This is a genomic window from Kitasatospora sp. NPDC059795, assembly GCF_042732175.1.
Taxonomy (GTDB): Bacteria; Actinomycetota; Actinomycetes; order Streptomycetales; family Streptomycetaceae; genus Kitasatospora.
Window position 1 is genome coordinate 358285 of the sequence record NZ_JBHWID010000002.1, and the last position, 55646, is coordinate 413930.

Consider the following 55646-nt stretch of genomic DNA (forward strand, 5'->3'; position numbering starts at 1 on the left):
TAACCGAGCCGGCACCGCACGGCTCGGTCCGACACGGCCGGTGCCCGTACCCCGCCCTACCGGGCGGATCGGCACCGGCCGTTGTCACGCCGAGAACCCTGACCGGGCCGACGGTCCGTCAGAGCAGTTAATTGGAGGCACGATGGGGCGCTTTGTCGCAAGGCGACTGCTCCAGATGATCCCGGTGTTCCTGGGCACCGTGACCATCATTTTCTTCATGACCCGCATGCTGCCCGGAGACCCGGCCGCGGCGATGTGGGGCGACAAGGCCGCCGACCCGGCCCAGCTCGCCGCGTTCAAGCACCGGATGGGACTCGACGTCTCGATCGGGCAGCAGTACCTCGACTACATGGGGAACCTGCTCACCGGGAACTTCGGCGAGACCATGGCCGGCCGCAAGGTCATCGACGTGATCGGTGAGGCCCTGCCGGTCACCATCAGGCTCGCCCTGCTGGCCTTCGTCTTCGAAGTGGTTGTCGGCGTGACGATCGGCCTGTTCTCCGGCCTTCGCCGCGGCAAGGCCTTCGACAAGACCGCGCTGGTCTTCACCCTGCTGCTGATCTCCATCCCGGTGCCGGTGCTCGGCTTCATCTTCCAGAACGTCTTCGCGATCCAGCTCAAGTGGATCACCCCGACCGTTCAGGACTCGATGAACCTCGGCCAGCTGATGCTGCCCGCCATCGTGCTCGGCTCGATCTCCCTCGCCTACGTCGCCCGACTGACCCGCACCTCCATCGCGGAGAACATCAAGTCGGACTACATGCGCACCGCGATCGCCAAGGGCCTGCCCCGCCGCAAGGTCATCGGCACCCACCTGCTGCGCAACTCGATGATCCCGGTGGTGACCTTCCTGGGCACCGACCTCGGCGCCCTGATGGGCGGCGCGATCGTCACCGAGGGCATCTTCAACGTCAAGGGCGTCGGCAACGCGCTGTACCACGCCATCAACCTCAACGAGGGCGCGACCGTCTCCGGTTTCGTCGTCGTGCTGGTGCTGGTGTACCTGGCCGCCAGCCTGATCGTCGACCTGCTCTACGCGGTCCTGGACCCGAGGATCCGGTATGCCTGACCTGATCGAGAAGAACGTCCCGGCGCAGGGTGCCGCCGGCTCCGCCGAACCGAAGCCGGAGAAGCCCCGCAGCCTCGGCCTGGACGCCTGGCACGACCTGCGCAAGCGTCCGGTCTTCATCATCTCGGCGGCGCTGATCGTGCTGCTGGTCGCGTTCGCGATCGCCCCCAGCCTGTTCACCTCGGTGGACCCGCGGGCCGGCGACCTCCAGCACCACTACCTGACCAAGCCGAACTACCTGCACTTCTTCCAGGCCGACTGGTTCGGCTACGACGGCCAGGGCCGCTCGATCTACGCGCGGATGATCTACGGCGCCCGCGCCTCCGTGGTGGTCGGCATCTGCGTCACCGCGGGTGTCACCGTCCTCGGCGGCCTGGCCGGCATGGCCGCCGGCTACTACGGCGGCTGGGTCGACACGGTGATCTCCCGGGTCACCGACATGTTCTTCGGCATCCCGCTGCTGCTCGGCGCGCTGGTCGTGCTGAACGCCTTCACCACCCGCACCGTCTGGTCGGTGGTCTTCGCCCTGGTCGCCCTCGGCTGGACCCAGATGACCCGCGTGATGCGCGGCTCGGTGATCACCGTCAAGCAGTCCGACTTCGTGACCGCGGCCCGGGCGCTCGGCGCCGGCACCGGCCGGATCATGTTCAAGCACATCCTGCCGAACGCGATCGCCCCGGTGATCGTGGTCGCCACCATCGCGCTCGGCGGCTACATCGCCACCGAGGCCACGCTGAGCTTCCTCGGCATCGGCCTCCAGGACCCGACCATCTCCTGGGGCATCGACATCAACTCGGCCCAGAAGGTCATCCGCACCGCGCCGTTCGCCCTGTTCTTCCCGGCGGGCATGCTCAGCGTCACCGTGCTGGCGTTCATCATGCTCGGCGACGCGGTCCGCGACGCCCTCGACCCGAAGCTGCGCTGAGAGAGGCGGCCCGCACCATGACCACCGCACCCGAGAAGACCACCGCCGGCCAGGACCGCCTGGTCCCCGGCACCCCGCTGCTCGAAGTCCGCGACCTGCACGTCGAGTTCAAGACCCGTGACGGCGTCGCCAAGGCCGTCAACGGCGTCAACTACTCGGTCGCGGCCGGCGAGACCCTCGCCGTCCTCGGCGAGTCCGGCTCCGGCAAGTCCGTCACCGCCCAGACCATCATGGGCATCCTCGACATGCCGCCCGGCCGGGTCACCGCCGGCGAGATCCTGTTCCGCGGCCAGGACATGCTGAAGATGTCCAACGAGGAGCGCCGGAAGATCCGCGGCCGCAAGATCGCGATGATCTTCCAGGACGCGCTGTCCTCGCTCAACCCGGTGCTCTCCGTCGGCTACCAGCTCGGCGAGATGTTCCGCGTGCACGAGGGCGCCTCCCGCAAGGAGGCCAAGGCCAAGGCCATCGAACTGATGGACCGGGTCCGCATCCCCGCCGCCGCGCAGCGCGTCAACGACTACCCGCACCAGTTCTCCGGCGGCATGCGGCAGCGCATCATGATCGCGATGGCGCTGGCCCTGGAGCCGGACCTGATCATCGCGGACGAGCCGACCACGGCGCTGGACGTGACCGTCCAGGCGCAGGTGATGGACCTGCTGGCGGAGCTCCAGGCCGAGTACCACATGGGTCTGATCCTGATCACCCACGACCTCGGCGTCGTCGCCGACGTCGCGGACAAGATCGCCGTCATGTACGCCGGCCGGATCGTCGAGACCGCGCCCGTGCACGAGCTCTACGCCCGCCCCGCCCACCCCTACACCCAGGGCCTGCTCCGGTCGATCCCGCGACTGGACCAGAAGGGCGAGGAGCTCTACGCGATCAAGGGCCTGCCGCCCAACCTCTACAAGGTCCCGGCCGGCTGCGCGTTCAACCCGCGCTGCGACGTCGCCACCGACCTGTGCCGCACCGAGATCCCCACCCTGCACCAGGTCACCGACCGGGACGGGGCCGAGCTCGCCGGCCGCAAGAGCGCCTGCCACCTCTGGAAGGAGACCCTCCATGGCTGAGCCCATCCTGGAGGTCCGCGACCTGGTCAAGCACTACCCGCTCACCCAGGGCGTCCTCTTCAAGAAGCAGGTCGGCGCGGTCAAGGCCGTCGACGGCGTCTCCTTCACCCTCGCCAAGGGCGAGACCCTCGGCATCGTCGGCGAGTCCGGCTGCGGCAAGTCGACGCTGGCCAAGGTCCTGATGAACCTGGAGCGGGCGACCGCCGGGCAGGTCCTCTACAAGGGCGAGGACATCTCGCGACTGTCCGGCGCGGCGCTCAAGGCCGTGCGCCGGAACATCCAGATGGTGTTCCAGGACCCGTACACCTCGCTGAACCCGCGCATGACGGTCGGCGACATCATCGGCGAGCCGTTCGAGATCCACCCCGAGGTGGCCCCGAAGGGCGACCGGCGCAAGGCCGTTCAGGACCTGCTCGACGTGGTGGGCCTGAACCCCGAGTACATCAACCGGTACCCGCACCAGTTCTCCGGCGGCCAGCGGCAGCGCATCGGCATCGCGCGCGGCCTGGCGCTGAAGCCGGAGATCATCATCTGCGACGAGCCGGTCTCCGCGCTGGACGTGTCCGTGCAGGCGCAGGTGATCAACCTGCTGGAGCAGCTCCAGGGCGAGTTCGAGCTGTCGTACATGTTCATCGCGCACGACCTGTCGATCGTCCGGCACATCTCCGACCGGGTCGGCGTGATGTACCTGGGACGGATGGTCGAGATCGGCACGGACGCCGAGATCTACGAGCACGCCACCCACCCGTACACGCAGGCGCTGCTGTCGGCGGTGCCGGTGCCCGACCCGACCGGCCGCGAGGGCCGCGAGCGGATCATCCTCACCGGCGACATCCCCTCGCCGGCCAACCCGCCGTCCGGCTGCCGCTTCCGCACCCGCTGCTGGAAGGCGGAGGAGCGCTGCGCGACCGAGGTGCCGCTGCTGGCTGCGCCGACGCTGCTCACGGGTGACGCGCGGCACGATTCGGCGTGCCACTTCGCCGCAGAGCGAGAGCCTGCGGCGGCTGCGTAAGGGCGCGAAAACAGGGCCACCGGCAACGAGGCACCCAACCGCTGGGTCGCGATCAACGGCACGTCAATGCCGCGTCGAGATCTTGCGGTTGGGTGCCTTCCGCTTCGCGCAGGTGCCCGCGCCCCTGGTCGTGCTTCACGCACCCGTCCGGGGGCATTGCGGTCGCGTCGGCGCTTCGCGGCACTTCTCATGGGGTGAGATGCGTCTCATACACCCCTTGAGGAGGAGGCTCCATGCCTGCATGCACCCGTGTGCGCTGGGCCGTTGTCAGTGCGACGTCCGTGGCTCTGATGGCCACGGGTTGCGGAAGCGGTGGTGGCTCCGGCAGTGGTCCGTCGGACACGAGCAAGACGTTCACGTACCAGAGCAGCGAGCCGCAGAACCCGTTGCAGCCGGCCAACGCCAACGAGACCGGCGGCGGGCGCATCGTGCAGAACCTGTTCAAGGGGCTGGCGGACTACGACCCGTCGAACGGGAAGCTCCGGATGCAGGCCGCGGACAAGATCGACAGCAGTGACGCGCAGACCTACAACGTGACGCTGAAGTCGGGGTGGACGTTCCACGACGGGACGGCGGTGACGGCGAAGAGCTTCGTGGACGCGTGGAACTGGGCGGCGAACACCAAGAACAACCAGATCAACAGCTCGTGGTTCGCGGACATCCAGGGCTACTCGGACGTCCACCCGCCGAGCGGGAACCCGACCACGGACACCATGTCGGGGCTGACCGTCCAGGACGACACGCACTTCACGATCAAGCTGACCAACAAGGTCTCGTACTTCCCGTACAAGCTGGGGTACGTCGCCTTCTCGCCGCTTCCGGAGGGGTTCTACAAGGACCCGGCGGGCTACGGGCAGAAGCCGGTGGGCAACGGGCCGTACCAGTTCGTGAGTTGGGACCACAACTCGCAGGTGGTCACCAAGACCTTCGCCAACTACCAGGGTGTGGACAAGCCGAAGAACGGCGGCGTGGTGTTCAAGATGTACACCACCGCCGAGGCGGCCTACGCGGACCTGCAGTCGAACAACCTGGACGTGATGGACCAGGTGCCGCCGTCGGCGCTGGCGAACTACAAGAACGACCTGGGGGACCGGGCGATCGACGCGCCGCAGGGCGCGATCCAGAACGTCGGGTTCACGCTGTACCAGCCGGACTGGCAGGGGGCGGACAAGGCCAAGGTCCGGCAGGGGCTGTCGATGGCGATCGACCGGAACACCATCACCAAGACGGTGCTGCAGGGCTCGCGGGCGCCCGCGAGCGCGTGGGTCGCCGAGGGCGTGGAGGGCTACAAGGCCGGCACCTGCGGGGACTTCTGCACCTACAACGTGGACAAGGCGAAGCAGCTGATCCAGGAGGGCGGCGGCGTCCCCGGGAACTCCCTGAAGATCACCTACAACGCGGACGGCGGCCACAAGGAGTGGGTGGACGCGGTCTGCAACTCGATCCGGCAGGCGACCGGGGTGAACTGCGCGGGTGACCCGAAGACCGACTTCAAGACCGCCCGGGCGGCGATCACCGGGCACCAGATCAACGGCATGTTCCGCACCGGCTGGGTGCAGGACTACCCGCTGAACGCGAACTTCCTGGCGGACGTGTACCGCACCGGCGCGGCGTCCAACGACACCGGCTACTCCAGCCCGGAGTTCGACAAGCTCGCCTCGGAGGCCGACCAGGCCGCCTCGATCCAGGACACCGCGACCGGCTACCAGCAGGCCGAGGCCCAGCTGGCGAACGACATGCCGGCCATCCCGCTCTGGTACTACCGGACGAACTCCGGCTTCTCCACCAAGGTGCAGAACGTGACGTTCGATTCCTTCGGCAACCCGGCCTGGACCCAGGTCGAGGTCAAGAGCTGACCCGGTCCGACCAGGGCCCCGCCCTCCGCACCCGGGGGGCGGGGCCCCGCTACCCAGGTCAGTCACCTCTCGGAGGGAGGCCTCCATGGGCCATTACATCCTGCGGCGCGTGCTCCAGATGATCCCGGTGTTCTTCGGGGCCACACTGCTGATCTTCCTGATGGTGTACAGCCTGCCGGGCGACCCGATCGCCGCGATGTTCGGCGACAAGGCGGCCGACCCGGCGACCGTGGCCAACCTGAAGCACCAGTACTACCTCGATCAGCCGCTGTGGAAGCAGTACCTGCACTACATGAACAACATCCTCCACCTGGACTTCGGCACCAGCTTCACCGGCCGCCCGGTCTCCGAGATCATGAAGGACGCCTTCCCGGTCACCATCCGGCTCGCGCTGGTCGCGTTCTTCTTCGAGATCGTGATCGGCCTGCCGCTGGGCCTGATCGCCGGCCTGAAGCGCGGCAGCATCCCGGACACCCTGGTGCTGCTGATCACCCTGATCGTGATCTCGATCCCGGTGTTCGTGCTCGGCTACATCGCGCAGACGGTGTTCGCGATCAACCTGGGCTGGGTGACGGCGACGGTCCAGGACTCCCGCGACATCAGCCAGTTGATCCTGCCCGGCCTGGTGCTGGCGTCGCTGTCGCTGGCGTACGTGGCCCGGCTGACCAGGACCTCGATCGGCGAGAACCTGCGGGCCGACTACATGCGCACCGCGGTCGCCAAGGGCCTGCCGCGGCGGACCGTCATCGGGCGGCACCTGCTGCGCAACTCGCTGATCCCGGTGGTGACCTTCCTGGGCACCGACCTGGGCGCGCTGATGGGCGGCGCGATCGTCACCGAGGGCATCTTCAACATCGCCGGCGTCGGCAACGTGCTCTACCGGGCGATCAACCAGAAGGAAGGCCCGACGGTGGTCGGCATCGTCACCGTGCTGGTGATCGTGTACCTGGTCGCCAGCCTGGTCGTCGACCTGCTGTACGCCGTCCTGGACCCGAGGATCCGTTATGCCTGACCGGAACGAGTCCATCCCCGACGACCACGACCCGCTGCGGAACATCGCGCCCACCGACAGCGACCACCTGGACTACGTAGGCCAGCAGGGACTGGCCGTGGAGCAGGAGACGCTGATCGAACCGGACCCGGGCAAGCGGGAGCAGGCCCGCAGCCTGTGGGGCCACGCCTGGCGGGACCTGCGGCGGCGGCCGATCTTCCTCATCTCGGCGGTGCTGATCGTGCTGCTGATCCTGATCGCGATCTTCCCGAGCCTGTTCACCAGCACCGACCCGCGGGCGTCCGACCTGACCAACGACTACCTGCGGCGGCCGGACTGGAGCGACTTCTTCGGGGCCGGCTGGTTCGGCTACGACGGGCAGGGCCGGTCGATCTACGCCCGGGTGATCTACGGGGCGCGGGCCTCGATCACCGTCGGCATCTGCGTCACCCTGGCGGTGACCCTGCTGGGCGGGCTGGCCGGGATGTCCGCCGGGTACTTCGGCGGGTGGATGGACGCGGTGATCTCCCGGATCACCGACATCTTCTTCGGCATCCCGCTGCTGCTCGGCGCGCTGGTGCTGCTGAACGCGTTCGCCACCCGCAACGTGTGGTCGGTGGTGATCGCGCTGTCCTTCCTCGGCTGGACCCAGCTGGCCCGCGTGATGCGCGGCTCGGTGATCACCGTCAAGCAGTCGGACTACGTGGTGGCCGGGCGGGCGCTGGGCGCCGGCACCGGGCGGCTGATGTTCCGGCACATCCTGCCGAACGCGATCGCGCCGGTGATCGTGGTCGCCACCATCGCGCTCGGCGGCTACATCACGGCGGAGGCCACGCTGAGCTTCCTCGGTATCGGCCTCCAGGACCCGACCATCTCCTGGGGCGTGGACATCTCCTCCGCGCAGAAGGTGATCCGGCAGGCGCCCTTCGTCCTGTTCTTCCCGGCCGCGGCGCTCTCCATCACCGTGCTGGCCTTCATCATGATGGGCGACGCGGTGCGCGACGCCCTCGATCCGAAGCTGCGCTGAGCGAGGGGAACAGGCAGATGAGCACCGTCGCCGACCAGGCCCGACCGGCCCGCGAGGAGCCCTGGACCGGGCCGCTGCTGGACGTCCGAAACCTGCATGTGGAGTTCCGGACCAGGGACGGCGTGGTCCGGGCCGTCAACGGCGTCAACTACTCGGTCGCGGCCGGCGAGACGCTCGCCGTCCTCGGCGAGTCCGGTTCCGGCAAGTCCGTCACCGCGCAGGCCATCATGGGCATCCTCGACATGCCGCCGGCCGCCATCCCCGAGGGGGAGATCCTCTACCGCGGCCGGGACATGCTGAAGATGTCCAAGGACGAGCGGCGGAAGATCCGCGGCCAGAAGATCGCGATGATCTTCCAGGACGCGCTGTCCTCGCTGAACCCGGTGCTGCCGGTCGGCTTCCAGCTCGGCGAGATGTACCGGGCGCACCGCGGCAGCAACCGCAAGGAGGCCAAGGCCAAGGCCATCGAGCTGATGGACCGGGTCCGCATCCCCGCAGCCCGGGAGCGGGTGGGCGACTATCCGCACCAGTTCTCCGGCGGCATGCGGCAGCGCATCATGATCGCGATGGCGCTGGCCCTGGAGCCGGACCTGATCATCGCGGACGAGCCGACCACGGCGCTGGACGTCACCGTCCAGGCGCAGGTGATGGACCTGCTGGCGGAGCTCCAGGCCGAGTACCACATGGGTCTGATCCTGATCACCCACGACCTCGGCGTCGTCGCCGACGTCGCGGACAAGATCGCCGTCATGTACGCCGGCCGGATCGTCGAGACCGCGCCCGTGCACGAGCTCTACGCCCGCCCCGCCCACCCCTACACCCGCGGCCTGCTGGACTCCATTCCGCGCCTCGACCAGAAGGGCCAGGAGCTCTACGCGATCAAGGGCCTGCCGCCCAACCTGCTGCACATCCCGCCCGGCTGCGCGTTCAACCCGCGCTGCCCGCGGGCGCAGGAGATCTGCCGGCACGAGGTGCCGCCGCTGGCGCAGGTGACCGAGGACGACGGGACGCCGGTGGCCGGGCGGGGCAGTGCGTGCTTCTTCTGGAAGGAGACCCTCCATGACGGTTAACGGCGCCACGCCGCTCGGGGCGACCACCCCCGAGGAGGTTGCGTTCGCCCAGGAGGTGCGGCGCGGCGAACCCATCCTGGAGGTGCGCGACCTGCGCAAGCACTTCCCGCTGACCAGGGGCGTCCTGTTCAAGAAGCAGGTCGGCGCGGTCAAGGCCGTCGACGGTGTCTCCTTCGACCTGATGCAGGGTGAGACGCTCGGCATCGTCGGCGAGTCCGGCTGCGGCAAGTCGACGCTGGCCAAGGTGCTGATGAACCTGGAGCCGGCCTCGGCCGGGTCGGTGAAGTACAAGGGCGAGGAGATCTCGCGGCTGTCGGGCTCCGCGCTGAAGGCCGTGCGGCGCAACATCCAGATGGTGTTCCAGGACCCGTACACCTCGCTGAACCCGCGGATGACGGTCGGCGACATCATCGGCGAGCCGTTCGAGATCCACCCCGAGGTGGCCCCGAAGGGCGACCGGCGCAAGGCCGTTCAGGACCTGCTCGACGTGGTGGGCCTGAACCCCGAGTACATCAACCGGTACCCGCACCAGTTCTCCGGCGGCCAGCGGCAGCGCATCGGCATCGCGCGCGGCCTGGCGCTCAAGCCGGAGATCATCATCTGCGACGAGCCGGTCTCGGCGCTCGACGTGTCCGTGCAGGCGCAGGTGATCAACCTGCTGGAGCAGCTGCAGGGCGAGTTCGAGCTGTCGTACATGTTCATCGCACACGACCTGTCGATCGTCCGGCACATCTCCGACCGGGTCGGCGTGATGTACCTGGGACGGATGGTCGAGATCGGCACGGACGCCGAGATCTACGAGCACGCCACCCACCCGTACACGCAGGCGCTGCTGTCGGCGGTGCCGGTGCCCGACCCGACCGCGCGGGAGTCGCGGGACCGGATCGTGCTGATCGGTGACGTGCCCTCGCCGGCCAAGCCGCCGTCCGGGTGCCGGTTCCGCACCCGGTGCTGGAAGGCGCAGGAGAAGTGCGAGCGGGAGGATCCGGCGCTGACCGTCAGGGAGTGGCTGGAGGGACGGGCCCGGCACGACTCGGCCTGCCACTTCGCCGCCGAACGGGAGAACATCTGACGGAACGCGAAGAGGGCCCCCACCGGTCGGTGGGGGCCCTCTTTACAGCGATCAGACCTCGGCGCGCTGGTCCGGAACGACGGCGATGTTGCCGTCCTCCGGGAAGTGGCAGGCGGTCAGGTGGCCCGCGGAGTTGCCGGACAGCTGGATCAGCGGCGGCTCCTCCGTCGCGCACTTCTCCTGTGCCTTCCAGCAGCGGGTGCGGAAGCGGCAGCCCGACGGCGGGTTGAGCGGCGACGGAACGTCGCCGACCAGCCGGATCCGCTCGCGGTCGTCGTCCGGGTCGGCCTCCGGCACCGCGGACAGCAGCGCGTGGGTGTACGGGTGACGGGGCGACTCGTACAGCGACTTGCGGTCGGCGATCTCGACGATCTTGCCGAGGTACATCACCGCGACGCGCTGCGAGAAGTGCCGGACGACCGACAGGTCGTGGGCGATGAACAGGAAGGCGATGCCCAGCTCGCGCTGCAGCTCCTGGAGCAGGTTGACGACCTGCGCCTGGATGGAGACGTCCAGGGCCGAGACCGGCTCGTCCGCGACGATCAGCTTCGGGCTCAGCGACAGCGCGCGGGCGACGCCGATGCGCTGGCGCTGGCCGCCGGAGAACTCGTGCGGGAAGCGGTTGTAGTGCTCCGGGTTGAGACCGACGGTCTCCAGCAGCTCCTGGACCCGGCGCTGGATGCCGCCCTTCGGGTTGATCCCGTTGATCTCCATCGGCGCGCCGATGATCGAGCCGACGGTGTGCCGCGGGTTCAGCGAGGAGTACGGGTCCTGGAAGATCATCTGGATCTCGGACCGGATCGGCGCGAGCTCCTTGCGGCCGGCGTGCGTGATGTCCTGGCCGTTGTAGCGGATCTCGCCGCCGGTCGGCTCCAGCAGACGCGTCACCAGACGGCCGAGGGTCGACTTGCCGCAGCCGGACTCGCCGACCAGACCGACCGACTCGGAGGGGAAGACCTCCAGGTCCACGCCGTCCACCGCGTGCACGGCGCCGACCTGGCGCTTGAACAGGAAGCCGTCCATCACCGGGAAGTGCTTCTGCACGCCCTTGATGGTCAGCAGCGGGTCACCGGAACCGGCGGCCGCGCCGGACGGCTTGGGGAGGGTCAGTTCGTTGCTCATGGTGTCCCTCTCAGCCGAGCCGCGGCTTGATCTGGTCGATGAAGATGTCCTGCCGCTGGGCCGCGCTCAGGTGGCAGGCGGCAGCGTGCCCGGTGGCCGGGGAGAGCGGCGGACGCTCCGAGGTGCAGCCGCCGCCGATGACCTGCTCGCGGAAGTCGCAGCGCGGGTTGAACGGGCAGCCGGTCGGCAGGTTGATCAGGCTCGGCGGGGTGCCGCGGACCGGTCGCAGCGGCACGTCCACGTCGCCGCTCAGGCTCGGCATCGAGGACAGCAGGCCCCAGGTGTACGGGTGCTGAGGGGTCTTCAGCACCTCGCGGACGGTGCCGCGCTCGACGGCCCGGCCCGCGTACATCACCATGATCTTCTGCGCGGTGCGCGCCACGACGCCCAGGTCGTGGGTGATCAGGATGATCGCGGTGCCCATCTCCTGCTGGAGGTCCTTCAGCAGGTCGAGGATCTGGGCCTGGACGGTGACGTCCAGTGCGGTGGTCGGCTCGTCGGCGATGACCAGCTTGGGGTCGCAGACCAGCGACATGGCGATCATGGCGCGCTGGCGCATACCGCCGGAGAACTGGTGCGGGTAGTCGTCGACCCGGGTGGTGGGCTGCGGGATGCCGACCTTGGTCAGCATCTCGACGGCCCGGTCCCGGGCCTCCTTCTTGGAGGCGCCGGTGTGCTTCTGGAAGGTCTCGCCGATCTGCTTGCCGATGGTGTGGTACGGCGACAGCGCGGTCAGCGGGTCCTGGAAGATCATCGACATGGTCTTGCCGCGGAGCTTCTCCAGCTCGCGGTTGGGCGCGCCGACCAGTTCCTGCCCGTCCAGCTTGATGGAGCCGGTGATCTGGGTCCGGTCCGGGTTGTGCAGGCCCAGGACGGCCAGGTTGGTCACCGACTTGCCGGAGCCGGACTCACCGACGATGCCGAGGGTGCTGCCCGGCTCCACGTCGAAGGAGAGGTTGTCCACGGCCCGGACCACGCCGTCCTCGGTGCTGAAACGGACCGAGAGGTCGCGGACTGAGAGGAACGGCTTGTCGCCGCCGCTGCCGGCGGGCGAGGCCCCCTCGGGCTTGGCCTGGGTGGTCATGGACTGGGCTCCTCGGTGCGGTACGTGAGGTCGGGACTGCTGGGTCGGCCTGGGGTGCGGCCGGTCAGGCCAGGCGGATGCGCGGGTCGATCAGGGCGTAGACCGCGTCGACGATGATGTTGAAGAAGACGATCAGGGTGGCCGCGACCACGGTGACGCCGACCAGCAGCGACAGGTCGGAGTCGTAGAAGGACTGGATCGCCAGCTGGCCCAGGCCGTGCAGGCCGAAGGTGGTCTCGGTGATGATGGCGCCACCGAGCAGCACACCCAGGTCGATGCCGAAGACGGTGACGATGGTGCCCATCGCGCCGCGCCAGGCGTAGCGCATGAAGACCGAGGTGCCGGACATGCCCTTGGCACGCGCCGTCCGCACGTAGTCCTCGGACAGCTGCTCGACCATCGAGGACCGGGTCATACGGGTGTAGTTGGCGGTCCAGATCAGCGAGAGCACGATCCACGGCACCAGCAGGCCACTGGCCCAGCCGAGCGGGTCCTCGGTGAACGGGACGTACTTCGGCAGTTCCAGCAGGTTGGTGCTGTAGCAGAGCGCCCACAGGGCGAGCGGGCCGGCCACGTAGATCTGCAGCGAGGAGGCCAGCAGCGAGGCGGCGCTGGCGATCTTGTCGGCGGCCTTGCCCTGCTTGTGGGCGGCCAGCATGCCGGTGCCGATGCCGAAGATCAGGAAGATGACGGCGGAGCCGACGGTCAGCGACAGGGTGGTCGGGAAGCGGTCCGCGAGCAGGCCGCCGACCAGCTCCTTCTTGTCGAAGGAGTAGCCGAAGCACGGGGCGGAGCACTGCACGTTGTTGAAGGTGCCGCCGGTGAAGATGGTGCTCAGCCAGTTCCAGTACTGAGCCAGCGTCGACTGGTCGAAGCCCATCTCGTGCCTGATCATGGCGAGCGTCTCGGGCGTGCAGGTCTTGCCGCAGTAGAGCCGCGCCGGGTCCGCCGGGATCGCAAAGAACAGCGCGTAGGTGACCATGGAGACGATCACCAGAATGACGAGAGCGCCGAGTGATCGGCGGACGAGGAATCGGAGCATCGGACGGGCTCTCCTGATCGGGGAGGGGCACCGGCAGGTCGTGCCGGTGCCCCACCGTGAGCTACTGCTCGGTGATGACTACTACTTGACGTAGATGTTGAGCGGGGACTGCAGGCCGGCCAGGCTGTCGTACTTGACGCCGCCGAGGCCGGAGCCGTACAGGCTCAGCGAGCGCTGGTACACGTCCGGGATCGCGTACGCCTTGTCCTGGAGCTTCTTGTCGATGGCGGCGAAGGCCTTGCCCGCCGCGATCGGGTCGGCGATCTTGGCGGCCGCGTCGATCGCGTCGTTGATCTCCGGGTCGTTCACGTGGCCGTAGTTGGAGGCGCCGTCAGCCATGGCGCGACCGTCCCAGACCGGCTGCAGCGCGGTGTAACCGGTCGGCCAGTCGGCACCCCAGCCACCCCAGTACAGGTCGTACTCGTTGTTGAGCAGACCGATGACGTCGTAGTACGTCTTCGGGTCGATCGGCTTCGGGACGAAGTTGAAGCCGGCCTTGGTCATCGCGTCGCGGATGGCCTCGGTGACCTTCTGCTGCAGCGGGGTGTTGTTGAACGCGTACGTGATGGTGGTGTTCAGCGCGTTCGCGTCGGTCAGGATCTTCTTGGCGGCCTCCGGGTCGCCCTCCGGCTTCTTGTTGATGCCGTAGGCGTCGTACGACTCCCAGCCCATGACGCTCGGGCTCATGTAGGAGGTCGCGTAGTCACCGTAGGAGGAGCCACCCTGCAGCTGACGGGTCTGCTGGTGCGGGAAGGCGCGGACCATGGCCTCGCGGATCTTCTGGTCCTTGATCCGGGTGTTGTTGATGTAGTAGTAGTCCACGTACGGGGTCAGGCCCTCGAGGGTACGCGGCTTCAGCTTCTCGTCGTTCTTCACCTGGTCGATGTACGCCGGGTACACGGTGTTGTGGAACGAGAAGGCGGTCTTGTCGTCGCCGTTGTCCGCCATGAAGCGCTCGGTGGACTGCTGCGCCTGGACACCGAACGTCATGTGCCACTTGTCCGGGTAGGCGTTCCGGATCGGGTCGGTGGACGCGTCCCAGTTGGGGTTGCGCTCCAGGTCCAGCGAGCGGTCGGTGACGTGCTCGGTGATCTGGTACGGGCCCGAGGAGTACGGCTTCTTGTCGTACTCCTCCTTGGTGTCGTGGGCCTGCGGCACGACGCCGTAGCCGGCCATCGCCAGGGTGAAGTTGGCGTCCGGGTGGACGTCCGCGAAGGTGATGACCACGGTCTTGGCGTCCGGGGTCTGCACCGCGTCCAGGTGCTGGCCCTCGTACGGGCCCTGGTACGCGTCGCGGTACTTGTCGCCCGAGATCCAGCTCTGGATGTAGGTCGGGCCGGACTTGATGAACTTCGCGTAGGTGCGCTCGATCGAGTACTTGACGTCGGCCGAGGTCAGCGCGGAGCCGTCCTGCCACTTCACGCCGTCCTTCAGCGTGAACTTCCAGGTCTTGCCACCGTCGGTGGTGGAGCCGGTGTCGGTGGCGAGGTCACCGACCAGCTTCTGCGAACCGTCGGCCATGGTCTTGTAGCCCGTCAGCTGACGGGTGAAGAGCAGCGAGACCTCGGCGTTGGTGTTGATGTAGATCTGGCCCGGGTCCAGGTGCGAGAAGTCGTCGCGGTCGATCATGTTGACCGTGCCGCCCTTCTTCGCGTTGGGCTCGGCGATGGCCGGACCCTTCGAGTCGTCGGCGGAGCCGATCGTGATCGCGGTGGTCTTGACCGGCTCCTTGGAAGCGCCGGGGGTGCCGCTTCCGTTGGAGTGGCCGCTGGAGCACGCCGTGGTGACGGTCAGGGCCCCGGCCACCAGAACGGCGGCCGCGAGCCGCATCTTGCGAGAGCTCATCTTCATCCTGCCTGGGGTTAGGTGAGTGGAAATCTTCGTGGGTGTGCCCGGGGCCTGGCTTCCCATCCCCCCGGAGTATTGGGGCCTGCTAGCGGTTGGTCTTCGGGTCGAAGGCGTCCCGGACGGAGTCGCCCAGCAGGTTGAAGGCCAGAACGAACACCACCATGGCGAGACCGGGGAACAGCAGGAAGGTGACGTCGGTCCGGAGGTAGCTCGCGGCGTCGGCGATCATGCGGCCCCAGTCCGGGGTCGGCTCGGAGACGCCCACACCGAGGTAGGACAGACCCGCCTCGGCGGTGACGAAGGCCGGCAGCGCGAGGGTGGACTGCACCAGGATCGGCGTCCACAGGTTGGGCAGGATCTCCTTGAAGATGATCCGCATCGGCGAAGCGCCGGTGACCTTGGCGGCCTCGATGAACTCGCGCTCACGCAGCGAGAGGGAGACACCGCGCAGGATGCGGGCCAGACCCATCCAGCCGAGCAGCGACAGCACGATGGTGACGGCCACGAACGGCAGCCACTCCGGGATCTTCTCGTTGGGGGCGACCAGCAGGCTGGTGACCACCGGCATGGTGGCGATCAGGAAGATCTGCGACGGGAACGACATCAGGACGTCGATGACCCGGCCGATGAAGTAGTCGATCTTCCCGCCGAGGTAGCCGGCCGCGATGCCGAGCGCGACACCGATCACGGTGGTCAGCACCGAGGTGGCGACGGCGATGATCAGCGAGGTGCGGATGCCGTAGACCAGCTGCGTCAGGATGTCGCGGCCGAGGCCCGGCTCCAGGCCGAACCAGAAGTCGCCGCTCATGCCGCCGTTGGGGGCCACCGGAAGACCGGAGTCGGTCAGCAGCGTCGGGTCGTTCTGGCCGTAGTGGGTCTGCGGGTCCTTGCCGTAGATCATCGAGATGACCGGCGCGAGGACCGCCACGAGGACGAAGAACAGCACGACACCGGCGCTCACCACGCCCGTGCGGTCGCGGAGGAAGCGGCGCCACATCAGCTTCCCCGGAGAGAGGCCGCGGAAGCCGGAATCGGTGGGCGCGTCGGCGGGGGCGTTGTCCGCGAGGTCCGACGTGGACCCGGGGGTGTCCCCGCCCGTCGTGGCCCCAGTAGGCGTCGTCATGGTGCTAAAGCTCCCGACCGTGGTCCGTGCAGAAGCAAGGAGTAAGAACTTGGATGAATGGACTCTTGCAAGTCGTTTATCGAACGTCAAGAGTTCCTCAGTTGTCGGCGGCCCATTTCCAACTTCGTGCTGGAATGTCAACCACTTCGTAGTTCCTGAACTCTTGACAGCCTCCGATCGAGACGGTCAAAACCGGACAAACGTGATCAAGGCTCGTTCACGTGTCCGTAACGATGAACTGTCAGGTCCGCTATCAGGACGGCTACTTCGGCGAGGCGGTCGCACGACGCGCGTAGACCGCGTGTCCGTTTTGAGGCTCTTCAGGGGAAATGAGGTCGGCAATTGAGTGTCCGATTATCGGACACCTCCGTTTTCGGGCATGCCGGAGCGAATTCACGGGTAGGGGGCACCCAATTCGGGCGGCAGGCACGCCGCCGGCCGTCTGGCTATTTCCCGCCATTGGCGGGACTTCGCCGTGCGGCGTTGCTGAAGCGTTACTTCAGTAGGCCGATGTTCTCGTAGACGAGGTCGCCGAGCCCGGGCGCGCCGAGGTTGGCGATGTTCTTGCGGACGCCGTAAATGGCCGGCCGCTGGTACAGCGGAACCAGTCCCGCCACCTCCCACGCCTCGGCGTCGGCCCGGTTGAGCGCCGTCGTCTCGTCGTCGGCGGTGTCGGCCTTGGCGGCGTCCGCCATCGCCCGGTCGAGCACCTTGCTGCCGACCTGCGACCAGTTGGTGCCGGAGTCCTGCTGGAAGGTGCTGATCGAGTTGGAGACCGGGAAGGGGGTGCCCATCAACGCGAACGCGGTCAGGTCGAAGTCGTGCTTGTTCACGAAGCCGTCGAAGAAGTCGCCGGCCGGCACGGTCTGCACCGTGACCTTCACCCCGACCTGTCCCAGCATCCGGGTGACCAGCGCGCTCTCGTTGGCGGCCAGGTTGTTGTCGGCCGGCGCGACGAACCGCAGCGCCAGCTCCTTGCCGTCCTTGGTGCGGACGCCCGAGGGCCCCAGCTTCCAGCCCAGCGAGTCGAGGGACGCCTTCGCGGCGTCGGGGTCGAAGCGGCTCAGGCCGTTCGAGTTGTCCTGGTAGCCGTGCTGGGACGGCACCAGGAAGTGGTTGTTCATCGGGACGTACGGCCAGTCCAGGCCGGTCAGGTCGGTCCGGGTGATCTCGGCCCGGTCGATCGCCATGATCAGCGCCTGACGGACCTTCGGGTCGCCGAGCAGCGGGCTGCGGCCGTTCAGCACCAGGTGCCGCAGGTTCGGGCCGCCGGCCCGGCGGGCCTCGCCGTCCGCGGTGGAGTTGATGGTCCGGTAGCCCTCGACGTTGGGCCCGTTGTTGTAGTAGTCGACCTCGCCGGCGGCGAACGCCTGCGGCATCTTCCCGGTGTCCAGGGCCTTGAAGACGATCCGGTCCAGCAGCGGCCGGTCGCCCCACCAGTCCGGGTCGGCGACCACCGTGACGGTGCGGGCCGCCGGGTCCATCCGCTCCACCTTGAACGGGCCGGCGGTGACCGGGAAGCGGCCCTTGAAGGAGGTGTTGAACAGCTCCGGGGTGGCGATGTACTTCGCCGGCAGCAGCGGGGCGTTGCCGGCGTTGTTGAACATCGCCTGCCACTCCGCGTACGGCTCCCGGAAGGTCATCACGGCCTGGTGGTCGTCCTGGCCGCGGACCACGCTCTCCACCTGGTCGAAGCCGTTGGTGGAGGCGGTCCGGTACGCCGGGTCCTGGCCGCTCAGCGCCTGCCACTCCGCCTGCAGGTCGCGCCAGGTGATCGGGGTGCCGTCGGACCAGTGGGCCTTCGGGTTGAGCGTCCACACCACGGTCTGCCTGCCCTGCCGGAGCTCGCTCTTCACGTCGGTCAGGTAGGCCGGGTTCGGGGACTGCGTGCCACCCGCGTCGGAGCGCCAGAAGGTCGGCAGCAGCGCCTTGATCACGTCGATGGTGGAGGCCTCGGAACCGTCCGCCTGGAGCGGGTTCCACTGGCCGGAGTACTGGTCGATCGCCCAGTTCAGGGTGCCGCCCTGGCGCAGTGCCGTGCGCGGCTTCGCGTTCAGCGCCTGCTGGGTCATCCGGGGCGCCTCGCCGCCGGTCGCCGCCGCCGGGCTCCCGTCCGAACCGCCGCCCGAACCGCCCGAGCCGGCGCAGGAGCAGAGCGCGAAGGACAGTGCTGCCACCGACGCGGTCAGGGCGAGGAGGTGGCGGCTACGCGGAACGGTGGGTCTCGGCACGCGGCACATCTTGCGTACCGGTACATCAGCTTGTCGACCAGCGGCCGATCAAGTCTTGATAACGCGTCGCGGCACCCGGTGCCGCGGACCGGTTTGTCCCGTTCTGTGACGCCATTGGCGAGGATTCGCCAGCAGACCGAAGGCCGGGGCTCCGCGTGCGGAGCCCCGGCCGGGTGCGGGTGCTGACGGTGGATCAGGCGGTCGGGCCGGTGGGTCCGGTCGGGACGGTCGGGCCGGTCGGGCCGGTCAGGCCGGGAACTTGTACGCCCGGTCCTTGCCCGTCTTGGCGATGCTCTGGCCGATCGCGTCCGCCACGTCCTGCACGGTGATCGCCGTCGGCTGGCCGTTCTTGGTGGTCTTCACCTTGTCGAAGGTGGTGCCGATGGACGTGGCCAGAACGTCCAGGTCCCACTTCAGGGTGACCGTGCCGGACGCGTCCGGGGCCAGTACCAGGGCCTTCGCCGCGGTCTTGCCGCCGAAGGTGAACTGCGCCGGCTTGGCGCCGGGGCCCGCGCTGATGATGACGTTGCCGTTCAGCACCTGCTTGCCGAGGGCGCTCGCGGCCGCCTTCAGGGCGTCCTCGCCGACCTTCGGCTGGGCGTCCGTCAGCGGCAGCGCCACCTCGGCGTCCGGCTTGCCGGCCGCGCGGTCCCGGTAGGCCTGCTCGACCTTGTCGGCGGCCGAGGAGGAGTCCAGCCCCTGCCCGGCCTTGCCTGGCACCACCTCGGCGCTGGTCTCGGTGAAGCGGACGTAGCCCTCCTGCAGGCCCTGCCCGGACTTCGCGGCCAGGTCGTCCAGCGCCGCCTTCAGCTTCGCCTTGTCCACCCGCACCTGCGGCTCGACGGCCTTGCCGCCGCCGGTCAGCGAGGAGAGCACCTCGACCGGGTTGTAGCTGTGCTTGGTCAGGCCGTCCACGGTCGCCGTGGTGTCGAAGCTCAGGCCGGCGCTGGCCGGGTCCAGGGTCACCGACTGCTCGCCGATCTTCAGCCGCAGCGGCTGAAGCCCGGCCTTGCCGACCGAACCGTCCAGCGCCGTCACCGCCTGGTCGCGGGAGTCGCCGCCGATGTCCGTGCCGAGCACCGTGGTGCCCTTCGGGATGTCGGACTGGTTCATCATCAGGCCCGCGCCGTACGCCGCCGCGCCCAGGAAGATCACGCCGCCGACGCCCGTCACCATCAGCTTCTTGAGGCGGCCGCCGCCGCGCTTGGCGGCCTTCGGCGCGGGCTCGTCGTCGTCCTCCTCCACCGGCGGCGGCGGGTCGTTCGGGACCGCGCGCTTGGGCGTCGCCGCCCGCGGGCCGCCGGGGAACGGCTGGGCCTCGGGCAGGTCGGCGAAACGGCCGCCGCCGTTGCCGTTGCCGGCCGCCGGGCGGGGGCGGTCGGCAGCGTCCTGGCCCGGGGTCTGACGCTGCGGCGGCTGCGGGGCGTTCAGGAACAGCTGGGTGGTCGGCGGGTCAGCCGCTATCGCACCGCCCGCGGGCGGCTCCTCGCCGGTGATCGGGTCGAAGCCGCCGATCTGGGTGTCCTCCGGCTCCGCGCCCGGTGCGCCGGCGGCCGGCTGGGCCGCGAACGGGCCCTGGCCGCCCGGGAACGGGGCGCCCTGGCCGGCCGGCGCGCCGCCGCGCTGCGGACGGGCCGCGCCCGGGGCCTGGGGCGTGAACGGGTCCTGGGCGCCGTTGAACGGCGCGCCCTGCGGTTGCTGGTGCGGTGCGGCGCCCTGCGGTTGCTGTTGCGGCGCGGCGCCCTGCGGCTGCGCGGCGAACGGGTCCTGAGCGGCCATCGGCTGCTGCCCGGCCTGCTGCGGCTGCTGCTCGGCCGCCGCGAACGGGTCCTGACCCGCCATCGGCTGCTGCTGTCCGGGCAGCGGCATCTGCTGGGTCTGCTGCGACAGCTGCTCGGCGACGAACGGGTCGGCCGGGGCGAACGGCGAGGCGGGCGCGCCGGACGGACGCGGCGCGGCGGCCTGCGGGCGCTCGGCCGGGCGCTCGGCCGGGCCTCCCGCCGGGCCGCCCGCCATCGGGGCCGCGGGAGCGGTCCGCTCGGCCGGCGCGGGCGCCGCGGCGGGCTCCTGACGGCTCTTCTGCCGAGGCTTGAACCACTCGCCGGTGGACTCCGACTCGGAGGCCTTCGGCGCGGCCGGCTCCTGCCACTCCGGCGGCAGGTTCGGCGGGGTGGCCGCGGCGCGGCCCTGGCCGGCGTCCATCACGCCGAGCACCGGGTCGCCGGCCCCGCCGCGGTGGCGCGGACCGGCCGGCTCGGCGGCCTTCTCGTCCTTGACCTTGCTCTGCACCACGACCGGCGGGATCGGCCGGGACCCGGGGATGTTGATCCGCACCCGGGTGGTCAGCGTGGTCTCCGTCTTCGGCACCTCGGCCTCGTCGGCGCGCGGGCCGGGAGCGGTCCGTGCGGCGGCGGCCGGGTCCGGAAGCCCACCGGGCAGGCCGGTGCCGTACGGCGGGGTGCCCGACGGATACGCGTCGGGTGCGCCGCGCCGGGGCTGCGGGTGGGCGTTGTCAGATTCGCGGCTGCTCAATGCTGCTCTGCTCCGGGTTCGCGGCCGGGCCGGCTGGGCCGTCCGCTGCGTATGGGGCGGGTCGGGCCGCCGTACGGCGGCGTGCGGGCCGAACGGCCCCGGGGACATCAGCTGTTCACATGTCGGCTGCGGCAACGCCCCGTCACGCGAGTGGTGCCGAAGGTACCGTCCTGCCCGCGAGGGCCGGACGGTGGGGGTGGCCCGCCGAGGCACCACCATACCGACTGCGAATCCGCCCCGTCGGACGACCGGAGGATCCCAATGGTCCGAATCCCCCCGGTATGGGGCTAGCGGTCGCCGTCCTTGACAGTCCGTCGGGGCTCCGGCGCCGGTACGCCGAACAGGAACCCGGAGCGGGTCGGCAGGGTCGCGCACACCACGCCGAGCATCGAACCGCCGAACAGGTAGGCGTACGCGCTCGCGGTGGCGGCAAGCACCACGTCGCCCTCCGGACGGGGCGCCAGCAGCACCGCCAGCACCACGAACCAGCCGGCCAGCGGCACGCCCGCGCCGAGCTTGGTGCCGGTCACCCGCAGGCCGCCGTAGAACAGGCCGAGGCAGGCCAGCAGGGCCAGCAGCACGCCCACCGGCGGCCACAGGGCCTGCACGAAAGCTCCGCAGGCGGAGAGCGCCGCGCCCAGCAGGAACAGCCCCGCGTAGAGGCCGATCCGGACGCCGCGCGGCGGGAGCGGCTCGGCCAGGCGGTCCTCGCGGCTGCCGAGGAAGGGGTGCAGGAACTTCACCGGGCCACCCCGGTCGGCACTCCGGCGAACAGGTCGCTCTCCGGGCCGCCCGGGCCGAGCGCGCCGCGGACCAGCTCGTAGTACTCGGTGGCCAGCAGCGGCTGGCCGAGGTCGTTGCTGAGCGCGAAGTGCTGCCCGTCCACCACGACCTGGGTCGCGTGCGCCCGCATCGCGGCGGCCTTCGCACCGGCGTGCGCCGCGTTGTCGAGCGCCGTGGTGACCACCCGGTCGTCCACCACGCCGGGGATCTGGTCGACCGGCGCGACGCCCTTGAACGGGGCCTCGGAGGCCGTCCGGCGCAGCCCGGCCTCGATCACCGAGCGGGGCATCCGGTTGTAGTAGACCTTGGCGACCTGCCAGGGCTCGCCGAGCTCCGGGCGGAAGGCCGGGTCGGCGGCGAGCCGGTAGCCGCGCAGCGCCACCCGGTGCGCCTGGATGTGGTCGGGGTGGCCGTAGCCGCCCTGCTCGTCGTACGTCACCAGCACCTGCGGGCGGACCTCGCGGATCACCGCGACCAGGTGGCCGGCCGCCTCGTCCACGTCGGCCTGCCAGAAGCAGGACGGGTCGTGGTTGTCCCGCACGCCCATCATCCCGGAGTCCCGGTAGCGGCCCGCGCCGCCCAGGAAGCGATGGTCGGTGACCCCCAACTCGCGCATCGCGGCGGCCAGTTCGCCGATCCGGTGGGCGCCGAGGGTGTTGTCCCGGTCCTGCGCCAGGTGGGCGAGCTCCGGCGGGATCACCTCACCGCCCTCGCCCAGGGTGCAGGTCACCAGCGTGACCCGGACGCCCTCGGCGGCGTACCGCGCCATGGTGGAGCCGTTGTTGATCGACTCGTCGTCGGGGTGGGCGTGCACCAGCAGCAGCCCGCGCTCGTCGGCCGGGGGTACGGAGGTCATGCCCGGCAGCTTACGGCCTGCCCGGAGCGGACTCCCCGGACAGGCCGTGGCGGCACGCGGACGGCGCTCAGAGCCTCAGGCTGTTGATCATCCCGGCCAGGTTGGCCGTCACCTCCTGGATCGACGGCGCGACCGAGCTGGACGCCAGATAGAAGCCCAGCAGGGTGCACACCAGCGCGTGGCCGAGTTTCAGACCGGACCGGCGGACCAGGAGCCAGACCACGAACAGCATCAGGACGGCGACGGAGACGGACAAAGCCATGACGGCTCACACCCTTCCTCGGGTGCGCCGCCCCCGGGGGAGGGGCAGCGGGCGAACGATGGTCAACAGATACCCGATCGGTGACCGGAGGGTGACGTTCCGTGAGCCTCGTCGGGGTGTCGCGACGGCCTCGTTCGGGTACAGCGCCCCCGGTCAGGGGCGGTCCGAACGGCCGTACGTCGCGGTTCGGGACGGCTGCGCCGTACGAGTGAGGGGTCGGCCGGGCAGGGCTTAGTCTCGGCGCCATGACCACCGAGAAGCCGCACGACACTTTCCCCCGGCAGTACGCGCGCACCAACCGGTTCACCACCGGCGCGCCCCGGTCGTTCACCGTCTCCCCGGACGGCGCCCGGGTGCTGTTCCTGCGCTCCCGCGGCGTCGACGCGCCCGCCAACCTGCTGTGGAGCCTGGACGTCGCGACCGGCGTCGAGACCGTGCTCGCCGACCCGGCGGCGCTGCTCGGCGGCGGCGCCGAGGAGCTGTCCGCCGCCGAGAAGGCCCGCCGCGAACGCAGCCGGGAGACCTCCGCCGGAATCGTCGGCTACGCCCTGGACGCCGCCGGGCGCACCGCGGTGTTCGTCCTCTCCGGCCGGCTGTTCGCGGTCGACGTAGAGACCGGCGAGGCGCGTGAACTTCCCGCCGCCGCACCGCTGTTGGACCCGCGGCCGAGCCCGGACGGCAGTCACGTCGGCTATGCCACGCCGGGCGGCGAGCTGCGGGTGACCGCCCTCGACGGCAGCGGCGACCGGCTGCTCGCCGGGCCCGACGGCGAGAACGTGACCTGGGGGCAGGCCGAGTTCGTCGCGCAGGAGGAGATGGGCCGCGACCGCGGCCACTGGTGGGCCCCCGACGGCAGCGCGCTGCTCGCCGCCCGGGTCGACGACACGCCGGTGCGCCGCTGGTGGATCGCCGACCCCGCCAACCCCCAGCGACCGCCGGTCGAGATCGCCTACCCCGCGGCCGGCACCCCCAACGCCGAGGTCGGCCTCTGGCTGCTCGGCCTGGACGGCGCCCGCACCGAGATCCGCTGGGACCGCGCCGCGTACCCGTACCTGGCCCGCGTGCACTGGTCGGCCGGCGGCCCGCCGCTGCTCCAGGTGCAGGCCCGTGACCAGCGCGAACAGCTGGTGCTTGAGGTCGAGCCGAGCACCGGCGCGACCACCGTGCTGCTCGCCGAGCGGGACGAGGACTGGCTGGAGCTGTTCGACGGCGTCCCGGTGCGGCGCGCCGACGGGCAGCTGGTGCGGATCGCCGACCAGGACGGCGTCCGGGTCCTGGTGATCGGCGAACAGGCCGTCACCGACGCCGAGTTGCACGTCCGCGCGGTGCTCGGGGTGGACGGCGAGCAGGTGCTGTTCTCGGCCTCCTGCGGCGCCGCCGAGTTCGAGCGCCGCGCGCCCGGCTGGCTCGGCGTCTTCGGGTACGGCCCGGACGGCGTGCGGGAGCTCGGCGACGGCGCGCTCGGCGCGGTGCGCGGCGGCGGCACCACCGTGCTCACCACCGCCGACCCGCTCCGCCCCGGCACCGTCGTCCAGGTGCTGCGGGACGGCGCCGAACCGCTGGTGATCGCTTCCCACGCGGCCACCCCGCTGCTGACCGCCCGCCCGCTGTTCCGGTTCGCCGGCGAGCGGCGGATCCCCTGCGCGGTGCTGCTGCCCACCGGTTACGACCCGGACACCGACGGGCAGTTGCCGGTGCTGATGGACCCGTACGGTGGCCCGCACGGGCAGCGCGTGGTGCAGGCCCACAACCCGCACCTGACCTCGCAGTGGTTCGCCGACCAGGGCTTCGCGGTGATCGTCGCCGACGGGCGCGGCACCCCCGGGCACAGCCCCGCCTGGGAGAAGTCCATCAACCGGCGCACCGCCGAGATCACCGTCACCGACCAGGTCGACGCGCTGCACGCGCTCGCCGAGGAGTTCCCGCTCGACCTCGGCCGGGTCGCCATCCGCGGCTGGTCCTACGGCGGCTACCTGGCCGCCGCCGCCGTGCTCCGCGAACCCGACGTGTTCCACGCCGCGGTGGCCGGCGCGCCCGTCACCGAGCACGAGCTGTACGACACCCACTACACCGAGCGCTACTACGGCGACCCCGCGGTGGAGCCGGCGGCGTACCAGGCCAACTCCGTGGTGGCGCTCGCTCCTTCGCTGCGCCGGCCGCTGATGATCGTGCACGGCCTGGCCGACGACAACGTCGTCGTCGCGCACAGCCTGCGGCTGTCCACCGCGCTGCTCGCCGCCGGCCGCCCGCACACCGTGCTGCCGCTGTCCGGGGTCACCCACATGACCCCGCAGGAGGACGTCGCGGAGAACCTGCTGCTGCTCCAGGTGCGCTTCCTGAAGGACGCCCTGGGCATGGCGTAACCGGTGCACCCGTGACATCCGTCATGCGGACGTCACGACGGTGCACACTGCCGCCGACACCCCCGTTCCGAGGAGTCTTGAGGAGTCGCAGAGAAACGGCTCCGAAGGGACTGAGAGACAGATGGGTACGGGAACGGGGGAGGTCGCGGCCTTCCGGAACGTCAGCAAGAACTACGGCCGGGTGAAGGCGGTGAACGGACTCGACCTGGTCCTGCGGCCGGGCGAGACCGTCGCCCTGCTCGGCCCGAACGGCGCCGGCAAGTCCAGCAGCCTCGACCTGCTGCTCGGCCTGCGCGAACCCGACAGCGGCACCGTCGAACTGTTCGGCGGCGCCCCGCGCGACGCGATCACCTCCGGCCGGGTCGGCGCGATGCTGCAGAGCGGCGGCCTGATGAGCGACGTCAAGGTCCGCGAACTGGTCACCCTCGCCTGCAAGGTGCACCCCAAGGGCCACACGCCCGACGAGGTGCTGACGACCGCCGGCATCACCGAGATCGCCGACCGCCGCGTCGACAAGCTCTCCGGCGGCCAGGAACAGCGCGTCCGGTTCGCCCTCGCGGTGGCCGGCGCCAACGACCTGATCGTGCTGGACGAGCCCACCACCGGCATGGACGTCTCCGTCCGCCGACAGTTCTGGGACGCCATGCGCGCCCAGGCCGCCGCCGGCCGCACCGTGCTGTTCGCCACCCACTACCTGGAGGAGGCGGACTCCATCGCCGACCGCGTCCTCGTCCTGCACAAGGGCCGACTGATCGCCGACGGCACCTCCGCCGAGATCAAGGCCAAGGCCGGCGCCCGCCGGATCGGCTTCGAACTGCACCCCTCCGACGGCGGCCGGCTCGACGAGGCCCTGCTGCGCTCCCTGCCCGGCACCGTCGGACTCGACATCGGCACCCGCACCGACGGCGTGCACACCGTCCGGATCCGCTCCACCGACGCCGACGCGGGCGTCGCCGCGCTCTACAAGGCCGGCCTGTACCCGCGCGGGCTGGAGGTCACCAGCCTCGGCCTGGAGCAGGCCTTCCTGACCATCACCGGTATGGGGGTCCCCCCGGCCGAAGGCTGGGGGAAGGACAAGGACGACGAGGAGAGCGCGCGATGACCACCCTGATCAAGCTGGAGATCCTGCGCACCCTGCGCAACAAGCGGTACCTGATGTTCACCGTCCTCTACCCGGCCCTGCTGTACGTGTTCTTCATCAGCGCCTACGGCAGCGGCGGCACAGTGGCCGGCGGCGTCTCCGTCAAGTCGTACTTCATGGTCTCGATGGCCACCTTCGGCGCGGTCGGCGCCGTCCTCACCGGCTCCGCGCAGCGGATCTCGCTGGAGCGCAAGAGCGGCTGGACCCGCCAACTGCGGCTCACCGCACTGCCCGGCCACGCCTACACCATCGGCAAGATCGCCGCCTGCGCCGTCACCACGCTGCCCGCCATCGCCGTGGTCTTCGCGATCGGCGCGATCGAGGGCGTCGACCTCACCGCCGTCCAGTGGCTCGGCCTGGCCGCCGCCCTGTGGCTCGGCAGCTTCGTGTTCGCCGCGCTCGGCGTCGCCCTCGGCTACGCCGCCCAGCCGGACGCCGTCCAGCCCGCCGTGATGATCGTCTACATGCTGATGGCGCTGTTCGGCGGCACCTGGTTCCCGGTCGGCGACTCGCTGAAGACCTACGCCCGGTTCAACCCCGTCTACGACTACAACCAGCTGGCCACGTTCATCCACGGCCAGGCCGTCGCGACCTCCGCCGTCGTCGCCCTCGCCGGCTTCCTGGCGCTGTTCACCGCCGCCGCGGCCTACCTGTACCGCAAGGACGCGCAGCAGGCATGATGGCCCGCATGCAGACCACCGGCCCGGCCCGCCGCCCCGACCAGGACGGGGAGGACGGGCCGGACGGCCGTTGGACCACGTACCCGGGCGCGCCCGTGGAGACCCGCCGGCAACTGCTCGCCAAGCTCGCCTGGACTTCCGTCTGGGCGGTCTACCTGGCCTACCCCGTCCAGGACCTGGCGACCGGTCAGCACACCCCCGCGGCGACCACCGCCGGCGCCGTCCTGCTGGCCGTCTTCCTCACCGCCTACCTGTCCCTGGTGGTGATCCGCCACCACCCGGGCGTCCGGCAGGCCAAGCGCTACCTGCCGCTCGGCCTGATGGCCGCGATCGCCGTCGGCACCTCGTACGCCCTCGGCGAGGCCTGGCTGACCCTGTTCACGTACACCTCGGTGTGCGTCGCGGTCCTGCTGCCCGGACGGCTCGGCCCCATCGGCGTCCTCGCCACCACCGGCCTGTTCGCCGCGGTCGGGATCACCAGCCACGCCGACCTCGGGACCCTGGTCAGCATCGGCCTGCCCTGCGTGCTGGCCGGACTCGCCATGCTCGGCATGCAACGACTCGTCGCCACCATGCGGGAGCTGCGCGAGGCCCGGACCGCCGTCGCCCACCTCGCCGCCTCCGAGGAACGGCTGCGCCTCGCCCGCGACCTGCACGACCTGCTCGGCCACTCGCTCTCGCTGATCGCCATCAAGAGCGAACTCACCGGCCGCCTCATGGACGCCGGGAAGGCCGCCGAGGCCCGCGCCCAGGTCGCCGACATCGAACAGGTCGCCCGGCAGTCCCTCACCGACGTCCGGGAAGCCGTCAGCGGCTTCCGCCGCCCCACCCTTGCCGTCGAACTCGCCGCCGCCCGCACCGCGTTGAGCGCCAGCCAGATCGAACTCGACGCCGACCCCAGGCTGCTCGACGAACGCCCCGGCCTCGGCACCGACGAATCCGTCGCCCTCGCCTGGGCCCTGCGCGAAGCCGTCACCAACATCGTCCGGCACGGCGTCGGCGCCACCCGCTGCACCGTCCACCTCGACGAGACCTGGGAGGACGACGGCCGCCACGCCGTCCTGGACATCGTCGACAACGGCCCCGGACCCGGCAAGTCCCTCCCCGGCAATGGCCTCTCCGGCCTGCGCGAACGCCTCGAACAGGTCGGCGGCCGCCTCGACGCCGGCCCCGCCGGCCGCGGCAAGGGCTTCCGCCTGCGCGCCCTCGTCCCGCTGCGACCCGGCCCCACCGGAGAATAGGCTGCGCCCCGTGACGGACGGACAGGTACGCGTACTCCTCGCCGAGGACCAGGGCATGGTGCGGGAAGCGCTCGCCGCGCTGCTCTCGCTGGAGGACGACCTCGACGTCGTCGCGCAGGTCGCCCGCGGGGACGCGGTGGCGGCGGCGGTGGTCGACTCCCGGATCGACGTGGCGGTGCTCGACATCGAGATGCCCGGCATGACCGGCATCGACGCCTGCGCGGAGATCCGCCGCGTCCGGCCGCAGACCAAGGTCGTCATCGCCACCACCTTCGGCCGGCCCGGCTACCTGCGCCGCGCGATGGAATCCGGCGCGGACGCGTTCCTGGTCAAGGACGCGCCGGCCGCGGAGCTCGCCGACGCGATCCGGCGGGTGCTGCGCGGCGAGAAGGTCATCGACCCGAAACTGGCCGCGGCGGCCCTCTCGGAAGGGCCCAACCCGCTCACCGCCCGCGAACGCGACGTCCTGGCGGCAGCGGCGGACGGCGCGGTCAACGCGGACATCGCGGCCCGACTGCACCTCTCCGAGGGGACGGTGCGGAACTACCTGTCGATGGCGATCCAGAAGACCTCGGCGCGCAACCGCGCGGAGGCGGTCCGGGTCGCCCGCGAAAAGGGCTGGCTGTAGGAGAACCACCAGGGGCGCGGGGAACTGCGCGAAGCGGAAGGCACCCGACCGCAAGATCGCGACGCAGGACAATGACCTGCACGTGATCGCGACCTTGCGGACTGGACTTGCGCTGGTCGCGCAGCGCCCCTGGTGGAGCTTCAGTTCAGCCGGTGCCGCGAGGCTCTCGCTTCCTGGCGGACGCGCCTCGCGCTGTCCGGGTCGAAGGCGTCGAGGATCTCCGCGTACGCGTCCATCTCTGCGGCGCCGCCCAGGAAATCGCCGGTCTTGACGAGCAACTCGGCGCGTTCGAGGCGGAGTTGGGCGGGGTGGCGGGGGAGGAGGAGGGCGAGTTCGGTGGCCCAGAGCTGGGTGCGGGCGTGTTCGGGGCGTTCGGTGGCCCAGTGGCGGATGTTGGCGAGGACGCGCAGCACGGTGTCGAGGGGCTGTGCGGGGGTGAGCAGGTCGGGGGTGAAGCGGCCGCCGGCTGCGGCGACCAGGCGTTCGATGTCGGGGACGTCGAGGATGCGGCCGCCGTGGAAGGGGTCGGCGAGGACGTAGTCGTCGCCGCTCGCGGGGCCGCCGACGGCGACGATGAAGTGGCCGGGCAGGGCGATGCCGTGGACGGTCAGGCCGGCCCGGGCGGCGACCGCGGACCAGACCAGGGAGAGCATGATCGGCAGCCCGCGGCGGCGCCGGAGGACCTCCGGGAGCAGGGAGGATTCGAGCCGCAGGTAGTCGGACTGGCGGCCGTGGAAGCGTTCCCGGCCGCCGAGCACCGCCGCGAGCAGCGCGGCGGTCTCCTCGGGGCTGCTCGGGCGGCGTTCGGCGACGGCCTGGCGGATGGCGGCGGCGTGCCGGTCCAGGGCGGTCCGGCAGGCGCTCAGGACGGCGTCCAGGTCGGGCGGTTCGGCGCTGTCGCCGGGGTCGCCGAGGGTGTGCTCGGCGGCGGCGAGCAGGCACAGCAGCACCGGGTCGGGGTCTTCGGCCCGGGCTTCGTCTCGGAAGCGGATTCTGCTCTGCTCGGTCACTGCGGCCTTCGGTTCGGCAGCGGGGTCGTGGCTCGGTTCTGGTGGTGCACGCTACCGCTGGGAGAGGCGGGCGTAGTGGTAAGTGTGACTGGTCGTGAAGCCCTGCCGGTCGTAGAGCGCCTGTGCGCCCTGGTTGTCGGCCTCGACCTGCAGGTAGGCGCCGGTGGCGCCCTCCTCGGCGGCGCGGGCGGCGAGCACGGCCATCACGGTGGTGGCCAGGCCGCGGCGGCGGGCGGCCGGGACGACCTCGACGGCGGAGAGGCCGGCCCAGGCGCCGTCCACGACGATGCGGCCGATGGCCAGCGGGGTGCCGTCGGGGCCGGGCACGTGGGCGAACCAGACCGAGGGGCCGCCGTGCAGGACGGCGCCCGCGGCGGACTCCAGAGCCGGGTCGTCGCCCACCCGGCGGTACAGCGAGAGCCAGTCGCGGTCGGCGGCGCGGGAGAGCCTGACCTGCCGCCAGCTGTCCGGGGCGGCCGCCCTGGTCAGTGCGCCGAGCGGGGCCGTGCGGACCGTGGTCGGGGCCAAGTGCTCGCCCAGGCCGTCGAGTTCGGGCGGCGAGGAACCCTCGACCACTTCGATGTGGGCGGGCAGGCCGCGGGCCGCGTACCAGTCGCGGACGGCGTCCAGCGCCTCGTCCAGCGGCAGGCCCGGGTCGCCGAGCGCCTGCACCGAGTTGGCGCGCCGGGTGAAGCCGGCCGAGGCGCGCAGCAGCCAGTCGCCGAGCGGCTGCTGTTCGATCGCGGGCCAGCCGCGGCCGGCGGTGCGCTGGAGTTCGGCGGGGGTGGCCCCGGGCGCCGGGACGTTCCGGGCCGGGAACGGCGGAACCGGCTTGCCGGCGACCACCAGTTCGGACCCGAAGTGCGCCGACACGCCGCCGCGGGATTCCACCGTCAACCCGTCGTCGTCCCAGGAAGTGAGCACGCCGATCACATCGCGGAACACCGGCCGTCCGTCCGCCACGCCGTCAACACGCCGTACCGAGACGCGTCTTCCCACGTCAGACGGGTCTATCCGGACCTCCGGACGGTCCCTGAGCGGCATTCCGCCGACCATCGAGCACACCTCCTGTGCATTTGCGTCCCCCGACCCGCGATACTAGGTGCGGGCATCGACGACGCCGCGCGCACCGCGCGACCGAGTAAACAGTAGGGCGGCAGCCCTTCCGAGGAGGAACGACAGCGTGACCTACGTCATCGCGCAGCCTTGTGTCGACGTGAAGGACAAGGCGTGCATCGAGGAGTGCCCCGTCGACTGCATCTACGAGGGCCAGCGCTCGCTCTACATCCACCCGGACGAGTGCGTGGACTGCGGTGCGTGTGAGCCGGTGTGCCCCGTCGAGGCGATCTTCTACGAGGACGACACTCCGGAGGAGTGGAAGGACTACTACAAGGCGAACGTCGAGTTCTTCGACGACCTGGGCTCGCCCGGCGGTGCCTCCAAGCTCGGCCTGATCGAGCGTGACCACCCGTTCATCTCGGCCCTGCCCCCGCAGAACGCCGACCACTGATCGGTGGCATCCACGCTGTGAGCACCAACGACAGCACGCACGCGCCGTTCCCGGGCCACCCGGGGGCGGCGCGCCGCGTATCCGACCGCCTGCCGGTCTTTCCGTGGGACAAGCTCGAACCGTACAAGCGCACCGCCGAGAGCCACCCGGACGGGCTGTGCGACTTCTCCGTCGGCACCCCCGTCGACCCGGTGCCGGAGCTGATCCAGCAGGCCCTGGCCGCGCACACCGACACGCCCGGCTACCCGACCGTGTGGGGCCCGCTCGCCCTGCGCGAGTCGATCGCCGGCTGGCTGAACCGCCGGATGGGCGCCGAGATCGGCCCCGAGGCGGTGCTGCCCACCGTCGGCTCCAAGGAGCTGGTGGCGTGGCTGCCCGGCCAACTCGGCCTCGGCCCCGGCGACCAGGTCGCCTACCCGAAGCTCGCCTACCCCACCTACGAGGTCGGCGCGCTGCTCTGCGGCGCCGAGCCGGTCGCCTACGACGACGTCGACGAGCTGGACGGCAGCAAGGTCCGGCTGCTCTGGCTCAACTCGCCGTCCAACCCGACCGGACGGGTGCTCGGCGCGGACGAGCTGCGCCGCGCCGTCGCGTGGGCCCGGGAGCACCGGGTGCTGCTGGTCAGCGACGAGTGCTACCTCGAACTCGGCTGGGAGGCCGAGCCGGTGTCGGTGCTGAACCCGTCGGTGTGCGGCGGCACCCACGAGGGGCTGCTGGCCGTCCACTCGCTCTCCAAGCGCTCCAACCTCGCCGGCTACCGGGCCTCGTTCGTGGCCGGTGACGCGGTGGTGGTCCGCGAGCTGCTGGAGATCCGCAAGCACGGCGGCATGATCGTGCCCGCGCCGGTGCAGGCCGCCACCGCGGTGGCGCTCGCCGACGACGCGCACGTCGCCGAGCAGCGGGAGCGGTACGCGAAGCGGCGCGGTGCGCTGCGGGCCGCGCTGGAGGCGTACGGGTTCCGGATCGAGCACTCCGAGGCGAGCCTGTACCTGTGGGCGACCCAGGACAAGCCGTGCTGGGAGACCGTGGCCGAACTCGCCGAGCTGGGCATCCTGGTGGCCCCCGGCGACTTCTACGGCCCGGCGGGCGACCGCTTCGTGCGGGTGGCGTTCACCGCCACCGACGAGCGGGTGGCCGCCGCCGTGGAGCGCCTCAAGCGCTGACGCGCGGGCATGCGGAAGGGGCGGAGCCGGTCGGCTCCGCCCCTTCGGCGTGTGGGCGTGCGGTGCGATCAGCCGATCGGCAGGCCGCCGCCCAGCAGGCCGCCCAGCGGGGTGCCGGCGAGCAGGCCGCCCAGCGGGCTGCTGCCGCCGCCGAGCGAGGGCATCGCGCCCAGGCGGTTGGCGGACTCGTGCTCGGCCAGGCCGGCCACGGCGCCGGTGACGGGCAGCGACTTGGCGGCAGCGAGGACCGGGTCGAGCTTCTCGGCGACGGGCAGGCTGTGCGCCAGCCGGTCCACCGGCAGGCCCTTGGCCACGGTCTGCATCGGGGTGGCGGTGGCCTTCTGGGCGGCCGGGAGGACCTTGTCGGTGACCGTGGGGCCGACCTTCTGCTCGACGGTCGGGACGACCCGGTCGGACAGCGTGCCGAGCGCACCGGTCAGCTCGCCCGCCTTGGCGGCCGGGCCGAGGTGGCCGAGCGCGTCGTCGGTGGACGGCAGGGTGTGCGCGACGGTGCTGCCGGCCGCGTCGCCGGCCGCCGGGCCGCCCGCCGCGAGGGCCGCGCTGCCGGTGGTGCCGACCATCTGGCCGAGCTCGTGGGTCGCCCCCTGCACCGTGTCGCCCGAGTTGGGGACGTTGGCCAGCTTGGTCACGCCCGCGCCCAGGTCGGTCTGCGGGACCACCTCGGTGGCGGAGGCGGCACCGGCGGCCGCGAGCGGCGCCGCGGTGGCGGCGACGATCAGCGCGGCCTGGGCGATCCGGCGCGTGAGGGGGAGGGACATGGTGCTCCTAAGAGGTGAGGTCTACGGTCCGCCGGGCGGACGGCCGGGACAGCTGTCCGGCTCGCCCCACGGGCGACGTGTATGACCGCAAGAGCACCGGGAAGGTTTCGGCCGGTCAAGGTCAAGGGTTGGCAAAGATCGGACGATCCGCTTTCCGGCAAACCGTGCGGATCGTCCACGATCGACGTGCTGAAGAATCGTCACTTCCCTTGGCGGGGAAGGAATTCGCCGGGCGTCGGACGGACCGGCGTGTCGGCTCTCCGTCGAGTGCCGTGCCGTCAGCGGGAGTTGACGCGAATCACCCGGTGGGCCGTCACCCGCGCATCTGTGCGTCAACGCACGGTCGGTGCCGTCACTTCTTCTTCGCCGGGGCGCCCAGCGTCACCAGCACCCGGTCCGTCGGGGCGTTCGGCAGCGGCTTCCAACCGTCGTTGGGGCGGTCCACCCGCCACACCTTGCCGTCGTAGGCGACCTGCCCGATGCCCAGGTCCGCCGCCCGCGCCACCGACCAGTGGGCCAGCGCCCAGCCGGTCTGCTGGGTGCCGCCCGCGCCCGCCGTGCTCGCGGTCGGCTGCGGGGTGAACGCCAGCACCTCGCGCGGGTCCTTGGGCGCCCGGTCGGCGCCCGCCACCGTCACCGCCTTGCCGAACTCGCGGCGCACCCGCTCCGAGACGCCGGTGGCCGGCGGGGCCGCCGCGTCCGGCTGCGGCAGCTCGTGCACCACGCAGTTCAGCGAGGCCGGCTCACGGCCCATCAGCACGGTCGCCAGCAGTGTCGCGTTGTTCTCGTGCTTGGCGTACGCCTGCGGGTAGCCGCTGCGCTGCACCTGCTGGGCGGCGTCGGTCAGCGGCATCTGCGCGTAGCCGTTCACCTTCACCAGGGCGTCCAGGAACTTGTTGGTGGCGTACACCGGGTCCATGATCTGGTCGACCGTGCCCCAGCCCTGCGAGGGGCGCTGCTGGAACAGGCCCACCGAGTCCCGGTCGCCGCCCTCCAGGTTGCGCAGCTTGGACTCCTGTATGGCGGTGGCCAGTGCGATCGTCACCGCCCGCTCGGGCAGGCCGCGGGACATCGCCACCGCCGTGATGGTCGCCGCGTTCGCCGCCGCGCCCAGCTCCAGCTTGCCGGAGCCCGCCGCGGTGGCGACCTTGCACTCCTCCTCCGGGACGCTGATCTTGTCCCGGTTCAGCCACACCACCAGGCCGCCGACCACCGACAGCGCCAGCAGCCCGACCAGGATCCGCCACCACGGCCGCCGACGGCGCTCGGACGCGCCACCCCCCGGGTACTCGGCGTCTGTGGCCACGGTCGCCCCTCTCCTCGTCGTCCCTCGTCGTCCTGTCGCGGCGGTCCGAATCGGGTCCGCGCCGTTCGCGGACACCGTAACCGCTCGGACGGTCGTACGGGTCCGTGCGGTTGCGTGCCCCGCTGCCGGGCCGTCCGGCCGCTCGGTAGGGTGGCGGCCATGAGCAGCCCGAACGAGCCCCTCGACCTGACCCTCGACGGCGGGACGCTGACCGCCCGCCTCGTCGACTTCCCGTCCGTCAGCGGCGAGGAGACCGCTCTCGCCGACGCGGTCGAGGCCGCGCTCCGGGCCTACCCGCACCTCACCGTCGACCGGTTCGGCAACAACGTGGTCGCCCGCACCCACCTCGGCCGGGCCCAGCGGGTGGTGCTCGCCGGCCACCTGGACACCGTCCCGATCGCCGACAACGTGCCCTCGCACGTCGAGGGCGACCTGCTCTACGGCTGCGGCACGTCCGACATGAAGTCCGGCGTCGCCGTCCAACTCCGGCTCGCCGCAACGGTGGTGGAGCCCAACCACGACGTCACCTACGTCTTCTACGACAACGAGGAGGTGGAGGCCGAACGCAACGGCCTCGGCCACCTCTTCGCCACCCACCCCGACTGGCTGGCCGGCGACTTCGCCGTCCTGATGGAGCCCAGCGGCGCCGTCGTCGAGGGCGGCTGCCAGGGCAGCCTGCGCGCCGACATCACGCTCACCGGCGTCCGCGCCCACGCCGCCCGCAGCTGGCTCGGCGACAACGCCATCCACAAGGCCGCCGAGGTGCTCCGCCGGCTCGTCGAGTACACGCCGCGACGGGTCGTCATCGACGGCCTGGAGTACCGCGAGGGCCTGAACGCCACCCGCATCGACGGCGGCGTCGCCGGCAACGTCATTCCCGACGAGTGCCGGATCCACGTCGCCTTCCGGTTCGCCCCCGACCGCAGCCTGGAGCAGGCCGAGGCCCACCTGCGGGAGGTCTTCGAGGGCTACCAGGTCGACATCGTGGACGCCTCCCCGGCCGCGCTGCCCGGCCTCTCCCAGCCCGCCGCCCAGGACTTCCTGGCCGCCGTCGGCGGCGAGCCCCGGGCCAAGTTCGGCTGGACCGACGTCGCCCGGTTCTCCGCGCACGGCGTCCCCGCCGTCAACTACGGCCCCGGCGACCCGAACCTGGCCCACAAGCGCGAGGAGCACTGCTCGCTGACCGCGATCGCCGACGTCGAGGCGCGACTGCGGGCCTGGCTCACCAAGTAGCTTGTCGGAGCGGCATGTCCGCGGCCGGTGGCGTCGCACAGCCGTTTTCCGTTGTTCCTCGGAAAGTTGCCTTGTCAGGCGTAGGGTTTCGTCATGACAGCCAACGGAGAAGGACACGTCCGCAGGACCAAGAAGCCGTGGCCCGAGAAGCGCAAGGGCCCGGTGCTGCTCCGGCGGGACCAGGTCGAGACGGAGACGACGGACCAGCGGCTGCTGGACACCACCGGGCCGACCGACTGGTTGCACACCGACCCGTGGCGGGTGCTGCGGATCACCTCGGAGTTCGTCGAAGGCTTCGGCGCGCTCGCCAAACTCCCCACCGCCATCAGCGTGTTCGGCTCCGCCCGGACAGCGGTCGGCTCGCCCGAGTACGAGGCCGGCGTGGAGATCGGCCGGGCCCTCGCCGAGGCCGGCTACGCGGTGATCACCGGCGGCGGCCCCGGCGCGATGGAAGCCGCCAACAAGGGCGCCACCGAGGCCGGCGGGCTGAGCGTCGGCCTCGGCATCGAGCTGCCCTTCGAGCAGGGCCTCAACGAGTACGTCGACCTGGGCCTGAACTTCCGCTACTTCTTCGTCCGCAAGACGATGTTCGTGAAGTACTCCCAGGGCTTCGTGGTGCTCCCCGGCGGACTCGGCACCCTGGACGAGCTGTTCGAGGCGCTCACCCTGGTGCAGACCCGGAAGGTCACCCGCTTCCCGGTCATCCTGTTCGGCAGCGCCTACTGGGGCGGGCTGGTGGAGTGGCTGAAGAACACCCTGGTCGCCGAGGGCAAGGCCGGCCCGCAGGACCTCGACCTGTTCCACGTCACCGACGACATCGCCGACGTGCTCAAGGTCCTGGAGGACGCCCGCAAGCCGCAGGGAACGGAAGCGTAGCCGCCCCCGACGGCCCGGCCGGCCCGCCGGTCAGGCCAGCCCCCGGCGGGCGACCGCCGGGGGACGGGTGCCGCGGATCGACGCCACCATGTCCAGCACCTGACGGGTCTCCGCGACCTGGTGCACCCGGTAGACCTGCGCGCCCAGCCAGGCCGAGACGGCGGTGGTGGCCAGCGTGCCGAGCAGGCGCTCGTCCACCGGCCTGTCCAGCGTCTCGCCGACGAAGTCCTTGTTCGACAGCGACACCAGCACCGGGAACCCGGTCGCCGTCATCTCCGGCAGCCGACGGGTCGCCTCCAGCGAGTGCCGGGTGTTCTTCCCGAAGTCGTGGCCCGGGTCGATGATCAACCCGTCGTGGCGCACGCCCAGTTCGAGCGCCCGCTCGGCCAACCCGACGGTCACCGCCAGGATGTCCGCCATCACGTCCTCGTACCCCACCCGGTGCGGACGCGTCCGCGGCTCCGCGCCGCCCGCGTGCGTGCACACCAGGCCCGCGCCGTACCGGGCCGCGACCTCCGCGAGCTTCGGGTCGAAACCGCCCCACGCGTCGTTCAGCAGATCCGCGCCCACCTCGCAGACCGCCTCGCCGACCTCGTGCCGCCAGGTGTCCACGCTGATCACCGCGTCCGGGTGGCGCTTGCGCAGCTCCGCCACGAACGGCACCGTGCGCCGCAACTCCTCCTCGACGGTGACCTCTTCGCCCGGCCCGGCCTTCACCCCGCCGATGTCCAGGATCGCCGCGCCCTCCGCCATCGCCCGGTCCGCGGCGGCGAACGCGGCCTCGTCGGCGAAGGTCGCCCCCCGGTCGAAGAACGAGTCCGGAGTGCGGTTGACGATCGCCATCACGAGCAGCTCGTCCGGACCGAACTCCCGCGTGCCGAGGCGTAGTGCCACCGGTGTCTCCTCCTCAGCGCTCCCGGGTGCAATGATGGGCCCCGGCCTGTACGGGACCATGATCCCACCTGATCCCGCCAGAGGGCCGAAGCCGACGGGAATTGCCGGGACGACCGGGCGACCGGGGACTGACGGAGGACAGCTCGTGTTCTGGGTGATCGTGGTTGCGATGGCCGTGGTCGTCGGTGGCGCCGCACTGGTGGCGCTGGGCGGCGGCGGATCCCTTCCGGAGGCGGAGCACGACCGCGTCACCGCCCGCCTCCCGCAGGACCGCCCGCTCAGCCGCACCGACGTCGACGACCTGCGCCTGCCGATGGCGCTGCGCGGCTACCGGATGGACGAGGTCGACGACGTCCTCGACCGGCTCGGCGCGGAACTCGCCCTCCGCGACGCGAAGATCGCCGAACTGGAGGCGGTCGGCGCGGTGCGCGGCTCGGTCGAGGCGACGGGCGCCGTCGGCGGGGAGCCGCTGCCGGGGCTGGAGTCGTTCACGGCGGTGCTGGAGAAGAAGCCTTCCTCCGAGGACTCCTCCGAGGACTCCTCCGAGGACTCCTCCGAGGACTCCTCCGAGGACTCCTCCGAAGGCGCCTCGGACGCCGAGAAGAGCGACCACTCGTGACCACCGGCGCGGTGCTCGGCGGGGACGGGCTGCTGCGGTGCGGGTGGGGCGACTCGGCGGACGACTACCGGATCTACCACGACACCGAGTGGGGCCGCCCGGTCCACGGGGACCAGGCCCTGTTCGAACGCATCTCGCTGGAGGCGTTCCAGTCCGGTCTGTCCTGGATCACCATCCTGCGCCGACGCGAAGGCTTCCGGGCGGCGTTCCGGGACTTCTCGATCGAACAGGTCGCGGAGTTCGGGGACGCCGACGTGGAGCGGCTGCTGGCCGACACCGGGATCATCCGGAACCGGGCGAAGATCCTGGCCACAATCGCCAACGCCCGGGCGGCACTTGAGCTCGGCCCCGGCGAACTGGACACCCTGGTCTGGAACCACGCGGGCGACCCGACCCGGCCCGCGCCCCGGACGCTCGCAGAGGTCCCGGCGGTGACGGCGGAGTCCACCGCGCTGTCGAAGGCCCTGAAGAAGAACGGCTTCCGCTTCGTCGGCCCGACGACCGCCTACGCACTGATGCAGGCATGCGGCCTGGTGAACGACCACCTGGCCGACTGCCACGCGCGGTAGGCCGCCCGAGCGGCCACGGCTCGCCGTCCACGGACCTCACCGAGAGCGCCGTTCCCCTTCGCGCAGTTCCCCGCGCCCCCGGCTTCGCCAGGAGTGCGGGGTGAGAGTGGCGTGAAGGGAGCTCCACCCCTCGGGAGTTACTTGCCGACGAAGGTGGGCTTCTGCTTTCCCACGAAGGCGTCCACGGCGATCCGGTGGTCCTCGCTGTTGCCGGCCATGGTCTGCAACTCCTCCTCCTTGTCGAGGAGTTCGGTCAGCGAGTGGGACGCGCCGTAGGCCAGGGACTCCTTGATCGCGCCGTAGGCGACGGTCGGGCCGTCCGCCAGGGTGAGGGCGAACTCGTGGGCGGTGGTGGCGAGTTCGGCGGCGGGGACGACCCGGGTGGCGAGGCCCAGCGCCAGCGCCTCTTCGGCGCGGACGGTGCGGGGGAGCATGAGGAGCTCGGTGGCGCGGGCGTGGCCGACCAGGCGGGGGAGGGTCCAGGAGGCGCCGGAGTCGGTGGTGAGGGCGACGCCGGCGAAGGAGGTGTTGAAGCCGGCGGTGTCGGCGACGATCCGGAAGTCGCAGGCGAAGGCGAGCGAGGCGCCGGCACCGGCGGCGATGCCGTTGACGGCGGCGACGGTGGGCTTGCGCATCCCGGCGAGGGCGCGGACCAGCGGGTTGTAGTGCTCGGCGACGGTGCGCAGGGCGCTCTCGCCGGTCTCCTGCTGGTGGTGGAGCAGTCCGAGGTGCTCCTTGAGGTCCTGGCCGACGCAGAAGGCCTTCTCGCCGGCGCCGGTGAGCAGCACGGCCCGGACGTCGGGGTCGGTGGCGGCGGTGGTGACGGCGTCCCGGAGGGCGACCTTGGTGGCGACGTCGAGGGCGTTCATGGCGTCGGCGCGGTCGATGGTGAGGACGGCGAGGGCGCCGTCGCGGTGGTAGCGCACGGTGTCGGACATCGGTGAGGGCTCCCGGGTCGCGGTGGGCTGGCGGTGGGCTGTCGGTGGGCTGTCGTGGGCACAGCATGCCGGAGTGCGGCCGGGTGGGGGAGTGTGAGGTGGCGCACCTCCGGAGGGCGTGTCGGAGTGCGGCGGGATGCGGCTTTCGGCTGGTAATCGCTGCCTTGATGCGGGTTCGGGGGGCTTGGCGCAGAGAGTGATGTTGGTCATCGAGCGGTCGCATGCGGGATAATGGCTTCCGATCAATGCGTTCGATACCGGCGGTGGACGGACTGCCGGTGCGTACCTGAACGGTTGCAGGAAGGGGAACGAGCATGGCGGCCATGAAGCCGCGGACGGGTGACGGCCCGCTGGAGGTAACCAAGGAGGGGCGGGGCATCATCATGCGCGTTCCGCTCGAAGGGGGCGGGCGCCTGGTGGTCGAGCTGACGCCGGACGAGGCCGATGCTCTGGGCGAGGCGCTGAAGAAGGCCTGCGGCTGACTCAGGCAGGTACTGCCACTCGCACATCCCGGGCGCTCCGGGAGTGTTCGACGGGCCCGGTCCCCCGGTTCGCGGGGAGCGGGCCCGTTCCGCTGCCCGCGCACCGGGGGACCGGGCCCCGGCGGCGGCCCGTGTTCAGCGTTTGACCGCGCAGAGCAGGCCGTCGCTGACCGGCAGCAGCGCGGGCAGCAGGCTGTCGCCCTGCTCGCGGATGTCGGCGACCAGGTCGCGCACGGCGCGGGTCTGCGGGTCGTCGAGTTCGGGTTCGGCGAGCCGGCCCTCCTGGAAGACGCCCTCGAAGCAGACCACGCCGCGCGGCCGGAGCAGCCGCATCGCCTCGGTGAGGTGGAAACCGGAGTCGGCCGGGTCGCCGTCGCAGAACACCAGGTCGTACTGGCCGTCGGCGAGTCGCGGCAGCACGTCGCGGGCCCGGCCGGGGATGAAGCGGGCCCGGTTGGCGGCGAACCCGGCGGCCAGGTAGGCCTCGCGGGCGTACTGCTGGCGGACGGGTTCGGAGTCGACGGTGGTGAGCACGCCGTCGGGCCGCATGCCGCGCAGCAGGTAGACGCCGGACACGCCGGTGCCGGTGCCGATCTCGACCACCGCCTTGGCGTCGAGCGCGGCGGCCAGCAGGCGCAGGGCCGCGCCGCCGCTGGGACCGATCGCGCGTATGCCGGTGCGGGCCGACTGGGCCCGGGCGTAGGTCAGCACCGCGTCCTCGCCGATGTAGGTGTCGGCGAGGGCCACTCGCTGGGGCCCGAACTCGGTGATGGCTGCCTCTTCCGGAGCGCCGATGTCGATGGAAGTCGACAAATTCCAGCGACAGACTACTGGCCGTCCGGGAACCGCGTTCGACGGCTGGCCGTTGAGTTGTCGTGGGTGGCCGGACCACCCTCGGCGGCCGCTGTTCGACCGCTCTTATCCGGGCTTGACGTGTGAGGTGGATATGGTGGTGGCTCTGCTGGGCAGAAGAGCCGACCGAGGAGGTGTGGCCGAGGGCGACGTCCCTGTGCAGCGGCACTCCCGCGGCACCACGTCGGCCCGTACGCCGAAGCCCGTGATGAACCAGTCTGTGCACTCCCCCCTGGACAAGTCGACCGCAGCCGACGACTCGGTGGTCGAGACCACCGGCACGCTCGCGTCCTTCGCGGAGGGGCCCGACGCGCAGAGCTGGACGCCGCCCAGCTGGGAAGAGATCGTCGAGGCGCACAGCGCCCGGGTCTACCGCCTGGCGTACCGGCTGACGGGCAATCAGCACGACGCGGAGGACCTCACGCAGGAGGTCTTCGTCCGGGTGTTCCGCTCGCTGTCCACGTACACCCCCGGCACGTTCGAGGGCTGGCTGCACCGGATCACCACCAACCTGTTCCTGGACATGGTCCGCCGCCGCCAGCGGATCCGCTTCGACGCCCTCGCCGAGGACGCGGCGGAGCGCCTGGCCAGCCGTGAGCCCAGCCCCGCCCAGCACTTCAGCGACACCCACTTCGACGCGGACGTGCAGCAGGCGCTGGACACCCTCGCCCCGGAGTTCCGTGCCGCCGTGGTGCTGTGCGACATCGAGGGCCTCTCGTACGAGGAGATCGCCGCCACCCTCGGGGTGAAGCTCGGCACCGTCCGCAGCCGGATCCACCGCGGCCGCTCGCACCTGCGCGCCGCCCTCAAGCACCGGGCGCCGAACGCCGCCGCGGGCCGTTCGCGCCGGGGCGGCTCCGCCGAACCCGTGCCGGTCGGCGCCGAACCGGCCGGTAGCGACCGGAGGGGGTCATGAGCGATCACGCCCCCGAGCGCGCGGACGCCAACGGCCGCTCGCGCTGGGCGTCGCTGCGCCGTGCCGAGCAGACCCCGGCGGGGTCCGAGCTGCGGCCCGTGGCGGTCCGTCCGGTCGAGCCGGCGGCCGAGGAGCACCACCACCTCGGCGACCGCCTCACCGCCTTCCTGGACGGCGAACTCGGCCACGACGCCCGCGAGCGGGTGCAGGCCCACCTGGCGACCTGCCCGGAGTGCCTGGCCGAGGCGGAGGGCGCCCGCGCGGTCAAGCGGACGCTCAGCAGCGCCGTGATGCCCGGCCCGTCCGCGGCGCTGATGGCCCGGCTGATGGCCGTGGCCGCGCTGCCGGAGGACGATTCGGACCCTGAAGGGCCGTCGGGTGCCGTGTTCGGCGGCAGCCGGCTCACCGGCGGCTCCTTCGGCCGGGGCGCGGGCTTCGGCGGCGGCGCGCTGGGCTCCGACGCCCCGATACCCGGGATCGACCCGCGGGCCGGCCTGTTCGGCTCCCGCCCGTCCGCCGTGGTGCGTCCGCTGGCCGCGCTCGCCGAACTTCCCACCCCCCGCCAGGCCCCCGCACGCGGGCGCCGGCTGGTGTTCGCGGCCGCCGGGGCGTTCTCGGTCGCGGCGGTCACCCTCGGCGGCCTCACCGCAGGTCAGTCCGGCCCGAACCGGCCCACCAACGTCACCCCGGTCGGCGGGGCGATCGTCCCCGTCAACGCGCAGCAGCAGGCCGACATCCCGGACTATCCGATGCGCGCCCGCCTGCAGTCCAGCCCGCAGCCGTCGCCCAGCGGTGACCCGCGGCAGTTGCTGCGCTAGCCTGCCTTCACCGGCACGTCGTCGATGCCGGTCACCCGGGTGGTCTTTACCACGGATTCACCTCCGGGAGACCGGGGAACGGCCGCCCGCGTTTACCCTTGGTTCAGCGTTGTCGGGTGCTGGGAGTTCAGGTGTTCGGAGACATAGGCGGACTCGAGGTCCTGACCATCGTGATCATGGCCATTGTGATCTTCGGTCCGGACAAGCTCCCGAAGCTGATCCAGGACACCATGGGCTTCATTCGCAAGATCCGCTCCTTCGCGGACAACGCGAAGGAGGACATCCGCAGCGAGCTCGGACCGGATTTCCAGAACTTCGACTTCGAGGACCTCAACCCGAAGACCTTCGTCCGCAAGCAGCTGCTCGGCGACGGCGAGGACCCGCTCGGACTGAAGGACCTCAAGGACAGCGTCGACATCAAGTCCGCGCTGAACGGCGAGCCCACCCGCACCCCGACCGCCGCGGTCGACTTCTCCAAGCCGGCCGCCCCGGCGAGCAGCGGCCCGGCCCTCTCGGTCGGCGAACGTCCCCCGTTCGACCCGGACGCCACCTGACCGACCGGCCCCCCGCACGACCCCGACGCCCCGCCCGGCAGGCGGGGCGTCGTCGTTCGCGCCGCTATCGTGTCCTCTACCTCCCCGGAGGCGGGCGCTGTGCGGTCCGTCACGCCAGGCCGTGTCCGGCCCGGTCCTTCCGGACGGAGGGGCCGCGGTGCGCCACCATGGAGCCCGCCCGTGGCAGGAGCACAGCCGAGGAGGCCCCGCAGTGGACGCCACGCAAACGACCGCAGACCCCGCCGCCACGCGTCGGCCCGCCGCCGACCCCCTCGCCGCCTACCGCGCCGCCGACTTCCCCTGGTACGGCCTCGACGAGGGCTGGACCGGCCGCCGCTGGCTCGGCCAGGTCGGCAACGGCCAGAACCCGCGCCCCACGCCGTCCGACACCCCCGACTACGGCACCCTCGGCCACGGCGACGAACCCGCCCGCGGGCCCGAACCCCGCGACACCCGGCGCTTCGCGGTGGTGGTCACGGTGGCCCGCCGCGAGGTACGCCGCAGCGCCGACAACACCGGCGTCCTGGAAGCCACCTCCGCGTCCTCCGCCGCCTGGCTGGCCGGTGCCGGCCTGCTCGCCGCCACCTGGCCCGGCAACCTCGACCGCACCCTGCGCCAGCACTGGCTCGACCAGCAGTCCACCCTCGCCTGGGACTTGGCCGACGACCTCGAAGGCCCCGCCTGGTCCTCCCTCACCCTCCCCGTCAACGGCGTCCCGCAGCCCTTCCGCTACCGCGAGTCCGAGTACGGCTGGGTCCTGGCCGGCGAGGCCCCCGGCGTCCTCATCGGCGCCTACGGCCGCTCGGTCTCCGCGTACGGCATCGGCTTCACCACCGTCCCCGACCTGGAGACCTACGACGGCCGGTAGGGTCTGGCGGCTCCGCAAACGTGAACGGCCCCGGGCACCCGCCCGGGGCCGTTCGGCGTGCTGAGGATCCGTCAGAACTTGTTCTTCGGGGTCAGGCCCAGGGAGAGGCCGGACAGGCCGCGCTGGCGGCCGGAGAGCTTGCCGGCGATGGTGCGCAGGGCGGCGCCGGCGGGGGAGTCGGGGTTGGAGAGGACGACCGGGCGGCCGTCGTCGCCGCCCTCGCGGAGGCGGACGTCGATCGGGATGGAGCCCAGGACGGGGACGGTCGCGCCGACCGAGCGGGTGAGGGCGTCCGCGACGGTCTGGCCGCCGCCGGTGCCGAAGACGTCGATCATCTCGTCGCAGTGCGGGCAGGGCATGCCCGACATGTTCTCGATGACGCCGACGATCTTCTGGTGCGTCTGCAGGGCGATGGTGCCCGCCCGCTCGGCGACCTCGGCGGCCGCCATCTGCGGGGTGGTGACGATCAGGATCTCGGCGTTCGGGACGAGCTGCGCGACCGAGATCGCGATGTCGCCGGTGCCGGGCGGCAGGTCCAGCAGCAGGACGTCCAGGTCGCCCCAGTACACGTCCGCGAGGAACTGCTGCAGGGCGCGGTGCAGCATCGGGCCGCGCCACACCACCGGGGCGTTGCCCGGGGTGAACATGCCGATCGAGATGACCTTCACGCCGTGCGCCGCCGGCGGCATGATCATGTCCTGCACCTGGGTGGGCCGACCCTCGACGCCCAGCATGCGGGGCACGCTGTGGCCGTAGATGTCGGCGTCCACCACGGCGACCTTCAGCCCGTCCGCGGCCAGCGCCGCCGCCAGGTTGACCGTCACCGAGGACTTGCCGACGCCGCCCTTGCCGGACGCCACCGCGTACACCCGGGTCAGCGTGCCCGGCTTCGCGAACGGGATCTCCCGCTCCGGGGCGCCGCCGCGCAGCAGCTGGGAGAGCTCGCGGCGCTGCTCGTCGCTCATCACGTCGAGCTCGACGGAGACCGTGGTGACGCCGGGAACCGCGGACACCGCGTCGGTGACCCGCTGGGTGATCGTCTCGCGCATCGGACAGCCCGAGACGGTGAGGTACACCGCGACCTTCACCGCGCCGCCGTCGCCGATCTCGACGGATTTCACCATGCCGATCTCGGTGATCGGACGGTTGATCTCCGGGTCGTGGACGGTCGCCAGGGCTTCCTGGACGGACTGCTCCGTCACCCCGGCCGCCACCTCTGTCTCGTTGGCCATGTGTTGATGGTACGGCGCTGCGCCCCGCCCCCGACTCGCCGGTAGCGTGCCGCGGGTCACAACGGGTCGGCGGGCTCCCGGCGTTCCTCGATCTCCCGGAGCAGTGACTGCAGTTCGGACCGGATGCTGCTCAGTTCAGAAGTGATGAAGGCGCGCGTGGCGACCTCGCCGAGGCCCTGGCGCAGGGCGGCGACCTCGCGGGTCAGGTACTCGGTGTCGGCGATGTTGCGGTCGCTGCGGGCCCGGTCCTGCTCCATGTTGACGCGGTCGCGGTCGTCCTGGCGGTTCTGCGCGAGCAGGATCAGCGGGGCCGCGTACGAGGCCTGCAGCGACAGCACCAGGGTGAGGAAGATGAACGGGTAGCTGTCGAAGCGGGCCGAGGTCGGGAGCAGGGTGTTCCAGGCCACCCAGACGATGATCACCACCGTCATCCAGACGATGAACCGTCCGGTGCCCAGGAAGCGGGCGATCCGCTCGGACAGCTTGCCGAACGCCTCCGGGTCCCACTCCGGCAGCCTCATCAGGCCGGGGCGGCCGGTGCGCGGCTGGTCCAGCCGCGTCCGCGGGGCCGGGGGCAGGCCCGGTCGCTCCTCGCGGCGGACGCGCTGCTTGCGGCTGCGCAACTCCCGCAGCTCGCCCTGGATCCGCTGGCCCGGCGAGTCGTGCTGGCGCTTGCGGTCACTGTCCATCAGACACCTCGTGGGTGGGAATGCCGTGCGCCGAGCCCTCGCGCCAGTCGTCCGGCAGCAGGTGGTCCAGCACGTCGTCCACGGTGACCGCGCCCAGCAGGTGGTCGTCCTCGTCGACCACGGGTGCCGCCACCAGGTTGTACGTGGCCAGGTAGGAGGTGATCAGCGGCAGCGGCGTGTTCGGCGGCAGCGGGTCGAGGTCGTCGTCCACGATCGAGCCGACCAGCGTGTACGGGGGTTCGCGCAGCAGCCGCTGGAAGTGGACGGTGCCCAGGTAGGTGCCGGTCGGGGTCTCGTTCGGCGGGCGGCACACGTACACCTGCGCGGCCAGCGCCGGCTTGGTGTCGGAGACCCGCACCCGGGCCAGCGCCTCCGCGACCGAGGCGTCCGGTTCCAGGACGATCGGCTCGGTGGTCATCAGACCGCCCGCGGTGTCCTCCTCGTAGGACAGCAGCCGGCGCATCTCCGCCGCCTCGGCCGGCTCCATCAGGCGCAGCAGCCGCTCGGCGTCCTCCTCGGGCAGCTCGGAGAGCAGGTCGGCGGCGTCGTCCGGGTCCATGGTCTCCAGGATGTCGGCGGCCCGTTCCTCCTTGAGCTTGCCGATGATCTCCACCTGGTCGTCCTCGGGGAGCTCCTCCAGGACGTCCGCCAGCCGGTCGTCGTCGAGGGCCGCCGCGACCTCCGCGCGGCGCTTCGCCGACAGGTGGTGCATGACGTTCGCCAGGTCGGCGGCGCGCAGCTGCTCGAACGTCGCGAGCAGGTTGGCCGCGCCCTGGCCCTCCTCGGCGAGCGAGAAACCGGTGACGGCGGACCAGTCGAGCAGCACCTGCTCGCCCTTGGCCTTGCGGAGCCGGGACGCCGGCCTGCCGACCTGGACGAAGACCTTGTCGATCTCCCACTCGCGCAGGCGGGTCTGCACCATCGCGACGTCCAGCACCGTCACCTCGTCGGAGGTCTTGGTGCGGGTGACGGTGCGGTCGAGCAACTCGGCGAGGACGAGGGTCTCGGACGGGCGCTGCTCGAAACGACGCATGTTCAGCAGGCCGGTGGAGAGCACCTGGCCGGACTCCAGGCTGGTCACCCTGGTCATCGGGAGGAAGATCCGGCGGCGGCCGATCACCTCCACCACCAGCCCGAGAACCTTGGGCGGGCTGCCGCCCAGCCGCAACGAGACCACGACGTCGCGGACCCGGCCGACCTGATCGCCGTTCGGGTCGAAGACCGCGACCCCGGAGAGGTGGGAGATGAACACCCGGCTGCTTGGGCCCGCCACTTCGACTCCCTCGGGGAAACGGACATAGCCACCCAAATCTAGCGGGTGACTGCACGACGAGGGCGCGTCGGGGCGGCAGGTTCTCGGGGTGCCGCGAGCTTTCCGGCGGGTGTCTACCGCTTCTTCTTCTTGAAGAGCAGCTTGGGGAGGCCCGCCGGGATCGGCTTGCGGGTGGTGGCCGGGCTGGGCATGGGCGCGGCGGTGAGGGCGGTGTCGGGGTGGGGCGTGAGGGGGCCGGTGGGTTCGAGGCGGAGGATGCGGCACTCGCGGGCCCAGCGGTCGCCGATGGTGTCGGTGTCGGGGGCGTTGAGGCGCTTGCCCTTGAGCTCCTCGACGGCGCCGTCCCAGGCGGGGCTGCCGGGGGCGACGGCGGTGACGGCGGCGGTGAAGGCGACGAGGCGGCCGCCCTTGTCCTTGCTGCGCAGGGTGAGGGCGGCGGTGGCGCCGGCGGCGAGGCCGTGCAGGGGCTGCTCGGCGCCGTCGCCGACGACGATCACGGCGCCGTCGTGCCAGGCGTGCCAGAGCGGGCGGGCGTGCGGCTGTCCGGTGGGCTGCACCCAGAGCAGTCCGGACTTCTTGGCGGCTTCCTCCACCACGGCCCGGTCCAGGAAGTCTGCCGCGCTCGCGGTCGTCGTACGCTCCATGCCGCACAGCGTACGGCCTGGCCGGTGGGCGGACGGTCCCATCCCCCGGGACGACAGTTCCATGACGGTCGGACAGCCCTTACGGTGTATCCGCCCGTCCGTCGTCCGCAGAGCCGTCCGTCGTCCGTAGAGGGAGAACCGTGCCCGCCGTCACCACGACCGCCCCCGCCGCGCCCGCGGCGGTCGATCAGCGAGGGGCGTTGCCGCGCACCGACCTGCTGCTGCTGGCGGTGTCGATCGCGGGCATCTCGCTGTCCGCGCCACTGATCAGCGCGACGGCCGCGCCCGCGTTGGCGATCGCGTTCTGGCGCAACGGCATGTCGGTGGCGGTGCTGGGCCCGTACGCGCTGTGGCGGCACCGGGCCGAGCTGCGCGCGATCTCCCGGCGGGCGCTGGTGCTGGCGATGGCGGCGGGCGTGCTGCTGGCGCTGCACTTCGCGCTGTGGATGCCGAGCCTGCGGATGACGTCGGTGGCGTCGGCGACCGCGCTGGTGACGACCACCCCGCTGTGGACGATCGTGCTGATGCGGCTGTTCGGGGTGCGCGCGCCGCGGCTGGTGTGGCTGGGCGTCGGGCTGGCGTTCGCGGGCGTGCTGGTGCTGACCGGCGTCGACCTGTCGGTCTCGCCGCGCGCCCTGCTCGGGGACGGGCTGGCGCTGGGCGCGGGCGCGGCCGCGGCCGGGTACATGCTGCTGGGCGCGGAGGTGCGGCGCACCGTGTCGACCACCGCGTACACCCTGGTCTGCTACGCGACCTGCGCGGTGGCGCTGCTGGCGGGGTGTCTGCTGACGGGCACGCGGCTGGCGGGCTGGCCGGCCGGGGCGTGGTGGCAGATCTTCCTGCTGATGGTGACGGCGCAGCTGCTCGGACACTCGCTGAGCAACCGGGTGGTGCGCACCCTCGGCCCGTCGATCACCTCGACGGCGATCCTGCTGGAGACCCCGGGCGCGGCGCTGATCGCGGCGGTGTGGCTGGGCCAGTGGCCGCCGGTCGTCGCCTACCCGGCGGTCGGGCTGATCCTGGTGGGCCTGGTCCTGGTGGCCCGGGCGGAGCGCCGCTGACGCCCCGCCCGTCCGGGCCCTCGCCGACGCCCGCCCGTCCGGGCCCTACAGCCAGCCGTTGCGGCGGAAACCCCGGTACATGCCGATGCAGATCAGGGCGATCACGCCGAGCACGGTCGGATAGCCGTACGTCCACTGGAGCTCCGGCATGTGTTCGAAGTTCATGCCGTAGACGCCGGTGATCATGGTGGGGACGGCGAAGATCGCCGCCCAGGCGGTGATCTTGCGCATGTCCTCGTTCTGGGCGACCGAGACCTGCGCCAGGTTGGCCTGGAGCAGCGAGTTGAGCAGCTCGTCGAAGCCCTGCGCCTGCTCGCTGACCCGGGCCAGGTGGTCGGCGACGTCCCGGAAGTACTTCTGCATCTCCGGGTCGACCAGCCGGGCGACGGGCTCGGCGAGCTGGAGCATCGGCCGCAGCAGCGGGGTGACGGCGCGCTTGAACTCCAGCACCTCGCGCTTGAGCTGGTAGACCCGGCCGACGTCGGCGCCGCTGCCGCCGCGGTTGGCGAAGACGCCGTACTCGATCTCGTCCACGTCGTTCTGCAGCCGCTCGGCGACCAGCAGGTAGTTGTCGACGACGTGGTCGGCGATCGCGTGCAGCACCGCGGCCGGGCCCTTGGCGAGCAGGCCGGTGCCCTCCGCGTCGGCCTCCAGCCGCAGGCGCAGGGCGCGCAGCGAGGAGTGCGCGCCGTGCCGGACGGTGATCACGAAGTCCGGTCCGGCGAACACCATCAGCTCGCCGGTCTCGACCACCTCGCTGGTCGGGGTGAGCTGCTCGTGCTCGACGTAGCGGACGGTCTTGAACACCGCGAAGAGCATGTTGTCGTATCGCTCGACCTTGGGGCGCTGGTGCGCGTGCACCGCGTCCTCCACCGCGAGCGGGTGCAGGCCGAAGCGCTGCGCGATGCCCTCGAACTCGGCGCCGGTGGGCTCGTGCAGGCCGATCCAGCTGAACGAACCGGGCCCGGTCTGGTGGGCCGCCTTCACCTGGCGGGCGGCCTCGCGCGGGCTGCAGCTCTCGCCGGTGCGCCGGCCCTGCTGGTAGACGGCGCAGTCCACCACCGCGGACGGCGTGTCGCCGGGGGGAAGGCCGAGATCGTCACCGGTCCGTCGGCGGGCAGGACGGACGACGGCGGCGCGCAGGTTGTTGATCATCGACATGGCGCGGACTCCTTGGGCCGGACCGGCGCGCGCCTCGGCAGGGCAGGGCGAACGCGACGGCGGGAAACACCGGTGGACACGCCGGGGCCGATGATGCGTCAGAAAGCCGTTGCTGGGCGGGTTTCGACGGCTCGACCCCGGGGAAGGTGCTCTCCCGGCCGGACGCCACGCTGCGTGCGAGCCCAGGTCAGCCGTGCAGGCGGCGGGCCGGGGTGGGCCGGAGAGAGCTGCCGGTACTGCATGGTCGACTGCTGTCCACCGTGACCACCTCCTCCACGCCGGGGCCCGCGCGGGGGCCGTCGCGGCCTTGGTGCGTATTCACAAGGCCGACCGCTCACATTAACAGCTCTTCCCCGTGTCGAGCCCCGGAGTTCGGGGTACGCCGGGTAAAGGTCGCGCCAAGGCTTGCCCGCGCACCGCGCGCTAAGGTCGCGGCATGGCGCACGACTTCCCGCTCTTCGGCGACTTCTCCGATCCCGACGCCGGCCACGGCTCCGGCCCGACCCGGCAGACCGTCCTGGCCGCCGTCGAGGCCCGGCTGATCACCACCTTCGGCGAGCCCTCCGGCCGCGCCGCCGTCACCTTCGTCGGCGCGGACCGGATCGAGGTGCTGCGCTTCGGCCCCGACGCCGAGGGCCTGGTCCGCTACGCGACGCTCGGCATGTCCGCCGCCCCGATGGCCGACCCGTCCTCGGCGGTCGCCGACCCGGTGCGCGGTCCGCGCGCCGAGCTGGTGCTGACCGTCCGCGGCGGGCAGGACGAGGTGCACCGGGCGCTGGTGGTGTTCGCCGCCAGCCCGCAGGTGGAGGGCCTGGTGGTGGCCCCCGGCGGATCGCTCGACCTGGGCTCCCCGCTGTGGACCGGCGCGCCGTTCACCTCGGTGCTGGCCGCCGAGCCCGGCGGCCTGGTCGAGGACCTCGAACTCCCGTTCCCCGCCGAGGCGGTGCGCTTCCTGCCGCTGCTGCCGATGACGCCCAACGAGGCCGCGTTCAAGCGCGTCCAGGGCGCGGCCGCGCTGGAGGAGCGCTGGCTGAAGCACGGCACCGACCTGCGCGACCCGAACCGCCGGGGTGTCCCGCTGGACTGACGGGCGGTCAATGCGGGTGGCCCTCGATGAAGCCGAACACCCCGTTGGCCACCAGCTGCGCCGCGATCGCCGACAGCAGCAGGCCGGACAGCCGGGTGATCAGCACCACGCCGCCCTCCTTGATCACCCGGATGATCGCCAGCGAGAACCGCATGGTCAGCCAGAGCACGACGTGCATCAGCACGATCGCCGCCCAGAGCGCCGCGTGCTGCGTCCCGGTCTGTGCCTGCTGCACGGCCAGGATCACCGCGACGATCGCCCCCGGCCCGGCCAGCAGCGGAGTGCCGAGCGGGACCAGGGCGACATTGACGTCCTTGGTCTGTTTCGGCTCCTCGATCCGGCCGGTCAGCAGGTCCAGCGCGATCAGCAGCAGGAGGATCCCGCCGGAGACCTGCAGTGCCGGGATCGACACGTGCAGGTAGTCCAGGATCTGGTGCCCGAACAGTCCGAAACAGGTGATCACCCCGAGTGCCACCAGTGCGGCCTGCCAGGCCATTCGACGTTGCACGCGATGCGCCCGCCCGGAGGTGAGCGCCAGGAAGATCGGCATGATGCCCGGCGGGTCCATGATCACGAAAAGCGTGACGAACAGTGAGCCGAAGACCTTGCCGTCGATGACGGTGCCCATGGCGGGCAATTGTGCGCGCCCGGATCGTTCGGGTGCGATGGGACGCGCCGGGGGTTTCATCCGGCGACGGGCGCGGCTCCGGTTGCCTGCGACACCAGTGCTTCGTACACCGCCGGGTCGGTGGTGTGCTCGCCCAGCCGGACAGTCTTCCGGCTGCCGTGGTAGTCGCTGGAGCCCGTCACCAGCAGCCCCAACTCGCCTGCCAGGGCGCGGAGTCGGGCCCGGGTCGGGTCGTCGTGGTCGGTGTGGTCGACCTCCAGCCCGGCCAGCCCGGCCGCCGCGAGATCGGCGATCACCTCGTCGGACACCGTCTGTCCGCGCTTGACCGCTCCGGGGTGAGCGAAGACCGGTACGCCCCCCGCCGCCCGCACAAGCCGTACCGCCAGCACCGGGTCGGTCTCGTGCTTGCGGACGTCCGCCCGCCCCCCGTTGGCCAGCCACTCCGGCGTGAACGCGTCCGAGACGCTCGCCACCACGCCGGCCTCCACGAGCGCGGACGCGATGTGTGGACGGCCCACCGAACCGTCCCCGGCGATCCGCTCCACCTGCTCCCAGTCGATCGGCGCGCCCAGCTCCCGGCAGCGCTCCACGATCGCCCGCCCGCGCCGGAAGCGGTCGTTGCGCACCAGCTCCCGCTCCGCCGCGAAGGCCGGCTCCGTCGGGTCGAACAGGTACGCCAGCAGGTGCATGCTGATTCCGCCCACCTGGCAGGAGAGTTCGGCGCCCGGCACCAGGGTCAGCCCCGTCCCGGCCACCGCCGCCGTCGCCTCGGCGTACCCGGCCACCGTGTCGTGGTCGGTCAGCGCCACCACGTCCAGGCCCGCGGCCACCGCGTTGGCGACCAGTTCGGCGGGGGAGTCGGTGCCGTCCGAGGCATTGCTGTGGGCGTGCAGATCGATACGCATGCCGCCCAGGATAGGGAGCGGGTCAGCCCAGCAGGCGGGGGGAGAGCGCCCCGCAGGGCAGCAGGCCGAGTTCGGCGCCCGCGTCGCGCAGATCGGTCAGCACCAGCTCGTCGTGCATCAGCAGCGCGGACTGCTCGGGCCAGGCGATCGCCCACAGCCACAGGCCGCGCGCCTCGCCGACGTACACCGCCCGGTCGTCCGGCGCACCCGGGACGTGGAACATCGGGGTCGGCCGGCCGGCCGCCATCAGCTTGGCGTCCGCCGGCTTGTACAGCGCCACCGACTCGCCCGGGTCCGGCCCGTCCAGCCCCGCGTAACGGGCGCCCAGGCCGATGCCCAACTCCTCGGCCACCAGCACCAGTTCGCCGAATCCGCCGAGCGGGGCGGGCCCGGAGCAGGCGACGGCGGTGGCGCGGGCCCCCGACAGGTCGTCACCGGCGTGCGCGATCCCGGTGAACAGCCAGCCGACCGGCAGCGGCCAGGGCATCCACACCGGCACCTGCGAGCGGTTCACTGCGACGTTCAGGGCCTCGACACTGGGGGGCAGCACCGGCTGCATCGGGTGCACGGCACCGTGCCGGTCGCACTGCCAGGTGTCGGAGAAGAGACCTGGGGCGCGCACCCGACCGGCACACCGCGGACAGCTTGGCTCGCCCCTCATAACCGACACGGTCCTCCCTCCGGACTGCTGCGTCAAGGACGATCACCCGTAAGGAGTCCGCCACGAGCCGCCCCGGCAACGGCCCGGGTCCGGCAGGGTGATGTCCCGGGCGGCCGGGCGCCAAACCCCCGCAGGTCGCGGCCCCCGAACACACTGACGCCCCGCCTCCCAGGGGTCTCCTGCGGTGACGGGGCGTCAGTTGGGTATCGGAACGTCGGACGGCTCGGCGGCTCGTCCGCGTTCGGTCACACGGCCTTGCACGGACGGATGTACAGGCGTTCGCCGGTTTGCGCGGCGGTCTTCAGGTACTCGGAGACGGTCGCCGCATCGGCGATCAGCCGATCGGTCTCCGCTCCGGCGTGATCCAGACGAAGGATCTCAAAACGCATGGGCCTCTCCCTTCCCGTCCTCGGGCTCCGAGGCGGACTCGGCCGGCGGTAGGCCATCGCGCGATGGCCTGCCGGCACTGGCTGGGTCGGACGTCCGGCAGGTGCAGTCACCTGTCGCTCCCCCCACTCTCAAGCAGGACTTCTTCAGCGGCACTTGCGGTGCGGCAAGCGGAGCGAGGCGACTCTGCCTCGATGACTCACTGTGCCGCGACGCTGCTACCCGGCGGTTGCCCGCGGGTAAATCCGTCGTTTCGACGGCCGGAGGAGGGTGCGGCCGTCGTACGGTTCTGATTCCGGACTGAATCAAATATTACCCGAGCTAACGATCCTTGTCGCGCGAAAACGGGGGCCGACTTCTGATCAACCGTCAGAAGGCCTGCCGATGGCCCCGATCCGTCGGGAAAACGGCGCGTCGGACGCTACGCGGACCAGAACGCGGCCAGCGCCGCCGCCGTCTCGGCCGGACGCTCCGCGTTCGGGGAGTGCCCCGAGCCCGCCACCACGGTGCGCAGCGCGCCCAGGCGCTCCGCCATCCGCGACTGCTCCGGCACCGGCCAGGCGTAGTCCCGCTCGCCCGACAGCACCAGCGTCCGCAGACCCACCGCCGCCAACTCGTCCACCCGGTCCGGCGCCGCCACCAGGTGGGCCGCCGCGGCCTTCAGCGCCTGCGGCAGGTTGGCCAGCCAACGGCGGTGCAGGAACTCCGCGATCTCCGGCTCCAGCGGCGGCACCCGCTCGCCCTCCAGCTGCCGCATCACCTGCCAGATCGACTCCAGGTCCATCGACTCCAGCGCGTCCAGCAGCAGTGCCGTACGCGCCGCCTCCGCCGGGTCGATCGACCCCGGACCCGTCGACATCAGCGTCAACGACTGCCACGGCAGCGCGCCGGACACCGACAGCACCGCCTCCCGCACCACCTGGCCGCCGAACGAGTGCCCCACCAGGTGCAGCGGCCCGTCCACGCCGAGCTCGGCGGACAGCGCCCGGACGTCCGCGCCCAGCGCCCGCACCGTGTACGCCTCCGGGTCCTCCGGGCCGCCCGACTCGTACTGACCCCGCTGGTCCACCGCGACCGTCCGGAACCCGGCCTCCGCCAGCGGCTCCAGCAACGCGATGAAGTCCTCCTTGCTCCCGGTGAACCCCGGCACCAGCAACGCCGTCCCCCGCGCCGCCCCCACCGGCTCCCCCCACAACGCCGCCAGCCCACCCACCCGGACCGCCCGCACACACCCCGGCAGCTTCAAGAACGGCGGCGTACTCATCTCTCCATACCTCCCGCAAGATCACCCGACAATCGGGGCCACCTTATGCAGCCAAGATCCGCCCGGTGCGTGCGGAGCGGACGAAACGCCAGGAGCGGGGGAGAGCCGCGCTGCGAGGCTCTCATTCGCGTGGGCGGGGCGGCCGCGGGAGAAGCGACGGGGCGGGGCGGCGGAACGTGCCGCAGCGCTGCCGCCGGGGTGGCCACCGTGGCCGGTGCGGGAGCAGTGCCGGCGGGGAC

General features: G+C 71.5%; 55 protein-coding genes (1 of these 55 running past the window's edge). 28 read left to right on the plus strand and 27 right to left on the minus strand.

Going from position 1 to position 55646, the window contains the following annotated elements; translation table 11 throughout:
* The 10 genes from ACFV4P_RS05575 to ACFV4P_RS05620 all read left to right on the plus strand — a co-directional run.
* Positions 1-3, plus strand: the 3' end of a protein-coding gene (locus tag ACFV4P_RS05575) for an ABC transporter substrate-binding protein (protein WP_380467665.1). It extends 1626 nt beyond the left edge of the window; only the last 3 of its 1629 coding nucleotides appear in the window; its start codon lies off the left edge, out of view; it ends in the stop codon at positions 1-3.
* Between the two features lie 139 nt (positions 4-142).
* Complete coding sequence (locus ACFV4P_RS05580; RefSeq protein WP_380467667.1) at positions 143-1069, plus strand: ABC transporter permease; 927 nt, start codon at positions 143-145, stop codon at positions 1067-1069.
* Positions 1062-1994: an ABC transporter permease gene (locus ACFV4P_RS05585; protein ID WP_073811021.1), complete on the plus strand. Its 933-nt coding sequence runs from the start codon at positions 1062-1064 to the stop codon at positions 1992-1994. The genes ACFV4P_RS05580 and ACFV4P_RS05585 overlap by 8 nt, the downstream gene beginning before the upstream one ends.
* A gap of 17 nt (positions 1995-2011) precedes the next feature.
* Positions 2012-3064, plus strand: coding sequence for an ABC transporter ATP-binding protein (locus ACFV4P_RS05590; protein WP_380467669.1), 1053 nt, complete (start codon positions 2012-2014; stop codon positions 3062-3064).
* Positions 3057-4076: an ABC transporter ATP-binding protein gene (locus ACFV4P_RS05595; RefSeq protein WP_380467671.1), complete on the plus strand. Its 1020-nt coding sequence runs from the start codon at positions 3057-3059 to the stop codon at positions 4074-4076. Before ACFV4P_RS05590 ends, ACFV4P_RS05595 begins: the two co-directional genes overlap by 8 nt.
* 233 nt (positions 4077-4309) lie before the next feature.
* On the plus strand, positions 4310-5932 hold the full coding sequence (locus ACFV4P_RS05600; protein ID WP_380467673.1) for an ABC transporter substrate-binding protein: 1623 nt from the start codon (positions 4310-4312) through the stop codon (positions 5930-5932).
* A gap of 85 nt (positions 5933-6017) precedes the next feature.
* Positions 6018-6944, plus strand: a complete 927-nt coding sequence (locus ACFV4P_RS05605; RefSeq protein WP_380467674.1) for an ABC transporter permease — start codon at positions 6018-6020, stop codon at positions 6942-6944.
* Entirely contained in the window at positions 6937-7950 is a 1014-nt protein-coding gene (locus ACFV4P_RS05610; RefSeq protein WP_380467676.1) for an ABC transporter permease, read from the plus strand. Before ACFV4P_RS05605 ends, ACFV4P_RS05610 begins: the two co-directional genes overlap by 8 nt.
* A gap of 17 nt (positions 7951-7967) precedes the next feature.
* Positions 7968-9020 carry an ABC transporter ATP-binding protein gene (locus tag ACFV4P_RS05615; RefSeq protein ID WP_380467678.1) on the plus strand — a complete coding sequence of 351 codons (1053 nt, stop codon included), beginning with the start codon at positions 7968-7970 and terminating at the stop codon, positions 9018-9020.
* Positions 9010-10092, plus strand: a complete 1083-nt coding sequence (locus tag ACFV4P_RS05620; RefSeq protein ID WP_380467680.1) for an ABC transporter ATP-binding protein — start codon at positions 9010-9012, stop codon at positions 10090-10092. Before ACFV4P_RS05615 ends, ACFV4P_RS05620 begins: the two co-directional genes overlap by 11 nt.
* Before the next feature lie 51 nt (positions 10093-10143).
* On the opposite strand, the gene ACFV4P_RS05625 is transcribed toward ACFV4P_RS05620, so the two are convergent.
* From ACFV4P_RS05625 to ACFV4P_RS05670, 10 genes are all read right to left on the minus strand, one after another.
* A complete protein-coding gene (locus tag ACFV4P_RS05625) occupies positions 10144-11214 on the minus strand; it encodes an ABC transporter ATP-binding protein (protein ID WP_380467683.1) in 1071 nt (356 codons plus the stop codon).
* Positions 11215-11224: 10 nt separating this feature from the next.
* Positions 11225-12298, minus strand: coding sequence for an ABC transporter ATP-binding protein (locus ACFV4P_RS05630; RefSeq protein ID WP_380467685.1), 1074 nt, complete (start codon positions 12296-12298; stop codon positions 11225-11227).
* Between the two features lie 64 nt (positions 12299-12362).
* Positions 12363-13340 (minus strand): ABC transporter permease, encoded by a 978-nt coding sequence (locus ACFV4P_RS05635; protein ID WP_073811005.1) that lies wholly within the window; start codon positions 13338-13340, stop codon positions 12363-12365.
* Between the two features lie 81 nt (positions 13341-13421).
* Positions 13422-15185, minus strand: a complete 1764-nt coding sequence (locus tag ACFV4P_RS05640; RefSeq protein ID WP_380467687.1) for an ABC transporter substrate-binding protein — start codon at positions 15183-15185, stop codon at positions 13422-13424.
* A gap of 88 nt (positions 15186-15273) precedes the next feature.
* A complete protein-coding gene (locus tag ACFV4P_RS05645) occupies positions 15274-16311 on the minus strand; it encodes an ABC transporter permease (protein ID WP_380467689.1) in 1038 nt (345 codons plus the stop codon).
* Between the two features lie 494 nt (positions 16312-16805).
* On the minus strand, positions 16806-18542 hold the full coding sequence (locus tag ACFV4P_RS05650) for an ABC transporter family substrate-binding protein (RefSeq protein ID WP_380467690.1): 1737 nt from the start codon (positions 18540-18542) through the stop codon (positions 16806-16808).
* Between the two features lie 246 nt (positions 18543-18788).
* On the minus strand, positions 18789-21074 hold the full coding sequence (locus ACFV4P_RS05655) for a peptidoglycan binding domain-containing protein (RefSeq protein ID WP_380467692.1): 2286 nt from the start codon (positions 21072-21074) through the stop codon (positions 18789-18791).
* A 287-nt stretch (positions 21075-21361) separates the two neighbouring features.
* Positions 21362-21817: a DUF6113 family protein gene (locus ACFV4P_RS05660; protein WP_380467694.1), complete on the minus strand. Its 456-nt coding sequence runs from the start codon at positions 21815-21817 to the stop codon at positions 21362-21364.
* Complete coding sequence (gene mshB / locus ACFV4P_RS05665; protein WP_380467696.1) at positions 21814-22713, minus strand: N-acetyl-1-D-myo-inositol-2-amino-2-deoxy-alpha-D-glucopyranoside deacetylase; 900 nt, start codon at positions 22711-22713, stop codon at positions 21814-21816. Before mshB ends, ACFV4P_RS05660 begins: the two co-directional genes overlap by 4 nt.
* Before the next feature lie 67 nt (positions 22714-22780).
* Positions 22781-22975 carry a DUF2304 family protein gene (locus tag ACFV4P_RS05670; protein WP_073810997.1) on the minus strand — a complete coding sequence of 65 codons (195 nt, stop codon included), beginning with the start codon at positions 22973-22975 and terminating at the stop codon, positions 22781-22783.
* Positions 22976-23220: 245 nt separating this feature from the next.
* On the opposite strand from ACFV4P_RS05670, the gene ACFV4P_RS05675 reads away from it, so the two are divergent.
* The 5 genes from ACFV4P_RS05675 (at position 23221) to ACFV4P_RS05695 (ending at position 29028) form a co-directional block, all read left to right on the plus strand.
* Positions 23221-25338 (plus strand): prolyl oligopeptidase family serine peptidase, encoded by a 2118-nt coding sequence (locus ACFV4P_RS05675; protein WP_380467698.1) that lies wholly within the window; start codon positions 23221-23223, stop codon positions 25336-25338.
* A gap of 121 nt (positions 25339-25459) precedes the next feature.
* Entirely contained in the window at positions 25460-26440 is a 981-nt protein-coding gene (locus ACFV4P_RS05680; RefSeq protein ID WP_380467700.1) for an ABC transporter ATP-binding protein, read from the plus strand.
* On the plus strand, positions 26437-27159 hold the full coding sequence (locus tag ACFV4P_RS05685) for an ABC transporter permease (protein ID WP_380467702.1): 723 nt from the start codon (positions 26437-26439) through the stop codon (positions 27157-27159). The genes ACFV4P_RS05680 and ACFV4P_RS05685 overlap by 4 nt, the downstream gene beginning before the upstream one ends.
* Positions 27160-27167: 8 nt before the next feature.
* Positions 27168-28400 (plus strand): sensor histidine kinase, encoded by a 1233-nt coding sequence (locus ACFV4P_RS05690; RefSeq protein WP_380467704.1) that lies wholly within the window; start codon positions 27168-27170, stop codon positions 28398-28400.
* Positions 28401-28410: 10 nt separating this feature from the next.
* Positions 28411-29028 carry a response regulator transcription factor gene (locus ACFV4P_RS05695; protein WP_073810991.1) on the plus strand — a complete coding sequence of 206 codons (618 nt, stop codon included), beginning with the start codon at positions 28411-28413 and terminating at the stop codon, positions 29026-29028.
* Between the two features lie 140 nt (positions 29029-29168).
* Here the strand turns inward: ACFV4P_RS05695 and ACFV4P_RS05700 are convergent, their stop codons facing one another.
* Positions 29169-30038: a transglutaminase family protein gene (locus ACFV4P_RS05700; RefSeq protein ID WP_380467707.1), complete on the minus strand. Its 870-nt coding sequence runs from the start codon at positions 30036-30038 to the stop codon at positions 29169-29171.
* 51 nt (positions 30039-30089) lie between these two features.
* On the minus strand, positions 30090-30983 hold the full coding sequence (locus ACFV4P_RS05705) for a GNAT family N-acetyltransferase (RefSeq protein ID WP_380467709.1): 894 nt from the start codon (positions 30981-30983) through the stop codon (positions 30090-30092).
* Positions 30984-31221: 238 nt separating this feature from the next.
* On the opposite strand from ACFV4P_RS05705, the gene fdxA reads away from it, so the two are divergent.
* Together fdxA and dapC are read left to right on the plus strand one after the other, a co-directional pair.
* Positions 31222-31548, plus strand: coding sequence for a ferredoxin (gene fdxA / locus ACFV4P_RS05710; protein ID WP_073810985.1), 327 nt, complete (start codon positions 31222-31224; stop codon positions 31546-31548).
* A gap of 17 nt (positions 31549-31565) precedes the next feature.
* The gene (gene dapC, locus ACFV4P_RS05715; protein WP_380467711.1) at positions 31566-32711 is read left to right on the plus strand and encodes a succinyldiaminopimelate transaminase; all 1146 of its coding nucleotides are present in this window, start codon (positions 31566-31568) and stop codon (positions 32709-32711) included.
* Between the two features lie 68 nt (positions 32712-32779).
* Here the strand turns inward: dapC and ACFV4P_RS05720 are convergent, their stop codons facing one another.
* Positions 32780-33490 carry a hypothetical protein gene (locus ACFV4P_RS05720; protein ID WP_073810981.1) on the minus strand — a complete coding sequence of 237 codons (711 nt, stop codon included), beginning with the start codon at positions 33488-33490 and terminating at the stop codon, positions 32780-32782.
* A gap of 352 nt (positions 33491-33842) precedes the next feature.
* The gene (locus tag ACFV4P_RS05725; protein ID WP_380467714.1) at positions 33843-34796 is read right to left on the minus strand and encodes a hypothetical protein; all 954 of its coding nucleotides are present in this window, start codon (positions 34794-34796) and stop codon (positions 33843-33845) included.
* Positions 34797-34955: 159 nt separating this feature from the next.
* Between ACFV4P_RS05725 and dapE the strand changes: the two genes are divergently transcribed.
* Together dapE and ACFV4P_RS05735 are read left to right on the plus strand one after the other, a co-directional pair.
* On the plus strand, positions 34956-36029 hold the full coding sequence (dapE, locus tag ACFV4P_RS05730; protein ID WP_380467716.1) for a succinyl-diaminopimelate desuccinylase: 1074 nt from the start codon (positions 34956-34958) through the stop codon (positions 36027-36029).
* 93 nt (positions 36030-36122) lie between these two features.
* Positions 36123-36905, plus strand: a complete 783-nt coding sequence (locus ACFV4P_RS05735; protein ID WP_380467718.1) for a TIGR00730 family Rossman fold protein — start codon at positions 36123-36125, stop codon at positions 36903-36905.
* Between the two features lie 30 nt (positions 36906-36935).
* On the opposite strand, the gene folP is transcribed toward ACFV4P_RS05735, so the two are convergent.
* Positions 36936-37748, minus strand: coding sequence for a dihydropteroate synthase (gene folP / locus ACFV4P_RS05740; protein ID WP_380468164.1), 813 nt, complete (start codon positions 37746-37748; stop codon positions 36936-36938).
* 220 nt (positions 37749-37968) lie between these two features.
* Between folP and ACFV4P_RS05745 the strand changes: the two genes are divergently transcribed.
* Positions 37969-38418 carry a DivIVA domain-containing protein gene (locus tag ACFV4P_RS05745; protein ID WP_380467720.1) on the plus strand — a complete coding sequence of 150 codons (450 nt, stop codon included), beginning with the start codon at positions 37969-37971 and terminating at the stop codon, positions 38416-38418.
* Positions 38415-38987, plus strand: coding sequence for a DNA-3-methyladenine glycosylase I (locus ACFV4P_RS05750; protein ID WP_073810972.1), 573 nt, complete (start codon positions 38415-38417; stop codon positions 38985-38987). Before ACFV4P_RS05745 ends, ACFV4P_RS05750 begins: the two co-directional genes overlap by 4 nt.
* 137 nt (positions 38988-39124) lie before the next feature.
* Here the strand turns inward: ACFV4P_RS05750 and ACFV4P_RS05755 are convergent, their stop codons facing one another.
* The gene (locus tag ACFV4P_RS05755) at positions 39125-39925 is read right to left on the minus strand and encodes an enoyl-CoA hydratase/isomerase family protein (RefSeq protein WP_380467722.1); all 801 of its coding nucleotides are present in this window, start codon (positions 39923-39925) and stop codon (positions 39125-39127) included.
* A gap of 314 nt (positions 39926-40239) precedes the next feature.
* Here ACFV4P_RS05755 and ACFV4P_RS05760 point away from each other — a divergent pair, with 314 nt between their 5' ends.
* The gene (locus ACFV4P_RS05760) at positions 40240-40407 is read left to right on the plus strand and encodes a DUF3117 domain-containing protein (RefSeq protein ID WP_014137929.1); all 168 of its coding nucleotides are present in this window, start codon (positions 40240-40242) and stop codon (positions 40405-40407) included.
* A 135-nt stretch (positions 40408-40542) separates the two neighbouring features.
* Here the strand turns inward: ACFV4P_RS05760 and ACFV4P_RS05765 are convergent, their stop codons facing one another.
* Entirely contained in the window at positions 40543-41220 is a 678-nt protein-coding gene (locus tag ACFV4P_RS05765) for an O-methyltransferase (protein ID WP_380467724.1), read from the minus strand.
* 247 nt (positions 41221-41467) lie between these two features.
* Here ACFV4P_RS05765 and sigE point away from each other — a divergent pair, with 247 nt between their 5' ends.
* From sigE to ACFV4P_RS05785, 4 genes are all read left to right on the plus strand, one after another.
* Positions 41468-42175, plus strand: a complete 708-nt coding sequence (gene sigE / locus ACFV4P_RS05770; RefSeq protein ID WP_380467726.1) for an RNA polymerase sigma factor SigE — start codon at positions 41468-41470, stop codon at positions 42173-42175.
* Positions 42172-42993: a zf-HC2 domain-containing protein gene (locus ACFV4P_RS05775; protein WP_380467727.1), complete on the plus strand. Its 822-nt coding sequence runs from the start codon at positions 42172-42174 to the stop codon at positions 42991-42993. Before sigE ends, ACFV4P_RS05775 begins: the two co-directional genes overlap by 4 nt.
* A 131-nt stretch (positions 42994-43124) precedes the next feature.
* Positions 43125-43547, plus strand: coding sequence for a sec-independent translocase (locus ACFV4P_RS05780; RefSeq protein ID WP_380467729.1), 423 nt, complete (start codon positions 43125-43127; stop codon positions 43545-43547).
* Positions 43548-43758: 211 nt separating this feature from the next.
* Entirely contained in the window at positions 43759-44415 is a 657-nt protein-coding gene (locus ACFV4P_RS05785; protein ID WP_380467731.1) for a hypothetical protein, read from the plus strand.
* A gap of 71 nt (positions 44416-44486) precedes the next feature.
* On the opposite strand, the gene ACFV4P_RS05790 is transcribed toward ACFV4P_RS05785, so the two are convergent.
* From ACFV4P_RS05790 to ACFV4P_RS05805, 4 genes are all read right to left on the minus strand, one after another.
* A complete protein-coding gene (locus tag ACFV4P_RS05790) occupies positions 44487-45647 on the minus strand; it encodes an Mrp/NBP35 family ATP-binding protein (RefSeq protein WP_380467733.1) in 1161 nt (386 codons plus the stop codon).
* Positions 45648-45703: 56 nt separating this feature from the next.
* The gene (locus ACFV4P_RS05795) at positions 45704-46336 is read right to left on the minus strand and encodes a DUF1003 domain-containing protein (protein ID WP_380467734.1); all 633 of its coding nucleotides are present in this window, start codon (positions 46334-46336) and stop codon (positions 45704-45706) included.
* Positions 46326-47609 (minus strand): magnesium transporter MgtE N-terminal domain-containing protein, encoded by a 1284-nt coding sequence (locus ACFV4P_RS05800; protein ID WP_380467736.1) that lies wholly within the window; start codon positions 47607-47609, stop codon positions 46326-46328. Before ACFV4P_RS05800 ends, ACFV4P_RS05795 begins: the two co-directional genes overlap by 11 nt.
* A 113-nt stretch (positions 47610-47722) precedes the next feature.
* Positions 47723-48253, minus strand: coding sequence for a hypothetical protein (locus tag ACFV4P_RS05805; RefSeq protein WP_380467738.1), 531 nt, complete (start codon positions 48251-48253; stop codon positions 47723-47725).
* A gap of 140 nt (positions 48254-48393) precedes the next feature.
* Here ACFV4P_RS05805 and ACFV4P_RS05810 point away from each other — a divergent pair, with 140 nt between their 5' ends.
* Entirely contained in the window at positions 48394-49314 is a 921-nt protein-coding gene (locus tag ACFV4P_RS05810; RefSeq protein ID WP_073810960.1) for a DMT family transporter, read from the plus strand.
* A gap of 45 nt (positions 49315-49359) precedes the next feature.
* On the opposite strand, the gene corA is transcribed toward ACFV4P_RS05810, so the two are convergent.
* Positions 49360-50475 carry a magnesium/cobalt transporter CorA gene (corA, locus tag ACFV4P_RS05815; protein ID WP_380467741.1) on the minus strand — a complete coding sequence of 372 codons (1116 nt, stop codon included), beginning with the start codon at positions 50473-50475 and terminating at the stop codon, positions 49360-49362.
* Between the two features lie 436 nt (positions 50476-50911).
* Here corA and ACFV4P_RS05820 point away from each other — a divergent pair, with 436 nt between their 5' ends.
* Entirely contained in the window at positions 50912-51562 is a 651-nt protein-coding gene (locus ACFV4P_RS05820; RefSeq protein WP_380467743.1) for a suppressor of fused domain protein, read from the plus strand.
* Positions 51563-51569: 7 nt separating this feature from the next.
* Here ACFV4P_RS05820 and ACFV4P_RS05825 read toward each other — a convergent pair whose 3' ends face one another.
* The 5 genes from ACFV4P_RS05825 to ACFV4P_RS05845 all read right to left on the minus strand — a co-directional run bounded on the left by ACFV4P_RS05825 (position 51570) and on the right by ACFV4P_RS05845 (position 55407).
* A complete protein-coding gene (locus ACFV4P_RS05825) occupies positions 51570-52190 on the minus strand; it encodes a MarC family protein (protein WP_380467745.1) in 621 nt (206 codons plus the stop codon).
* A 56-nt stretch (positions 52191-52246) separates the two neighbouring features.
* Positions 52247-53095: a PHP domain-containing protein gene (locus ACFV4P_RS05830; protein ID WP_380467747.1), complete on the minus strand. Its 849-nt coding sequence runs from the start codon at positions 53093-53095 to the stop codon at positions 52247-52249.
* Between the two features lie 22 nt (positions 53096-53117).
* Complete coding sequence (locus tag ACFV4P_RS05835; protein WP_043915920.1) at positions 53118-53756, minus strand: DUF6758 family protein; 639 nt, start codon at positions 53754-53756, stop codon at positions 53118-53120.
* Between the two features lie 245 nt (positions 53757-54001).
* Positions 54002-54145 (minus strand): hypothetical protein, encoded by a 144-nt coding sequence (locus tag ACFV4P_RS05840; RefSeq protein WP_167349416.1) that lies wholly within the window; start codon positions 54143-54145, stop codon positions 54002-54004.
* 419 nt (positions 54146-54564) lie between these two features.
* Entirely contained in the window at positions 54565-55407 is an 843-nt protein-coding gene (locus tag ACFV4P_RS05845) for an alpha/beta fold hydrolase (RefSeq protein ID WP_380467750.1), read from the minus strand.
* Between the last annotated feature and the right edge of the window lie 239 nt (positions 55408-55646).

Bases quoted from the DNA above. Each gene is read 5' to 3' on its own strand.
- folP (WP_380468164.1), bottom strand. From the start codon at position 37,748: ATGGCGATCGTCAACCGCACTCCGGACTCGTTCTTCGACCGGGGGGCG.
- ACFV4P_RS05805 (WP_380467738.1), bottom strand. From the start codon at position 48,253: ATGGAGCGTACGACGACCGCGAGCGCGGCAGACTTCCTGGACCGGGCC.
- ACFV4P_RS05685 (WP_380467702.1), top strand. From the start codon at position 26,437: ATGACCACCCTGATCAAGCTGGAGATCCTGCGCACCCTGCGCAACAAG.
- ACFV4P_RS05640 (WP_380467687.1), bottom strand. From the start codon at position 15,185: ATGAGCTCTCGCAAGATGCGGCTCGCGGCCGCCGTTCTGGTGGCCGGG.
- ACFV4P_RS05745 (WP_380467720.1), top strand. From the start codon at position 37,969: ATGGCCGTGGTCGTCGGTGGCGCCGCACTGGTGGCGCTGGGCGGCGGC.
- ACFV4P_RS05605 (WP_380467674.1), top strand. From the start codon at position 6,018: ATGGGCCATTACATCCTGCGGCGCGTGCTCCAGATGATCCCGGTGTTC.
- ACFV4P_RS05795 (WP_380467734.1), bottom strand. From the start codon at position 46,336: ATGGACAGTGACCGCAAGCGCCAGCACGACTCGCCGGGCCAGCGGATC.
- ACFV4P_RS05790 (WP_380467733.1), bottom strand. From the start codon at position 45,647: ATGGCCAACGAGACAGAGGTGGCGGCCGGGGTGACGGAGCAGTCCGTC.
- ACFV4P_RS05630 (WP_380467685.1), bottom strand. From the start codon at position 12,298: ATGACCACCCAGGCCAAGCCCGAGGGGGCCTCGCCCGCCGGCAGCGGC.
- ACFV4P_RS05820 (WP_380467743.1), top strand. From the start codon at position 50,912: ATGGCGCACGACTTCCCGCTCTTCGGCGACTTCTCCGATCCCGACGCC.
- ACFV4P_RS05720 (WP_073810981.1), bottom strand. From the start codon at position 33,490: ATGTCCCTCCCCCTCACGCGCCGGATCGCCCAGGCCGCGCTGATCGTC.
- corA (WP_380467741.1), bottom strand. From the start codon at position 50,475: ATGTCGATGATCAACAACCTGCGCGCCGCCGTCGTCCGTCCTGCCCGC.
- ACFV4P_RS05755 (WP_380467722.1), bottom strand. From the start codon at position 39,925: ATGTCCGACACCGTGCGCTACCACCGCGACGGCGCCCTCGCCGTCCTC.
- ACFV4P_RS05585 (WP_073811021.1), top strand. From the start codon at position 1,062: ATGCCTGACCTGATCGAGAAGAACGTCCCGGCGCAGGGTGCCGCCGGC.
- ACFV4P_RS05610 (WP_380467676.1), top strand. From the start codon at position 6,937: ATGCCTGACCGGAACGAGTCCATCCCCGACGACCACGACCCGCTGCGG.
- ACFV4P_RS05675 (WP_380467698.1), top strand. From the start codon at position 23,221: ATGACCACCGAGAAGCCGCACGACACTTTCCCCCGGCAGTACGCGCGC.
- ACFV4P_RS05775 (WP_380467727.1), top strand. From the start codon at position 42,172: ATGAGCGATCACGCCCCCGAGCGCGCGGACGCCAACGGCCGCTCGCGC.
- ACFV4P_RS05590 (WP_380467669.1), top strand. From the start codon at position 2,012: ATGACCACCGCACCCGAGAAGACCACCGCCGGCCAGGACCGCCTGGTC.
- ACFV4P_RS05580 (WP_380467667.1), top strand. From the start codon at position 143: ATGGGGCGCTTTGTCGCAAGGCGACTGCTCCAGATGATCCCGGTGTTC.
- ACFV4P_RS05670 (WP_073810997.1), bottom strand. From the start codon at position 22,975: ATGGCTTTGTCCGTCTCCGTCGCCGTCCTGATGCTGTTCGTGGTCTGG.
- ACFV4P_RS05760 (WP_014137929.1), top strand. From the start codon at position 40,240: ATGGCGGCCATGAAGCCGCGGACGGGTGACGGCCCGCTGGAGGTAACC.
- ACFV4P_RS05825 (WP_380467745.1), bottom strand. From the start codon at position 52,190: ATGGGCACCGTCATCGACGGCAAGGTCTTCGGCTCACTGTTCGTCACG.
- sigE (WP_380467726.1), top strand. From the start codon at position 41,468: ATGAACCAGTCTGTGCACTCCCCCCTGGACAAGTCGACCGCAGCCGAC.
- ACFV4P_RS05840 (WP_167349416.1), bottom strand. From the start codon at position 54,145: ATGCGTTTTGAGATCCTTCGTCTGGATCACGCCGGAGCGGAGACCGAT.
- ACFV4P_RS05835 (WP_043915920.1), bottom strand. From the start codon at position 53,756: ATGAGGGGCGAGCCAAGCTGTCCGCGGTGTGCCGGTCGGGTGCGCGCC.
- ACFV4P_RS05635 (WP_073811005.1), bottom strand. From the start codon at position 13,340: ATGCTCCGATTCCTCGTCCGCCGATCACTCGGCGCTCTCGTCATTCTG.
- ACFV4P_RS05595 (WP_380467671.1), top strand. From the start codon at position 3,057: ATGGCTGAGCCCATCCTGGAGGTCCGCGACCTGGTCAAGCACTACCCG.
- ACFV4P_RS05600 (WP_380467673.1), top strand. From the start codon at position 4,310: ATGCCTGCATGCACCCGTGTGCGCTGGGCCGTTGTCAGTGCGACGTCC.
- ACFV4P_RS05620 (WP_380467680.1), top strand. From the start codon at position 9,010: ATGACGGTTAACGGCGCCACGCCGCTCGGGGCGACCACCCCCGAGGAG.
- ACFV4P_RS05680 (WP_380467700.1), top strand. From the start codon at position 25,460: ATGGGTACGGGAACGGGGGAGGTCGCGGCCTTCCGGAACGTCAGCAAG.
- dapE (WP_380467716.1), top strand. From the start codon at position 34,956: ATGAGCAGCCCGAACGAGCCCCTCGACCTGACCCTCGACGGCGGGACG.
- mshB (WP_380467696.1), bottom strand. From the start codon at position 22,713: ATGACCTCCGTACCCCCGGCCGACGAGCGCGGGCTGCTGCTGGTGCAC.
- ACFV4P_RS05830 (WP_380467747.1), bottom strand. From the start codon at position 53,095: ATGCGTATCGATCTGCACGCCCACAGCAATGCCTCGGACGGCACCGAC.
- ACFV4P_RS05615 (WP_380467678.1), top strand. From the start codon at position 7,968: ATGAGCACCGTCGCCGACCAGGCCCGACCGGCCCGCGAGGAGCCCTGG.
- ACFV4P_RS05625 (WP_380467683.1), bottom strand. From the start codon at position 11,214: ATGAGCAACGAACTGACCCTCCCCAAGCCGTCCGGCGCGGCCGCCGGT.
- ACFV4P_RS05735 (WP_380467718.1), top strand. From the start codon at position 36,123: ATGACAGCCAACGGAGAAGGACACGTCCGCAGGACCAAGAAGCCGTGG.
- ACFV4P_RS05690 (WP_380467704.1), top strand. From the start codon at position 27,168: ATGCAGACCACCGGCCCGGCCCGCCGCCCCGACCAGGACGGGGAGGAC.
- ACFV4P_RS05645 (WP_380467689.1), bottom strand. From the start codon at position 16,311: ATGACGACGCCTACTGGGGCCACGACGGGCGGGGACACCCCCGGGTCC.
- ACFV4P_RS05845 (WP_380467750.1), bottom strand. From the start codon at position 55,407: ATGAGTACGCCGCCGTTCTTGAAGCTGCCGGGGTGTGTGCGGGCGGTC.